Source organism: Pseudomonas sp. LM13, from assembly GCF_041381355.1.
Classification (GTDB): Bacteria; Pseudomonadota; Gammaproteobacteria; order Pseudomonadales; family Pseudomonadaceae; genus Stutzerimonas; species Stutzerimonas frequens.
The window spans coordinates 57,011-100,349 of the sequence record NZ_JACBXH010000011.1 but is presented as its reverse complement, the minus strand read 5'-3'; the positions used below and the strand labels follow the sequence as shown (position 1 = coordinate 100,349).

The following is a 43,339-nucleotide window of genomic DNA, read 5'->3' as shown; positions in this document are numbered from 1 at the left end:
TGCTGACCAGAGATTCGCCATTCCGATAGCCGAATGCCTTGAACACATTGCCCATCAGATGGAGGGACTCGATCCGTGCGTCAACGACGTAACCAGAGACCACGTCCGGATAGTCTTCAATCATCGCAGCGGCCAGCAAGGCCATCTTGCGCTGGTTTTTCATGGGGCGACCTTCTCAGCTAGCCTACTGAGCAATTCGTCAATCTGTCCCCCCACCTGCCAAAGCTCAAGCTTGAGGTACTCATGCTCACGGCTAAGGGCGTCGAGATCATGCAGTCCTTCATCAGCACGGGCGGAGAAATATCGCCCTGGGTTCAGCGCGAAGCCAGTGGCTTCAAGATCAGCTATGGACAGAAGAACAGCATTACCTTCAACAGGTTCACGACGGGAATAATGTTTCTGAATCTGCTGAATACCCTCAGCCGTGAGCGTGTTGAGGCTCTTTTCAGATGTGTACTGCTTGCTCGCATCTATGAGCAGCACCGAACTGCTTTGACGCGAAGACTTGAAGACCAAAATCGCAAGCGAGCGCGCATCACTGCGATAAAGCTTTGCCGGAAGATAGACTACAGCGTCGAGCAAATTGTTCTGCATGATCGCTCGTCTGATTTCAGCTTCCTTGCCCGCCCTTAGCAGGGCCGCTAGATCCACTACAGCGATTGCCACCCCTTGGTCTTTCCGCATGCACGCAAGCATGTGCTGTATGAGCGGCCACTCCCCTTTCCCTTTCGGGGCAATACCGTATTTGAATCGCCCGAATGGATCTCCGGCACCGAGCTCTGTAGCCCAGACGTCAGCACTTTCTGACAGGTCTGAAACCACCACATCAAAAGATTGAAGCCCCACTCCGTCATTGGGTGGTGACTTCAGGGCATCTGCCTTTTCGAATGTCAGAGAATCGTGCTGGAAGAAAGCGCGTAGCAGCCCATGCAGGATATCTTCGTCAGCAGAGGATTGGCCCAGCCCCCAAGCTGATGAGCTTGAGTTGGAAACGAGTTCGGCAAGCAGTCGTCCATTCGCGCTGAGGGGGTCGTAGTAAGAGCGCCCACCAGACTGCTGGCTTATGCCAGCGATCACTTGGATTAGCTCCTCAGGGCAAGGCCTTGTCCCTTCATAAGAGCCATCAGCTTCAAGCGATTGAAGGAGCATCTCCAGCAGCATTGGTCTTACCGAGTCATCCTTAGCTAATCCGTGTGCAATCGCACGGAAATACTCATGGTGAGCGGCTAGCGAGCCTGCCTCCAGCTTGTAGATATCAAGCTTTTTGCGGAGTGCATTGGCAAGCAAAGGCGAGGTCTCGCCGACTAGCCAAGCAGCACGGTAAAAGAATTCTTCTTCAAAGGATTCCGGCACTTCCTCATCAGACGAGTCGTGGTCATTCGGACTCCACAAGATCAGAAGGAATAGGTGCGTTGTAAGCGTCCTGTAGTCCGGACTGGCCGTGATTGACTCCAGGAGATCTACCCTGCTCATACCGTTCCCTTCCCGAGGACTTGACTGGCGACCGCCGCCATTTGTTGCTGCCTGGTTTTCATTAGAGACTCGAACAGAAGCTGCTCTCTTCTAGCGAGCGTGACCAGGTGATGAAGCTCTTGCTGCACTGCTCGTTCAGCGAACACGACAGGGGTTGCACTCAGGGTCGGCAACGTGATGTGCCGGGTGTTGACGTTTGGTGTGTTCAGGTCGAAGTGACGCTGAGCACATACCTGGTTCAGTTGCCATGCGATGAAAGCAGGACTGAACCGCTCGTCACGTACACGGATAACGAAGAAGTGTTGCGTGCAGACAACCTTGCTGAAAGGCACCTCAGTCAGACACACAGCGAAATTCTTGCGCCCACGTGCTTGGAAAAGGATGTCTCCAGCTTGTAACCAGTCCGGCTCTTTGCGAGCGGTGATGGTACAGCGCTCCAAACCTGCCCAATCCACCCCACTCTGTTGATCAGCATCGCGGATCTGGATCACCCGGCTGTGCGCTTCAAAGTCAGGCGTGATAGCGCCGCGGAACGCATGCCCTGCGCGGATTTCAGCGATTTCTGAGAGGGTCACCATCTCGCTTCCTTCTTGTGCGTATCACTCATCCTAGCTGCCAGGCATAACAACATCAACACGATGATGCTATTTTTCCTCTTGACAGGCATCCGAGATTCCATAGCATTAGCATCATCGCGTTGATTCATGTGGTGGCGCAGTTGAAACCAAAGCAAAAACCTAAGGGTGTCTGGTCTAAGCCGATCCGGCATTTCTACTCGGTGAAGAACCAGGCCAGGTTCTGGTGTGAAAGCTTGCTGGAGAGGGATGCCCTACTGACCCTAGAGTTTGATGAGGCGGTTGAGTCCTACAAGGCGCAACCCGTTTCATTTGCCTATACCGCAATTAACGGAAAACCTGCGAGATACACTCCAGACCAACTCGCCAAGTTTAGTGATGACCGTGGCTATCAGTTCCGCGAGATTAAAATGGCTAAACGCGTCGACGATGCCCTGCAAGAAAAAATGGCATGGATTCGTCGACACATAAATGATGCTTGTGGTGCAGGTCTAGAGATTGTCACAGATGAAGACATCCGGTTGGGCGATTCAATTTTCAATATGAATATGCTTTATCCTTACAAGAGAGTCTTTATCAGCCAGCCTGAAGTGTCAAAAATAAAGAAAGGAATGCCACAAGACATTAGTTTCTCGGAGCTAAAAGAATACCTAAAGCGCCTGGAATTGCCTGATACAACACCATTTGCACTTTTGGCTCATGGCGAATTTCGGTTCGACTTTGCTCTGCGCCTGACCGAGCAAACAGCACTTATCAAGGTGTAGCTATGCAAAATCTATATGTGGATTGTTTGCTTTCTTATGAGGGGCGAACCGGCAATCTTCGTCTCTTTGATGGCGATCTTGCCGTAATAAAATTTAAAGATGGAAAGGTAGAGAGCTTCACTCCAGAAGATCTGGAGCGTGCACGATCAGATGGGAAGCTTCATTTGTTCAGGACTCCTTCTTACAATCCGTGCCACATAAAGACCAGCACAGAGCAGGATGAAGAAATTGCACGCATGACTGCTTATTGCAGTGCGCTGAAGCTTGAGCCAAAGCCCTGCGCAAAAGGTGTTCGGGAGCTCGTTACAGCACGCATTTCATATATTATCTCGGACAGTAATCCGCCGAGCATTTCCCAGTTGCATAAGCTGTATAAGAAATGGATTGCCGCTAACGAGAACATGGCTGAGGTTCTTTTTGGTGGAAAGAGGATTCGAAACCCTTCCATCTCTGATGAAGTGTTCGAACTAATGGATGGGGTCATAAAAAAGGAATATCTCACCGAAGAAAAGCCGTCGATGTATGGCGTATATTTGATATTTTCTGCAAAGTACGCTGCTAGAGGGTACATTGCGCCCTGTCCATCTCTCTCAACCTTTGAGCGAAGAATTCGCGGGCTTGAGCGCATCGGCGTAATTGAGTGTCGGTACGGGAAAAGTGAAGCCCGGCATGAGGCCAGGTCTACAAATTCAAAAATTGAAATCGATAGAATACTTCAACGTGTAGAACTTGATACGGCGCATTTTAATGTTGGATTGAAAAATATATTTGGAAAATTCATAGGTAAGCCTAGCATCTATTTTGTTGTTGATGCCTATTCGCGTGTCGTATTAGGTTACGCCATTCATGTCGGAAGGCCGCGAGAGTCATCCGCCTGTGTAATTCATACGCTTCGCTATGCTATTTCACAAAAGAATGACCCTCTATATCCATTTTGCGGAATACCGGCGCGGGTCGTCATAGACCAAGGTGTTGCATACATCTCTGCTGACACCATGCGTTTTTTTGATAACTTGCGGGTCGAAGTGGATTGCACCGGTACCAAAATGGGTTGGGGCAAACCCATCGTGGAGCGATTCATTGGCACGACCCGTACAGGTCTATTTCAGGGACTCAAGGGCTATTTGGGGAAGCCTGATCACAGATACAAGTCTGACACCAGCATAAAGTCCTCTGCAAAACACACTTTTTCTGAATTCAGGAAATTGTTTAGTGAGTTCATTATCAAGTACCACAACCAGCCACATTCTGGATTGAATGGCCGAACCCCTGCCGAGGTTTGGCGTGAAAGTGCCAGAAAATACCCGCCAGTAATGGTCGATGAAATTGGACATGACAACTTGCTGCGCGGGCTACGTGAAGAGCATAACCTAGCTCATGTGAAGGGAATTACCTGTGACTATCAGGTTTTCAACAGTGACGAGCTTCAAGCAATTTACCATCGCTTACAAAGAAACCAAAAACCGCATAAAAAAGATGAAGTCAAGGTGACTGCATACCGCGACCCGCTTGATGCCAGTGCCATTAGCGTTGTAGACCCTTTTACAAACCGACTTCTGGAGGTTCCAAATATCTTAGGGAGCAAGACCTCGGGACTTTCATTCTCAGAGCTTCGCGTGGGGCGAGTTTATCGCACGACGAAGGATGAATCGCCCATATGGGATGATGGCATCAATGAAGGCTATAGCGATCCTGAAAAGCCACGCCGTAAGGGGCCAGACATACCGCTTAACTCAGCGGGGACACCTATCGATCTTGAAATACTGCTGAAGTCGCCCGTCAAAGAATACTCAAAAGACAACATTTGTACTGTTTCAACCATTTTTGACGAGGATGACGACTATGCAATCACCATCGAGTAATGCCCCACGCCGAAAGCTGCACACGGAAGCATTCTTGCAGCTAACGATTCGAAACCAGCAGTTCGACCTGGCGTATCAAGCGATTAATCGGTGCCATAAAACTACCGGCCTGAAGCCCAAAAGCATGATGCTGCTTGGCGCCAGCGGAGCTGGTAAATCGACTTTGCTTCACTTATATCGTAAGGCGTTTCCAGATGCTGAGCTTGAAGACAGAACACTGCGTCCAATCCTCTACATTTCACTGCCGTCGCGGGTCACTGTAAATGACATTCTCAGTGGATTGCTTGAGGCTTGCGGCGATCCCGAGCCTCAGAAAGGTACGGCCAGGTCACTATTGAATCGCCTTTACGGCCTGACAAAATCACTGGGTGTCCAGCTAATCATCATTGATGAAATTCAACATGTGCTCCCCGAGCACACCCACCGGCGAACGCAAGAAGCCGCTGACATGATCAAAAGCATCATGGATCGAAGCCTAATTCCTTTTGTCCTGGCCGGACTTCCCCATGGCAATCGAATTTTGAATGACACCGTCAAAGGTAAGCACAGTGAAGATCAGCTGATTCGTAGATTTAACGCTTCTGTCCAGCTTAAGCCCCCTGCTCTAGGATCAAATGCTTGGAAAAACCTCATGGCTGTATATCAGAAAACCATTGGCGTTCCTTGCATCAACCTGAGCAGTGACGAGATGCTGAAGCGGTTCTATCTCGCCAGTAACGGGCTCCATGGTTTCATTGCCAACGTGCTTGAGCATGCTCTCGAAAGCACTGACGGGAATCAGCAGATCTGCATGACTCATTTGTCGGAGGCATTCGACGTCAGCAGTTGCGCAGATTTAATAGAAAATCCTTTCAAGATGTCCCTGCCTCAAGTCGAACGGGCCCTGGCGTTGCGGGCAAATGTCTGAGCTGCGACTTCTGCCGGTACGCCTTCGCCCCGAACCCGGTGAGCATTTTTCCGCTTATCTACTGCGCTTGGCTGTGGCTAATGGGCGCAGCTCTGTAAAGGAGCTGTTTTCTACCCTGAGAATTGGTGGCAGCAAAGCACAAAACCATCAATCGCCTGATACCCAGGCTGCGTTGGCAGGATGGTTAGGCCTGAGTCCGGCAGAGCTGAGTGGCTATGTCGTTCGAGATGAGATTCTCGCCAAAGTTACAGCACATGACTCCGCGCGAATTTACCGAAACCTTGAGCTTCGAGTTCCCCGAATCTGTACGGCCTGCCTTCGGGAGAAAAAACGGATCCCAGCATATTTTGGTCAGTTGCCATTCACTCATTGCTATGAGCATCGTCATGAATTGATTCATGCTTGCCCGCACTGCAATGACCAGTTTGAGTGGTCGGAAGAGCTTTTCGAATGCCGTTGCCCTTCGTGCAAGGCTGACCTCAAAGCCTCTACTAGGCCAGTACAGCTGCCGGCGTATGCTTCAGACCTTCGTTCACGTTTATCCGACTCGAATGTGCTCAACCATTTCATTCGGGATCTGCTACTAGCCCTTCAATGCATCCTTGTACCGTTGAGCACTGATCTGTCTGCTCGTGAGAGGCCACCCACTGAAATCGCGCCTTGGCCTCAGCTTCTGGATCAGGCATACACCCTGCTCAATGAGTCAACGGCGATGCAGTCATGGGCCGAAACTTGTCGAGTACATAGATCTCCCACAGCTGTAATTGGCGCATTCGCCGTTTACCTGCCGATTTATGCGCTGGTAGAAAAACTGGCGCTGCCCTGGCCTTTTCGGGATTTGAATTGGCTTTCGGGGAGGCAGTCGGTCAAGGAGTCAGCTGCGGAGAACGCAACATCATTGGCGCTAGTTGATCATCGGTTGCTGTCACAAGTCCTGGGGTGCCAGCCAACCGAGATACTGCCTTTAATTGAGTCATCTGCACTCCGGGGACTCAGCGGCCACAGGTCTATACGGGATACCCGTTTTGATCTAGTTACATTGGCCAAACAGGTTGAGCAGCTGGAGACAGTCGTTTCTGGCCAGGTCATCGATATGGTGCATGCTGCGCGAATCGCATCAGCGCATGGCGGCCATATGGGGCATGTACTGGCCGGCATCCTGTTAAAAGAAATTCCATTCCGACCCAATTCAGATCGGAAAGCTTTGCTTGATGGTGCCTTTGTGGGTGTTGACAGTCTGTTGGCCTGGATGGCGAAGCATCTCGCTTCGCTGGAGGCTGCTCACTGCACGCTACTTGAAACCATCGCCATCACAGGGATGAACAAGCAAGAAATCACTACGGCTTGCTCCCTCGGGCTGATCAAGCCACTGGGCTGGAAACGTGAACTTTGTTTCCAGGGTGGCGAGATCAGTCGACTGCTCAGTAGCCATATCTCAATAAAACGGTGGTCGAAGATGTCGGGGGTTCCTGCTCGTCGGCCATTGGCAAGCCTCACTGAATCCTGTTTCGAGGCCGCCATTGCGGGCGTTCTTTACAAGCGCACCGAAGAGCTAGATTCTTGGCTGAATAGCTTCGCAAGCCGCTGAAGTCATTGCAGCCCGCAGGACATCACTTCTGGCTCGACTGAGCCAATTCAACCCTTCTAGAGTCTCGTATCAGCAAGGCTAACGACCTCGATCCCTCATTTGGCCAGTATTGACAAGTTGTCAATGCGCGGCCACGCTTGCTCGGTAGAAATCCATCCGCTAGGCGCTGTGTGCTTGTCGCTAACACGGCTTTCAGGAAATTCTCCACTTAGATGATTTTCGCAATGAAAATCTCGCGATAGCTGACGTTTTCGGTCACAGAAAATCTCATGCTAGATGCGTAAACCATTGATTATCCAGTGACTTATATTCTCCAGTTAGCTGACGTACGACAGACAGCCCCGCCTTCGTCGAATGAATTGATGAAGGAGAACCCCATGAAACGTTCTCTGCTAGCCAGCGCCCTGAGCCTCTGCGCCTTTGTCGCCCGTGCCGATGATCTCGGTGTTACCGCTCAGGCCGTCTATGATCGCGTTCAACAGAACGAATCGAAGCTGCTGAAGAAACGCGGCCTCGACGAGAACGCCGAGATCATCACCATGTGCCGCTCCGGCAGTGAACGCGGCAAACCCAGCGCCGACTACCTGCGCGACAACGGCTTTCCCAACGCCCGCTACGTGATCGACGGATTCCAGGACCCAGTGATCAAGGAAGGCCCACAGGCCGGGTTCCGGCTGCTGAGCGGTTGGCAGAATTCGAACCTGCCATGGTCGCCAAGGATGAACGCCGAAAAGATGTACCGCCCGTAACGCCGGCCCATCCGGGATATCCAGAAGAAACAAGTCATATAGCCGATGGCTGACGCACCTCAACGCGCGGATTTCGAAAGCCACGTAGCCTGACGTCAGCATCATGCTGGCCGGGGCGATGAACTATCGTTTCAGCAGAGGCTGTGCATTTTCGCCCCAGGGAGACGGGAACGATGAATGTATTTCGCCGAGATCTGGCCTGGCTCGCATACCTAGCCCTTCTGCTGCCTGTTTCGTTGCTGGCTGCCACGGCCGACCATAGCCGCTTCAGGCAGTTGCAGGGACCATTCGCCAGCGGCGAGGAGGTTACCCGCGCCTGCCTCGGATGCCATACCGAAGCAGCCAGCCAGGTGATGGCCACGCGTCATTGGACGTGGGACTACACCAACCCGGATACCGGCCAGCGTCTGGGCAAGAAGACCATGCTCAATGGCTTCTGCATCGGTGACCGCTCCAACGAAGCGTTCTGCCAGTCCTGTCACGTCGGCTATGGCTGGAAGGATGCAAACTTCGACTTCTCGGACGAAACCAAGGTCGACTGCCTGGCCTGCCACAACACGGGCAACTACCTGAAACTTGCCGGATTGGCCGGCCACCCTCCCCGGGTACGCACCGAAACCTCACCCGGCTCGGGCAAGTTCGTCGAACCGGTCGACCTGGCCGCGGTCGCCCGCAATGTCGGCGCAACCTCGCGCCGCACCTGTGGCACCTGCCACTACTACGGCGGTGGCGGCGACGGGGTGAAGCACGGCGATCTCGACTCTTCGCTCAACGACCCTCCGCGCACCCTCGACGTGCATATGACCAGCGAGGGGCCAGATTTCAGCTGCTCGACCTGTCACGTCGCCGATGAGCACCGAATCGCCGGCAGCCGCATCAGTGTCACCGCCTCCGATCCTCACGCGGCGATCCTGCGTGGTGAGCGCAGCGCACGCAACCCCTCGACCTGCCAATCGTGCCACGGCGGGCGTCCGCATCAGGGCGACCTGCTACACGCCAGCCGGCTCAACGATCACACCCGCGTCCTGGCCTGCCAGAGCTGCCATATCCCGGCCTTCGCTCGGGGCGGTGTGCCAACGAAGATGGGCTGGGACTGGTCGACTGCCGGCAAGATGAACACCGAAGGCAAGCCCTTCCTGACCAGAGATACCGACGGTCACGTGGTCTACGACAGCCGCAAGGGCGACTTCCTCCTCGCCGAGAACGTGGTGCCGGACTATGTCTGGTTCGATGGCACCGTCACTTACGTGCAGCCCGATACCCGGATCGATCCGGATAGCCGGGTGCCGATCAATACGTTCCACGGCACGCCGGGCGCCGCGGATGCGCGGATCTGGCCGGTGAAGACGTTCCATAGTCGCCAGCCGTATGACACGGTGCATCGCACCTTGCTGGTCCCACACACAGCCACTCCCGATAACACGGCGTTCTGGTTCAACTTCGACTGGGCCAAGGCGCTGCAGGCCGGTGCCGACGCCACCGGTGCGCCCTACAGTGGCCAGTTCGGCTTTGTCGATACGCAGATGCTCTGGCCGATCACCCATATGGTCGCGCCCAAGGAGCAAGCGCTCGACTGCGCCCAGTGCCACGCGGCTAAAGGGCGGCTGGCGGCAGTGCCCGGCATCTGGCTGCCCGGCAAGGATCGCAATCCGCTGCTCGACCGTCTCGGCTTCGGCCTGGCCGGGCTGGCCCTGCTCGGCGTTCTGCTTCACGCAATGCTTCGCGGCATCGCCCATGCGCGCCGAAGGAGACACTGAATGGCCGACCGCCTGTATCTGTTCACCCGCTTCGAGCGCTTCTGGCACTGGTCGCAAGCTGCGTTGATCATCACGCTGCTATTCAGTGGCTTCGCCATTCATGGCAGTCACGCCCTGCTCGATTTCCGCACTGCGGTCGAGGTTCATGAAGTCGCCGCCTGGCTGCTCATCGCATTATGGATCTTCGCCATCTTCTGGCACTTCACGACCGGCCAATGGAGGCAGTACATACCGACGCTGACCAATATCCAACGCGTGGCGCTCTATTACGCGCGCGGCATCTTCATCGGCGCGCCGCACCCTTACAAGGTCACCTCCGAGCGCAAGCACAATCCGCTTCAGCGCATCGCTTACCTGGGCGTACTGGTGCTGATCAACCCGCTGATCTGGATCAGCGGGCTGCTCTATCTGTTCTGGGGCCGCCTGGAGCCTTTGCTGCCTGACTGGCTGGCCCTCGAGGCGGTAGCTCTGGCACATACCGGTGGCGCGTTTCTGATGCTGATCTTCCTGATCGTGCATGTGTACCTGACCACGACCGGGCATACACCATTGGCTCATATCAGGGCGATGATCACTGGATGGGAAAAGCGGCATTGAGACGTTGCTCGACGCCATCACGGAGAGGCACCGAAGTGCCCCGATTCGATCGCTGCGAAAGGGATGCCTCTAGCCCGCTACAGCAGGTTCCGCCTCAAGCGGGTATTTCAGCCGTCGGCTTGCGCGCCACCAGATCGATCAGCGCGGACATTCCGCGGTGGCGGCTGCCCTCCTCTATGTAGGCATCGTATTCGGCCAGATGCAGGATCTGCAGGCCGGCGAAAGCCTCGCGCAGCGCTGCGGCAGTGTAGAGATTGGCCGGCTCCTTCGGGCCGCCGGTGGCGTAGCTCAACTGTTCGAGACGATAGCCTTCCAGCAGCAGAAGCCCGCCGGGCTTCAAGGCGCGCTGCATGTCGGCGAACATCTGCGCACGCAGCTCGGGGCCAACGAACTGGATGAATATCGCGACGATCGCGTCGAAGCGCTCGCTGCCCCAATCCCAGGTCAGCAGATCGGCGCATTCGTGAGCGAGGTTGACGCCCCGCTCGGCCGCCAGCTGGCGGGCCTTGTCGATCGCCCGCGGCGCTGCCTCCACGGCCAGCACATCCAGCCCCAGCTGAGCCAACCAGACGCCGTTGCGGCCTTCGCCATCGGCAACAGACAGGACCTTCATGCCTGGCATGAAACGCTCTCGCTGGCTGGCCAGAAAGGCGTTTGGCTCTTTACCAAACAGGTATTCCGCGTCGCTGTAGCGTTCGTTCCATTCTGCGATCTTTGGGTCCATGCGCCCTCCGGTTGAGCGTGAATGCGGCGTCGCCGACGCCTCTGGAAGCTGCCCGCAATATACCCCTTGCCGTATCCATCAGGGCAAGCCGCACGGCCACCGGTCAGCCGCAACGCATCGAGTGCAATGTGACGAATCTCCGCTTGGTCCACCTTGTTCTCCTGTTAGCAGCCTGTACCCATGGGCACTCGGCAATGCGCCCGACCCCGACCAGCGCCACCTGAGGCGGATAGATGCCCTCCGCACACGCTATCCCCCTGCTCGCCCAATTAGGTAAACGGTTACGGCAGCCTGACGCAGCATCTGTGCTCCCAGGTTTTCCTCGGGGTCTTCAAGCTTGACCAGTTTGGCGATCGTGACACCGTCGTTGCACACTCTCGGCGCACCATAGACGCTCTGGATCACAACCGATTTCGATTTTGGGCCGAGGGTGATGCGGATCGCCTCGGCGAGTTGGTTGGCGCCGTGCAGCACTTTTTCGCGAGCGGCGCTACGAAACAGAAGCTTGGTATGGCTCATCGAACGCATCCTCCTGGGCGTTGCCAGCAGCTTTGTTCAGAGTAGGCGCGCCGTGTTTGACCGGAATCAACGTCCGGTCAGTACGGGAGAACTGCCGGGTCGCACCAAGCGGCGTAATATGGCGCTTCTCTCAACCGGAACTGGAGTATTCACATGCTGCTTCGCTTACTGGCCGCAGGCGCCTTGACCGTGCTCTGCCAGCCTGCCTTCGCGCAGGATCACCACCATGATCACGCCCCGATGCAAGCAGCCCCCAGCGAGCTGGTGGTCAGCCAGGCCTGGTCGCGGGCGATGCCCCCCAGTGCACCCACGGGCGCGGTGTACTTCGTGCTGGAGAATCGTGGCGAACGAGCGCACAAGCTGGTCGGCGCGCAAACTCCGCGGGCCGGAAAAACCGAGCTGCATACCCATGTCCATCAGGGCGACATGATGAAGATGCAGCAGATTCCGTCGGTCGAGGTGCCGGCCGCGGGCAAGGTGGAATTCAAGCCCGGTGGCAACCATGTGATGCTGTTCGGGCTCAAGCAACCGCTGGTGGCCGGCGAGAGCTTCCCGATCACGCTGCAGTTCGAAAACGGCAGCGAGCTCACCGCCGAGGTCAGCATCGAGGAAGACGCCCCGGTCAGTGGCGGCTCGGCATCAGGTCATCACCACTGAGCGTCGGCCAAGGGCATGCGACTGACATGCCCTTGGCCCGCTTCAGACAGCGGCAGGCGTACGCATGGTGACGAATTCTTCCGCTGCGGTCGGGTGGATGCCCATTGTGTCATCGAACACCTGCTTGGTGGCGCCGGCCTTCAGCGCCACGGCCAACCCCTGCATGATCTCCCCAGCCTCCGGCCCGGCCATGTGGCAGCCAAGCACGCGGTCGGTTTCGGCGTCCACTACCAGCTTCATCAGGCTTCTTTCCAGGCTGTCGGTCATGGTCAGCTTCATCGGTCTGAAGCGGCTTTCGAAGATGGTGACCTTGTAGCCCTGCTCACGGGCTTCTTCCTCGGTCAGCCCTACGGTTGCCATGTTCGGCAGGCTGAACACGGCTGTCGGGATGGTGGAGTAATCGACCTTGCGGTACTGCTCGGGCTTGAACAGTCGACGGGCGACCGCCATGCCTTCGGCAAGCGCAACCGGGGTCAGCTGTACGCGACCGATCACGTCGCCGATCGCCAGGATCGAAGACACCGAGGTGCGGTACTCGTCATCCACTGCGATGAAGCCGCGCGCATCCAGCGCCACGCCGGCTGTTTCGAGGCCCAGACCTTCAATCATCGGGCGGCGGCCGGTGGCGTAGAAGATGCAGTCCGCTTCCAGGGTACGGCCGTCTTCCAGGGTGGCGCGCAGGCTGCCGTCGGCCAGCTTGTCGATATGGACGATGTCGGCGTTGAATTGCAGGTCCACGCCCTTCTTGATCATCTCGTCTTTCAGATGGTCGCGTAGCGAGCCATCGAAGCCGCGCAGGAACAGCTCCCCACGGTAGAGCAGCTTGGTGTCGGCGCCACAGCCGTGGAAGATCGAGGCGAACTCGACCGCGATATAGCCGCCGCCCACCACCAGTACACGACGCGGCAAGGCATCCAGATAGAAGGCCTCGTTGGAGGTGATGGCGTGCTCACGACCCGGGATCTCCGGTACATGCGGCCAGCCGCCGGTGGCGATCAGGATGTGCTCGGCGCTGTAGCGCTTGCCGTCGACTTCGACGGTATGCGCATCGACCAGCCGCGCATGCGCCTGCAGCAGGGTCACGCCGCTGTCCACCAGGATGCTGCGATAGATGTCGTTCAGGCGCTGAATCTCGCGATCCTTGTTGGCGATCAGGGTTTTCCAGTCGAAGGTTGCGCCGTCGATGGTCCAGCCATAGCCCTGTGCCTGGCCGAAGTCCTCGGCATAATGCGCGCCGTAGACCAGCAGTTTCTTCGGCACGCAGCCGACATTGACACAGGTACCGCCCAGATAACGGCTCTCGGCAACCGCTACTCTTGCACCGAAGCCAGCCGCGAAGCGAGCCGCCCGAACACCACCGGAACCTGCGCCGATGACGAATAGATCGAAGTCGTAAGCCATGTAGAGTTGTCTCCTTGTCTAGCGAACAGCATAACCCAGGCTTCTGACCCGAATCATCGAAGGAGTGCCGCATGCGCCCTACCCTGACTCACCTGGCTCTGCATGTGCCCGATCTGGACGCCTGCATTGCGTTCTACGCACGCTTTTGTGGCATGCGGGTGTTCCACGAGCGGCCCGGCAAAGGGTCGCGCATCGTCTGGATGGCCGAGCCCGGCAAGGAGCGTGAGTTCATCTTCGTGATCATGCCTGGCGGTGCGGATCGCGCGTTGGCTGCGAACGACTACAGCCATTTCGGCTTCGCGATGGCCAGTCGAGAGGAGGTCGATGCGGTCGCCGAGCTGGCGCGCGAGGACGGTTGCCTGATCTGGGAACCGCGCGACGAGCCGTACCCGGTGGGTTACTACTGCGGCGTGCGCGACCCCGCGGGCAACTATGTCGAATTCAGCTATGGGCAGCCGCTTGGACCGGGTGCCGAAGCGTTGCCGGCACCCTGAAACGAACGGGCCACCCTGAGGTGGCCCGATGGGTTCAGAACGCCTTACCGGTCAGGTAGAAGTTCTGGTAGCAGAAGTTGGTCGCCTCGATGTATCCCTCGGCGCTACCGCAGTCGAAACGCTGACCCTTGAATTTGTAGGCCAGCACGCAACCATCCTGCGCCTGCTTCATCAGCGCATCGGTGATCTGGATCTCGCCGCCCTTGCCCGGTTCGGTCTGTTCGATCAGGTCGAAGATGTCCGGCGTCAGGATGTAGCGACCAATGATCGCCAGGTTCGACGGAGCGTCCTCCGGCTTGGGCTTCTCCACCATGTGGCTGACGCGGAAGATATCGTCGCGGATCATTTCACCGGCGATCACGCCGTACTTGCTGGTTTCCTCCGGCGGCACTTCCTGGATCGCGACGATCGAGCAGCGGAACTGGTTGTACAGCTTGACCATCTGTGCCAGTACCGGATCGCCGTCCAGATTGATGCACAGGTCGTCAGCGAGCACCACGGCGAACGGCTCGTCACCGATCAGCGGGCGGCCGCTGAGGATGGCATGGCCCAGGCCTTTCATTTCCACCTGGCGGGTATAAGAAAAGCTGCACTCGTCGATCAGGCGTCGAATGCCGACCAGGTATTTTTCCTTGTCGGTGTTGCGGATCTGATGTTCGAGCTCATAGCTGATATCGAAGTGGTCTTCCAGCGAGCGCTTGCCGCGTCCGGTAACCATGGCGATCTGCGTGAGCCCTGCAGCAAGCGCTTCCTCGACCCCGTACTGGATCAGAGGCTTGTTCACCACCGGCAGCATTTCCTTGGGCATGGCTTTGGTTGCAGGAAGAAAACGTGTGCCATATCCGGCAGCAGGAAAAAGGCATTTCTTGATCATGTGAGTCCTTGAAATAAAGGTTCCAGTCGATGCACTGCCATCGAGAACAGCAGCTGCCTTGCGGTGTCATCCGGCCATGCCGGCGTAGAGCCTACGACCATCGTTTTCTATCGGGGTTCGCAGCAAACTCGGTTACTGATGCAGATAGTGTGCCTGCGCTACGCGGGGTCACTTCGCCGTCTCGGCGGCGGCCACGCTAATGGCGGTCTGACATTCTGTAAAGTCACCGGATAGTGTTTTTTTCACGCCTCCTTCGCGCCCGTCGTCGCCTTCATACAACTCCTATATGCATAGCTGTCGCTCATTACACTTTTGTAGCAGTCATCAGCGTAACCAGGCCGTTCGACTCATGACCTGAGTCAAGGAAATGTGCAATTGCACCGTTGTCGGTCGGCCGTGTCGCTCGCTCGTACTGGAAAAGCAATACCATAGTCGCGCTCTGTAATGGCGCATAGCTATCACCCGTCTCGGGTCTTCAAGAATCCCGGTAAGTCGCCGATACGAGCTTCAGATTGCTCAGTTCGTTGCTGCGTCGTCGTGGGAAACCAATAAAACAATAGTGCAGTGGCAGTTACCTTCCGCGTGGCAGTAGTACTAAGGAAAACCATGAACAACTCCGCCCCTCGACAAATGTCCGTGCAGACAAAGATCAACCTGGCGCTGGTGCTGGTGCTGGTGGCAATCATGTCTGCCTCGCTGTTCTTCTCTGCCAGTACCGAAAAGCGCCTGGTGCTCCAGGTTGTCGAGCAGCAGACCAAGGATGCTGCCGACTCCTATTTCGATAGCATCAACACCATGATGCTCACCGGCACCATGGCGCAGCGTGAAGTGCTGCGGAACAAGATCCTCGCGCGTCCGGGTGTTATCGATGCGCGCATCATCCGCGGCGATGAGGTCACCAAGGTGTTCGGGCCGGGATATGACCACCAGGCGCCTGTCGATGCCCTGGACCGCCGCGCCTTGGGCGGCGAGGAGATCATCGAGGTCAACGAGCAGAACGGCGGCCGTGTGCTGACGGTGATCAACCCGATCCTGGCGCATGCCGACTACCGGGGCACCAACTGCCTGACCTGCCACCAGGTCGGCGAGAACACGGTAATGGGCGCAGTGCGCATCAGCTACGACCTCAAGGCACTCGACCAGGAAGTGGATCGCAACATCATGATCAGCGGCGGGATTCAGCTGCTCCTGCTGTTCATTGGCGTGGTGGTGATGTGCCTGACCGTGCGCCACGTAATCATTCGCCGCATCACTGCCATGCGCCACACCATGAATACCATGGCCGAGGATGAAGACCTCAGCCGCAGCGTCGAAGTGGGTGCGAAGGACGAAATCGGCGCGATGGGCGATGCCTTCAACCGCATGATCGGCAAGTTCCGCCATAGCCTTGAGGCTGTCGCGGGCGTTACCCACCAGCTCAGTGATGTCTCCGGGCGGGTCTCCCATGTGGCAGAGAAAACCCTGGCCGCCGTCAACGAGCAGCGCAACGAAACCGACATGGTCGCCTCGGCGATGAATGAAATGAGCGCAACGGTTCAGGAGGTCGCGCGCAACGCCAGTCAGACGGCAAGCGCGTCCACCGGAGCGGATACCGAGTCCAAGGCCGGCGTGAAGGTGGCGACCGAAGCGCTCGACGGTATCGAAGTGCTGATCGCCGAGATCGAGAAGGCGGCTCAAGTAATCCAGCGCGTCGAGAGCGACAGCGCCAGTATCGACATGGTGCTCGGCGTGATCAACGGCATCGCCGAGCAGACCAACCTGCTGGCGCTGAACGCCGCGATCGAAGCTGCCCGCGCCGGCGAGCAGGGCCGTGGTTTCGCGGTGGTGGCTGACGAGGTGCGCACCCTCGCCTCGCGCACACAGAAGTCCACCGAGGAAATCCAGGCGATGATCGAACAGCTGCAAGGCGGCGTGCGCAATGCCGTACAGGCAATGAAGGAAGCGCAGCTGCGCGCGCGCTCCGGCTCGGAATGCGTCGAGAAGGCTGCACAGAGCCTGGGCGTGATCGCCGACGAAGTGGGCACCATCAACGAGATGAATACCCAGATCGCCACAGCCGCCGAACAGCAGAGCGCTGTCGCCGAAGAGATCAATCGCAACATCACCACCATCAGCCGCATCGCCGACACCACGTCGGCCGACGCGACGCAGACCTCCGAGATCAGCGAAGAGCTGGTGCGCCTGGCCACCGAACTGAATCGTCTGGTCGGCCAGTTCAAGCTCTGAACACGAGCGCGAGGTCGGCCATGGCCTCGCTCCCTTGGCGTCTGTTATTCCGGCCCCGCCCAACGGCGCGGTCCGGGACGCTATTCTTGATCTGAGACAGTCGGCGCGCAGGCGCGAATCGTCCATAATCCGCGCCCATGATCTGCCTGAGCCGGACACACCCGAGGGTGACACCGCGTTCCGCACCGACTCCGAATTCAACCCTTAGGTGAAACGAACAATGGACCAACTGCCGAGCTTCAACCGGGCCCTGGTCGAGAAATACGACCGTCCCGGTCCACGCTACACGTCCTACCCCACTGCCCCGCAGTTCCATCAGGCCTTCGCCGAGGACGACTACCGCGCTGCCGCCGCGCGCAGCAACCAGGCGCAGCCGCCCAAGCCGCTGTCGGTGTACATCCACATCCCGTTCTGCAAGAGCCTGTGCTACTACTGCGCCTGCAACAAGATCATCACCCACAAGACCGAGCGCGCCGTCGAGTACCTCGAGTACCTCAAGCGCGAGATCGCCATGCAGGGTGCGCTGTTCGACCGCTCACGCAAGCTGACCCAGCTGCACCTGGGCGGTGGCACACCGACCTATTTCACCAGCGAACAGCTGGCCGACCTGATGGCGAGCCTGCATCAGGCGTTCAACATGGATGACAGCGACAGCCACGAGTTCTCCCTTGAGGTGGACCCGCGCACCGTCACCCCGGATCAGATCCACGGTCTGCGCAAGCTCGGCTTCAACCGCCTGAGCTTCGGCGTACAGGACTTCGACGAGCAGGTGCAGATCGCCGTCAACCGCATCCAGACCGAAGAGCAGACCCGCGAACTGGTCCAGGCCGCCCGTGATGCCCGCTTCAAGTCGGTCAGCGTCGACCTGATCTACGGCCTGCCCCTGCAGACCGTCGCCAGCTTCGATGCCACGCTGAGCAAGATCATCGACATCCGACCGGACCGCATCGCCGCCTACAGCTACGCGCACCTGCCGGATCTGGTGCGCGCGCAGAAGCTGATTCGCCCCGAGGACATGCCGCCGCCCGAGCGCAAACTGGAACTGCTGGAGCTGACCATTCAGCGCCTGACCGCGGCTGGCTACGTCTACATCGGCATGGACCACTTCTCGCTACCCGAGGACGAGCTGACCCTGGCCCGCGCCAACGGCACCCTGCAGCGCAACTTCCAGGGCTACTCCACCCATGCCGACTGCGACCTGATCGGGCTGGGCATTTCCTCCATCGGCAAGGTCGCCGACAGCTACAGCCAGAACGTCAAGGAGCTCTCGCAGTACTACGCGCGACTGAACGACGGCATGCTGCCGGTGCACCGTGGTTACAAGCTGAGCGACGACGATCGGCTGCGCCGCGATGTAATCGTCTCGTTGATGTGCCATGGGCGTATCGATTACCGGCAGATCGAACAGAAGCACGGCATCGACTTCCGCAGCTATTTTGCCGACTCGCTGGCCAAACTGGCCGAGCCGGTCTCCGATGGTCTGGTGGAGCTGCGCGACGATGCGCTGATTCTGCTGCCGCAGGGCCAGCTGATGATGCGCAACGTCGCCATGGCTTTCGATGCCTATCTCGGTGGCGAGCAGCGCGGGCGCTTCTCGCGCACCGTCTGATCCTTCCATCGCGTCCGGGGCGGCACCCACGCCGCCCCTTCCGCTGATCACCGGCCATTGCCAAATACCGCTCGAACTGTACAAATAGCCAGCTTTCGAGCGGGCCGCCCGCGCCCCAGTTTTACCGGATGTGCGATGCGTCAGGCCCTGGAAAACCCCTTCTACTATCTCGACAACTTTCAGCAGGTCCTGGCCTGGGTGGACCAGCATCATGGCGACCTGCTGGACGACGCCGAACGCGCCTTCATCGGGCGTTTCGCCCAGTTACCGCAGGCGTCCCAGGCATTGCTGGTGCGCATGGTGATGCGCAAGGGCGCGCTGTTCCGCGCCAGCAAACTGCACTACGGGGAGATCGGCTGTCCACGTCGGGCGGCAGCGCCATTGATCGAGCAGGGCTGGATCGATTCCGAGCGTGAGCTGACGCTGGAACAGCTGTTCGGCCTGCTGACCAAGGGCGAACTGCTGCAGCTGTTCGGCACCACGAACTCGGCCGGCCTGCGCAAGGCCGAGCTGTTCGAAAGGCTGCGCGCCGACCATGACCTGGCCAAGCCCTTCGGGCAATGGTGGGCGGGCTCCGAGGACGCGGTGTACAGCCTGTGCATCGACGAACTCTGCGAGCGGCTGCGCCTGCTGTTCTTCGGCAATATCCATCAGGACTGGTCGGAGTTCGTGCTGGCTGATCTGGGCGTTTATCGCTACGAGCAGGTGTCCTTTTCCCCCGCCTCACGAGCGTTCAGTTCGCGTGCCGAGCTGGACGCCTACCTGCATCTGCATCGCTGTCGCGAGCGCTTCGATGCCGGCGAGCCGCCGGCGGAGATCCTGGCGGCTGTACCGGCCGTGCCGTTCGGCAATGCCTGGCTGGAAAGCCGCCGCGGCAAACTGCTGCTGCGCATCGGCCAGCAGTTCGAGCGGCTCGGCGAGCTCGACGAGGCCTTGCGCTTGCACGCGTCCAACGGCTATCCCGGTGCGCGTGAGCGGGCAATTCGTGTATTGGAGCGCGGCGGCCAGCCAGCGGCGGCGCTGGATCTGTTACTTCAGGCCCGGGCCGCGCCGGAAAGCGAACATGAAGTGCAGCAGCTGCAGCGCATCCTGCCACGCCTGCAACGCAGCCTAGGCATCCCGACCGAACGTGCTCGCAGCCGCAAGCCGGAACAGCTCGATCTGGTCCTGCCGAGGCCTACCTGCAGCGTCGAGCAGGCGGTGCGCGAGCATCTGACGAGGCCGGATGCGCCGGTGTATTACGTGGAGAACGCCCTGGTCGGCTCGCTGTTCGGCCTGCTCTGCTGGGACGCGATCTTCGCGCCGTTGCCGGGCGCGTTCTTTCACCCGTTCCACTGGGCGCCGGCCGACCTGAACCGCGCGGACTTCCATCAGCGCCGCGCCGATCTGTTCGCCGCCTGCCTGGCCTGCCTCGACAGCGACGACTACCGTGACTGCATCTGGCGCACCTTCCAGGCGAAACTCGGCATCCATAACGCGTTCGTCGCCTGGGGCCTGCTCGACGAACAACTGTTGGCGCAGGCACTGGACTGCATTCCCGCCGCGCACCTGAAGCTGCTGTTCCAGCGCATCCTGGTGGACATCACTGGCAATCGCACCGGCCTGCCGGACCTGATCCAGCTGTGGCCGGAAGCGCGCCGCTATCGCATGATCGAAGTGAAGGGCCCAGGCGATCGCCTGCAGGACAACCAGAAGCGCTGGATCGACTACGCCCATCAGCACGGTTTGCCCATTGCGGTCTGCCATGTCCAGTGGGCCGAGGCCATGGCGTGAGCTATCGGGTCGCGGTGCGCGCGCTCTGCGAATTCACCGCCAAGGTCGGCGATCTGGATCTGCGCTTCACGCCCTCGCCCACCGCGCTGGAAGGCATCGCCGGGCACGCACAGGTCACCGCCAGGCGTGGCGACGGCTACGAGCGCGAGATCGCCCTGGAGGGGCAATACGGGCAACTGAGCGTGCGCGGCCGTGCCGATGGCTACGACCCGGCGCGCAATCGCCTGGAAGAGATCAAGACCTTTCGCGGCGACCTGGAACGCCAGCCCGCCAATCATCGCCAGTTGCACTGGGCGCAGGCGAAGATCTATGGCTGGCTGCTGTGTCAGACACGCGGGCTCGATGAACTCGAACTGGCACTGGTCTATTTCGACGTCACCAGCCACAAGGAAACGCTGTTCGTCGAGCGTCACACCGCAGCACAGCTGCGCGTGTTCTTCGAGACCCAGTGTCAGGCGTTCATCGATTGGGCCGCACAGGAAATGGCCCACCGCGCTGCGCGCGACCAGGCACTTTCCGCCCTGCGCTTTCCCCACGACGAATTTCGTACCGGCCAGCGGCAACTGGCCGAGGCGGTGTACAAGGCTGCCTGCACGGGCACCACGCTCATGGCGCAGGCGCCAACCGGCATCGGCAAGACGCTTGGCACCCTGTTCCCGCAGCTCAAGGCATTTCCGGGGCAGCGGCTGGACAAGCTGTTCTTTCTCGCTGCCAAGACGTCCGGTCGACGCCTGGCACTGGATGCGTTGCAGACGCTGCAACGCAACGCCAAACATGGACTGCGGGTACTGGAGCTGGTGGCGCGCGAAAAGACCTGCGAACACCCGGACAAGGCCTGTCACGGCGAATCCTGCCCGCTCGCCCGCGGCTTCTACGACCGCCTCCCCGCGGCGCGGGCCGCTGCGCTGGGGCAGGCCCTGCTCGACCAGGCTGCCCTGCGCGAAGTGGCGCTTGCCCATCAGGTCTGTCCCTATTACCTCAGCCAGGAGCTGGCTCGCTGGGCGGACGTGGTGGTCGGTGACTACAACTACTACTTCGATAGCAGCGCCCTCCTCCACGGCCTGACGCTCAACAACGACTGGCGTATCAGCGTGCTGGTGGATGAAGCGCACAATCTGCTCGATCGCGCACGCGGCATGTACAGCGCCGAGCTCGATCAGCGCGCCTTCGCCGGCCTCGCCAGCCAGGCGCCGGCACCCTTGAAGCGGCCGCTGGGGCGCGTGCAGCGCTGCTGGAACGACCTGCATCGCGAGCAGCTGGCGGACTACCAGGTGCAACCGGAGTTGCCGCTCAAGCTGCTGGGCGCGCTGCAGCAGGCTGTCAGCGCCATCACCGACTATCTGGGCGAGCAACCCGCAGGGCTGAATGCGGAGCTGCAACGGGCCTATTTCGATGCCATGCATTTCTGCCGTGTCGCCGAGCTGTTCGGTAAACACTCGCTGTTCGACATCAGCCTGTTGCCGGCGACTGCTCGCAACAAGGCCCGTCGTTCGATCCTTTGCCTGCGCAATGTGGTTCCCGCCCCCTTTCTGGCTCCCCGCCTGGCGCAGGCGCGTTCCAGTGTGCTGTTCTCCGCCACGCTGAGCCCGCGCAGATTCCATGCCGACATGCTGGGCCTGCCCGCCGCCAGCGCCTGGATCGATGTCGAGTCGCCGTTCCAGAGCCGGCAGCTGCGGGTCTGCCTGGCTGAACATGTCTCGACCCGCTACCAGCATCGGCAGGCCTCGCTGGGCGCCGTGGTCGAACTGATCGCAAGTCAGTACCGCGAGCGTCCCGGCAACTACCTGGCCTTCTTCAGCAGCTTCGATTACCTGCAACAGGTCGCCGCGCTGCTGCGCGAGCAATGCCCGGACGTACCCTTCTGGGAGCAGACCCGCGGCATGCAGGAAGCGGCGCGCAATGTCTTTCTCGATCGCTTTACCGAACACAGCGAAGGAATCGGTTTCGCTGTGCTTGGCGGCGCATTCGCCGAAGGTATCGACCTGCCTGGCCGCCGCCTGATCGGTGCATTCGTCGCGACCCTTGGCCTGCCGCAGGTCAACCCGGTCAACGAACAATTCAAGATACGGCTCGACGAGCTGTTCGGGCGCGGCCACGGGTACGACTACACCTATCTCTACCCTGGTTTGCAAAAGGTCGTGCAGGCCGCCGGCCGAGTGATCCGCACCCAGCAGGACGAGGGCGTTGTGCATCTGATCGACGACCGTTTTGGCCGTCCGCAGGTGCGTCGCCTGTTGCCCGGGTGGTGGGCCTTGTCTGGCAGTTCTGGTGGCTGAACGCCGGTCGTTCGGGTTGCGTGGGCGTCGGAGGCTGGTTATAGTCCTGCGCCGCCGATTCCCCATCGGCACGCTGCGACGCAGCCTCCGCCCGGATGGCGAAATTGGTATACGCAAGAGACTTAAAATCTCTCATCCGAAAGGGTATGCGGGTTCGACCCCCGCTCCGGGCACCAAACTTCCGTTGGTTCCAGCAACTGGCGCCGGCGCAGCCCATTCGAATATCCCTCCTGTATATCCCATCAGCCGCTCAAAGATCGGATGCGCTCGATTGTGCGTACTTCAAGCCGTTCACGTTTGTTGGGCGTTAAGTTGCGGGCAATATCGGCGCCTCTATAAATCTGCAGAATAAATTTGTGCTAATCTGTATCTACAGAAACAAACTGTCGGAACCATTGCCATGTCAGCCACCCTTCAAGTAGCCGCTTTTTCCAAGGATCAATGCACAACCGGATTGCGCGCTGCGGTGAATATTCTGGACAAATGGCAGGCCACGACTGAACAGGCCTGTCGGATTCTGCGTATTTCCCGCAGCACTCATGCGCGCGCCAAGTTGCGTAATGCCGACTGGTCGGTGAGCCTGGATCCGGATCAGATGCAGCGCATCAGTTTCATCCTCAATATCCACGCCGCTCTGCGACTGATTTTCGATAATCCGGAGAACACCTACGGTTTCCCTGGAATGCCCAATCACAACGAGTTCTTCAACGGCCGTTCACCGCTGGAGGTCATGGCGCAGGGCGACATGATTTCGCTGTACGAGACATTCCGGCGGATCGACAGTCTGCGGGGCGCGCAGTGGTAGTGCCGAAGCGGCTGCCGGTTCGGCCGCCGGCGAAGCTGCAGGCGTATCGGTTGGTGAACTCGAAGTTTCCGCCCATCGAGCTGTTCGATGACGTGGCCGACGCCGATGAGTTCGACATGCTTTATCAGCTCCAGGCCCTGACGAACCCGCGCCTGCACAACGAGACCGGCCGACTCGAGCTGATTCCCCGCGACGAGATCCCGTTCGGCATTCCCGGCTGCTCCTATGCCACCGCTCCGTTCACCCATGTGAATCCCTCCGGCTCGCGTTTCAGCGATGGCAGCTACGGCGTGCTCTACCTGGCCGACAGTATGGAAACGGCCCTGGCCGAGGTGCGTCATCACCAGGAGCTGTACTGGTCCGGGGTGGTGGGCCTGAACTTCGAGCGCTTCGTCTTTCGCGGATTGTCGTGCCAGTTCGACGAGGCAGGCCTGCTGGATGCCACGACCGTCGCGCTGACCGACCCGATCTACGATCCGAACGACTATTCCGCGGCGCGCCAGTTCGGTCGCCAGCTCCGGCAGGCGGGCTTTGCAGGTCTGCGCTACCGCTCGGTGCGCAAGCCTGGCCAGCATTGCTGGGCGCTCATGACGCCGCGCCATGTGCTCTCCATTGTCCAGACCGCCCATTACGAGATGATCTGGAACGCCGGCATTACCAGTGTCAGCGCCATCGGCGAGGTTTCGCCGTAGGCCCACCCCGGCGCCGCTCGTCCGCACGTGCGGCACTGCCAACCAGCTGTAACAAACGCCGCGCATCCTTTGCTCAAGGACTCCCCCACGGCGCACGGACGCTCCCCCGAACAGACGATGTGAGGACGCGACGATGAGCAAGCGATCACTCGAAGAACTGGTAACCCGTTCGGATATCAGCGCACTGCAGCCGATGGCGCACTGGCGTCGTGGTCGTCGCAGCGGGCAGGAAAAAACGGGGCCGAACGCTGCGGCGCTGATCCAGCGTGCCGCGACCGATATCGGCATGTTGAAAGCTGCCATTGCGCATTAAGCGAAACGCTAACTTCTGAGCCAGATGCAGCCCCGAAGCGGGCTGCAATGCCCGCGGCAGAGCATTTTTTCAGCCTTGACTGCTGTCAATGGCAAAAATAGAAAGAAGCCTATCGTTCGCTCCGATGCCAACCAAGGGAGCGACACATGAGAAAGCTGCGCCCACTTCATCTGACACCCTGCCTGCTTAGCGTCGGGCTGTTCTGCAGTCCGGCGATCCTCGCCGGCGAGAACTTCAGCGACCTGTTCACCGATGCCAAGCCGATTCTGGATCTGCGCTATCGCTACGAGCACATCGACCAGGACAACGCGCTGAAACATGCCAATGCGCAGACGCTGCGCACCCGCATCGGCTTCCAGACCGGTCAGTGGTATGGCCTGTCCGCGCTGGTCGAAGCAGACAACGTAAGTCGACTGGGCGACGCGGCGTACAACAGCACGCGCAACGGCCAGACCGACTATTCGACCGTTTCGGACCCCGACGGCAGCGAGATCAATCAGGCGCTGCTGCGGTACGACCATGCACTCGGCAATGCTGTGGTCGGGCGGCAGCGGATCAATCTGGACAATCAACGCTTCGTTGGTGGTGTCGACTGGCGCCAGAACGAGCAGACCTACGACGGCGTGCTGGGCCAGCTACAGCCTGTCGATGAGCTGACGCTGACCTATGCCTACATAGACAACGTCAACACGATCTTCGGCCAGGGCGACAACCGTTTCGACAATCGCGCCAACCCGGCCAATATCGAAGGCCACAGCCATCTGATCAACGCTCGGTACGTCCTCTCGCCGCAGCTGACCGCCACCGCCTACAGTTACCTGCTGGGTCTGGACAACATTGCCAGCGCGCCGAGCGCGGCGCTTGGCACGCTCTCGAGCAAGACTACCGGGCTGCGCCTGAGCGGTGCCGCACGGAGCCTCAGCTACGCCTTCGAATATGCCCGCCAGCAGGACTACGCCGGCAATCCGCAGGAGCTGAGCAGCGAGTACTACCTGGCCGAGCTGGGTTACGCCCTCAAGGGGGCCACGCTTAAAGCGGGCGTGGAGCTCCTGGGTGGCGACTCGGGGCCGGGCAATCGGGCCTTCCAGACGACATTGGCTACCAAGCACGCCTTTCAGGGCTGGGCCGATGCCTTCCAGCTGACGCCTGCGGACGGTGTGCAGGATGTCTATCTCGGCGGCACTCTGCCTTTGTTCGGTGGAACGCTGCAGGCCTGGTACCACGATTTCCGCGCCGAACGCGGCAGCCAGCAATACGGCGAGGAGATCAACGTCGCCTACAGCCATGCCATCCCGCTGGTCAAAGGACTGGTGGCCACCGTCAAGTACGCCGGCTACGACGCCGATGATTACTCGGTGGATACCGAGAAGCTCTGGGCGCAGCTGCAGTACAGCTATTGATCATGTCAGGCGGGCGCTCGGCGCCCGCCCTGCCCTAGCCGTCGTGTCGCGGCAACCACAGAGAGATAAGCGCGGCGAGCACTACGAACAGGGACGACACCCACAGGCAAGCCTGCAGGCCGTAGGCCTGGAACACCCAACCCGAGAGCAGCGTGCCCACCAGCCGCCCCAGGGCGTTGGACATGTAGTAGAAACCCACGTCCAGCGAGACACCGTCCTCCTTGGCGTAGCTGACGATCAGATAGCTGTGCAGCGATGAATTCACCGCGAACAGCACGCCAAACAGCATCAATCCTCCGATCAGCACCCACTGTGGCGACGCAGCCGTCGCCAGCCCGATCGCAATTGCCGCAGGCAATGCCGCCAGCGAAGCTGCCCATAGGCATGCCGCCCGACCATCCGGGACCTTGCCACTGCGTTTGCCGGTGATCGCCGGTGCGACCGACTGGACAATGCCGTAACCGATGATCCAGCACGCAAGGAAGCCGCCGACCATCCAGAAGTCCCAGCCGAAAACCGCGCTCAGATACACCGGCAAGGCCACCACGAACCACACGTCTCGCGCGCCGAACAGGAACAGGCGCGCCGCGGACAACACATTGATCGCGCGACTCTTGGACAGGATGTCGCGAAACTTGGGCTTGGCCTTGGCCTTGCCGAGATCCTTCTTCAGCAGCACCAGGCTGGCCAGCCAGATCAGCGCCAGCACGGCAGCCATCGCCAGCACCGCGCCGGCGAATCCCAGCAGACTGAGCAGCGCGCCGCCGAGAAAGAAGCCCACGCCCTTGAGCGCGTTCTTCGAGCCAGTGAGGATGGCGACCCACTTGTAGAGCGTGCCCTGCTGGCTGTCCGTCACTAGAAGCTTGATCGAGCTCTTGGCGGACATCTTGTTCAGGTCCTTGGCGATGCCGGACAGCGCCTGCGCGCCCATTACCCAGGGTACCGTCAGCCAGGCGGCCGGTACCGTGAGCATCAGCAGGGCCACGACCTGCAACGCCAAGCCGAGGTTCATCGTCCGGTTCAGGCCAAGCCGCGCGCCGAGGTAGCCGCCGACCAGATTGGTGACGACGCCGAATATTTCGTAGAACAGGAACAGGGCGGCGATCTGCAAGGGCGAGTAGCCCAGCGCATGGAAGTGCAGCACCACCAGCATGCGCAGCGCGCCGTCGGTGAGGGTGAAGGCCCAGTAGTTACCGGTTACCACCAGGTACTGGCGGACTTCCGGTGCGAGACGTTGCAGAGCATGCATGGCGGCGGCTCATAAATATGTACGGATCACTGATAAACGCGCGAACCCGCTCGGCCCACCTCAGACGCCGGGCTGAATGGTGGGCTGAAGCCCACCCTACGGGATGTACGCCCTAGCAAATGTCAGCTAGCCCAACCTTGCGCGCCAGTTCCACGGTGCGGTTGGCATAGCCCCACTCGTTGTCGTACCACGCGTAGATCTTCACCTGCGTGCCGTTGACCACCATGGTCGACAGCGCATCGATGATCGACGAGCGCGGGTCGGTGCGGTAATCGATGGAAACCAGCGGCCGCTCCTCGTAGCCGAGAATGCCCTTGAGCTCGCCCTCCGCTGCAGCCTGCAGCAACCGGTTCACCTCTGCTACATCGGTGCTGCGCTCCACCTCGAACACGCAGTCGGTGAGCGAGGCATTGGCCAGCGGCACGCGCACGGCATGGCCGTTCAGCTTGCCGCGCAGCTCGGGAAATATCTCGGCGATCGCCGTGGCCGAGCCGGTGGTGGTGGGAATCAGGCTCATGCCCGAGGCGCGGGCGCGGCGCAGATCCTTGTGCGGCTGATCAAGAATGCTCTGCGTGTTGGTCAGGTCATGGATGGTGGTGATCGAACCGTGGCGGATGCCCAGCTGCTCATGGATAACCTTGACCACCGGTGCCAGGCAGTTGGTGGTGCAGGACGCCGCGGTGACGATGCGGTGCTGCGCCGGATCGTACAGGCCGTCATTGACGCCCATGACGAAGTTCAGCGCGCCCGCCTCCTTCACCGGCGCGCTGACCACCACGCGCTTGACCCCCTGCTCCAGATACTGCTGCAGCACCGCAACGGTCTTCATCTTGCCGCTCGCCTCGATGACCAGATCGCAGCCCGACCAATCGGTGTCGGCGATCGCCTTGTTGGCGCTGACCTTCACCCGCTGGCCGTTGATGACCAGGCAGTCGCCGTCGGCGCTCGCCTCGTGCTGCCAGCGGCCATGCACGGAGTCGAAATTAAGCAGGTGCGCATGGGTCGCTGCATCGCCGGCCGGATCGTTGATCTGCACGAAGTCCAGCTCCGGCCAATCCCAGGCCGCCCGCAGGGCCAGGCGGCCGATGCGGCCGAAACCGTTGATGCCTACTTTTATGCTCATGGATGACTCGCTCCTGAAATGATGGATCAGAGATTGCGCGGCGCGAACATGATGATCGCCATGCCCAGCAACGCCACGGCGCAGCCGAGCAGGTCCCACCCGGTGGGGCGAACACCGTCGACCACCCACAGCCAGACCAGTGCGACGGCGACGTAAACGCCACCGTAGGCGGCGTAGACCCGTCCGGCGGCGGTGGGGTGCAGTGACAGCAGCCAGGCGAACAGCACCAGGGAAAGCGCCGCCGGAACCAGCAACCAGATACTCTTGCCTTGTTTCAGCCAGAGGTACGGCAGATAACAGCCGACGATCTCCGCTATCGCGGTAATGACGAACAAGCCGAGCGTATTCAGCACGAGAGGCCCGTCATGCGCCGAAGCGTTCGATCCAGCCGACATGCGCCGGATGCTGGATAGCCTTGGGGCGAAGCGCCTGGACGCAGGCGATGGCGGCCGCGCGTGGCACTTCGCGGTCGATCAGGATGCGCGCTGCGATCAGTCCGGTACGACCTGAACCACCCTTGCAGTGAATGGCGACGCGCTTGCCGGCATCCAGCGACTCATGGATCCGAGCTGCCGCCCCTTCCCAGCCCTGGTCGAAGTCCGCCAGCGGCACCTGTTCGTCGGCCACCGGCAGGTGAAACCACTCGAGGTCGCGTTCGGCACAGAGTTGCGGCAGCTGGCTCGCGTCGTTACGAGCCAGCTCTTCGGCGGGCATCAAGGTGATCACTGCTTCGGCACCAGCTGCCTGCAGCGTGGCCAGCGCCTCGTCGAGGCCGCTGCCCTTGCTGCCGGGACACGGCGTGAAGATCAGCTGACCGGCACAGCCGGGTACATCGAGGATGTCGTAGGGATGGGACACGCGGGCGATTCCTGGAAGTCAGATTGAGCGTTGATTGACGCGACGGGACAGCGCTTCGGCCGACTCCTTGCGCTCCGAATAACGGTCGACCAGGTAATCGGCGCGACCGCGTACCAGCAGGGTGAACTTGATCAGCTCCTCCATCACATCCACCACGCGGTCGTAATAGGCCGAGGGCTTCATCCGCCCTGCCTCGTCGAACTCGAGATAGGCCTTGGCCACTGAGGACTGGTTGGGGATGGTGAGCATGCGCATCCAGCGACCCAGCACGCGCATCTGATTGAGCGCATTGAATGACTGCGAGCCGCCGCTGACCTGCATGATCGCCAGCGTCTTGCCCTGAGTCGGGCGCAGCGCGCCCATGGCCAGCGGCACCCAGTCGATCTGGGCCTTGAACACTGCGCTCATCGAGCCATGCCGTTCCGGCGAGCACCACACCTGCCCCTCCGACCACTGCATCAGATCGCGCAGTTCCTGGACCTTCGGATGGCTGTCAGGCGCATCGTCTGGCAGTGGCAGCCCTGCCGGATGAAAGATGCGCGTCTCGGCACCGAAACGCTCCAGCAGCCGCGCCGCTTCCTGTACCAGCAGACGACTGTAGGAGCGCTCCCGGTTGGAGCCATAGAGCAGCAGAATGCGCGGCTTGTGCGCAGGCCCGTCTGGGAGGCCCAGCTTGGCGAGATCCGGTAGATCGAGCAGCGCTGGATCGATATTGGGTAGGTCGTCGTGCATGGGGTAATCCTGAAAGTTGTGGCGAGAGAACGATGCGATTCAGCCACACACCGTCGCCCGCTCGGGACGATTGCGCATGCGCTCCAGACGCTGCACGTTGTCGCTCAGCCAGTTCTTGTTGGCCGCCAGAATCGGTTGCAGCATGTCCGTGACCCAGTCAGGCAGATGCGGATGGAGACGGTAATAGACCCACTGGCCCTGACGGCGATCTTCCAGCATGCCGCAGCTGCGCAGCATCGCCAGGTGACGGGAAATTTTCGGCTGGCTTTCATCCAGCGCGCAGGTCAGCTCGCACACGCACAACTCGCCTTCGCGGGCGATGAGCAAGGCGATGCGCACGCGAGTCTCGTCAGCCAGGCATTTGAATACGGTGGTAGGTGTCAGGTGCTCGATCACGAAAATACCCTTCTGACGCTTGCCGATCGATTGATGATCGCGAAACGTATACGTCAGCGAATATATTGCTTAACGCATATACGAGTAAAGCGCAGGTTAGTCGCTCAGGTGCTTCAAGCACCCTTGGCGTGGCGAATTTGCTCGGCGTAATGAAACCCGCGTATATTCCGCAGAGCGTATATAAGGCGAACCGAATGTCTTGGATGAGAGTCTGCTGATGTCAGCCCCACATGTGCTCGATGTGATCATCATCGGCGCCGGGCAGTCGGCCCTGGCGACCGCGTACTTCATGCGGCGTACGGCGCTTTCCTACCTGCTGCTGGACGATCAACCCGCCCCGGGTGGCGCCTGGCTCCACGCCTGGAATTCGTTGAGGCTGTTCTCACCGGCGGCCTGGAGTTCGATCGCCGGCTGGCCGATGCCCACCCCCGTCGAACCGGGCAATCCGTCGCGCGACGATGTGATCGACTACCTGCATCGCTACGAGACCCGCTACAGCTTTCCCATTCAGCGCCCGGTTCATGTCGATGCGATCAGGCGCGTAGACGATTTATGGCAGGTTCAGGCCGGTGATCGGCGCTGGCTGGCCCGGGCAGTGATCAGTGCGACCGGCACCTGGAGCAAGCCTTTCATTCCGGACTATCCGGGGCGCGAGGCGTTTCAGGGGCTGCAATTGCATTCAGCGTACTACCGGGACCCTGCGCCCTTTTCCGGCAAGCGCGTGATGGTGGTCGGCGGCGGCAATTCAGCCGCGCAGATCCTGGCGGAACTCTCGAAGGTCGGCGAAACCATATGGGTCACTCAGGACCCGCCGGCATTCCTTCCCGATGAGGTCGATGGTCGCGTGCTGTTCGAGCGTGCGACCGCGCGCTGGAAGGCCCAGCAGGAGGGCCGCAGCATCGATGACCTGCCCGGAGGCTTCGGCGATATCGTCATGGTGCCCTCGGTGCTCGACGCGCGGGAACGTGGCGTGCTGGTAGCGCAACCGCCGTTTGTGCGCTTGCACGAAACTGCCGTCGAATGGGCGGACGGCCGTCAGACTCGCCTCGATGCAGTGGTCTGGTGCACCGGCTTTCGCCCGGCGCTCGATCATCTTCACCCGTGCGGGCTGGTGGAGGCCGACGGCAAGGTGCAGGTCGCAGGGACCCGAGCCGTGAAACAGCCCAATCTCTGGCTGGTCGGCTACGGCGAGTGGACCGGCACGGCATCTGCCACGCTGATCGGCGTCACGCGCAGCGCCCGAAGTACGGTTGACGAAGTGGTCGAAGCGCTGTCCGTGGAATCCCGCTAGCGCGCCGATATAACCCACCAGCCGATATAACCCACCAACTACAGATAGAAAGGTACGGTTCCAGATGTCCACTCAATGCGAAGTGACCAGCAAGCAGACCGGGGCGCCACTGGGCTTCTTCGAGCGTTACCTCACCCTCTGGGTATTCCTCTGCATCATTGCCGGCACGCTGCTCGGGCTTGGCATGCCCGCGGCGGCACAGGCCGTGGGCGCCCTGGAAGTGGCCCACGTGAACATCCCGGTCGGCCTGCTGATCTGGGTGATGATCATCCCCATGTTGATGAAGATCGACTTCTCCGCCCTGCGGGAGGTCTACGCGCAGCGGGCGAGCATGGGCATCACGCTCTTCGTCAACTGGGCCATCAAGCCGTTCACCATGGCGCTGCTGGGCTGGCTGTTCATCAAACAGGTCTTCGCGCCCTGGCTGCCGGCCGCCGAACTGGACAGTTACATGGCCGGTTTGATCCTGCTGGGCGCGGCGCCCTGCACCGCAATGGTCTTCGTATGGAGCAACCTCTGTAACGGCAACGCCAACTTCACCCTGACCCAGGTCGCACTGAACGATGTGGTGATGGTGTTCGCCTTCGCCCCGATCGTCGCCCTGCTGCTCGGTGTGTCTTCGATTCCAGTTCCCTGGGACACGCTGCTGCTCTCGGTAGTGATGTACATCGTCATCCCGCTGGCGATCGCCCAGATAGTTCGCGCACGCCTGCTCAAGCGCGGCGAAGAGGCACTCCAGGCCGCCCTGGCAAGAGCGCAACCATTCTCCATCGTTGCGCTGCTGGCCACCCTGGTGCTGTTGTTCTCCTTCCAGGGCGAGGCCATCGTCGCCCAGCCGCTGATCATCGCCATGCTGGCCGTGCCCATCCTGCTGCAGACGCTGCTGATCGCCGGGCTGGGCTATTGGCTCAATCGCCGCTTCCAGGTGCGCCACGATGTGGCCGGGCCGTCGGCCATGATCGGCGCCTCGAATTTCTTCGAGCTGGCGGTGGCCGTCGCCATCGTGCTCTACGGTTTCAATTCCGGTGCCGCACTGGCCACGGTGGTCGGCGTGCTGATCGAGGTACCGGTGATGCTCTGGCTGGTGCGCAGCGTCAATCGCAGCCGCGACTGGTACAACCGCGCGCTTACGGCTAACCGAACATAGCCCTGCGCTTGACGCGGATCAGCCTCGCCTCACGCCAGCCAACTACCATGGTCGTGACTACCCAGCAGGACCATGGTCATGGACAGCTCCGCGCCCGAGCGATCGGCTCCTTCGGCTGACGCCTCCCCTTCGCTGTGGAAACACCTGGCGCGTTTCTGGCGCGACCGCCCTGGCGAGGCCAAGGTGCTGCTTGGCATGTCTGCCGCATTTCTGCTGATCTTCTTTCTGCCGCTGGGGCAGCCTCGCTTCGAGAATGCCGTACTCGAAGGCCTTCGCTTGACCCAGTGGTACGCCCGCGAGCACGTCATCCTTTGCCTGTTGCCGGCCTTCGTCATCGCTGGCGCGATGGCCGTTTATATCAGCCAGGGCGCGGTGATGAAGCACCTCGGCCCGGCCTCGCCCAAGCCGATCGCCTTCGGCGTAGCCTCGGTCGCCGGCACGCTGCTGGCGGTGTGTTCCTGTACCGTACTGCCGCTGTTCGGCGGCATCTACAAGCGCGGGGCTGGGCTCGGCGCAGCCATCGCCTTTCTCTACTCGGGGCCGGCGATCAACGTCATGGCCATCGTGGTGACGGCCAAGGTGCTTGGCGCCGAGATGGGTATCGCCCGGGCTGTCGGTGCCATCCTCTTTGCCCTGGTCATCGGTGCGATCATGCACCTGCTCTACCGTCACGAAGAAGCTGCCCGCGCCGCCAAGGGCGCCCGCGGTTTCACCGCCGACGACAGCAGCCATCCGCTCGGCGACATCGTCGCCCTGTTCAGCCTGATGATCGGCATCTTGGTGTTCGCCAACTGGGCCAGGGCGGAAAGCCCGGCGTGGATGCTCGTTTACGCCTGGAAGTGGCCGATCACCGCAGCGCTCGCCATCCTGCTGGCGGCGCTGTTGGTACGCCGTTGGCGCTGGTCGCTCAAACCGCTGCTGGTCGTCGCCGGGTTGGTCGCTGCAAGCGTCCTGCTCCGGCCCGAATGGCCGGAACTGGCGATGGTCATCGGTATCGGCGGGCTGATGCTGCAGGCCAGCCGTGAGAACGCTGCCGGACAGGAGTGGGTCGGGCAGAGCTGGGACTTCACCAAACAGATCATGCCGCTGCTGCTGGGTGGTGTGATGGTCGCTGGCTTGCTGCTCGGCCGCCCCGGCCATGAAGGGTTGATCCCCAGTCAATGGGTGGTCTGGGCAGTGGGTGACAACAGCTTCGCCTCCACCCTGCTCGCTTCACTACTGGGCGCCTTCATGTACTTTTCCACGCTGACGGAAGTGCCTATCGTCGAAGGCCTTCTCGGCGCTGGCATGGGCAAGGGCCCGGCACTGGCGATATTGCCCGCCGGCCCTGCGCTGTCCCTGCCGAACATGCTGGTGATTCGCACGGTGCTGGGCACCCAGAAGACGCTGGTGTACTGCACGCTGGTCGTGGTCATGGCCACGCTTAGCGGTTATCTCTATGGCCAACTGATGTGAGGACGACGATGAAACTGACCGTCTACGGCTCCGGCTGCGCCAAGTGCCAGCAACTCACTGCCAATGCCGAAGCGGCGGCACGTCGTCTCGGTCTGGAATATCAGCTCGAGAAAGTCACCGACGTCAACGCGATCATCGATGCCGGGGTCATGCGCACGCCGGCGCTGGCGGTCGATGACGATGTTCTCGTCGAGGGCAAGGTGCCCAGCAGCGACGAACTCCAGCAGCTGCTGGGCTGAACGTAGGAACCGGGCCGGGTTCATCGCTTTTGATGCCCTTAACGGTACGGAACCCTCCTGCGCGGTTCGCGGCCTCATAACCTGAGCCGTCAGGAGAAATGTGAAGTGTCCGATTCAATGACTTACCTGGCCATCGCAGCCGCGGTGGCGCTCATCGCGCTGAACTTGCTGGCGATCATCAGCGTATTCAAAAGCGAGCGAAGCGTGGGCGCAAAGGCACTCTGGGCGATCGGTATCGCCCTCTTCCCAGTGCTGGGCCTGCTGTTCTGGCTGCTGGTTGGCGTTCGCCGCGTCCGCTGATCAGGGCTTCTGACCTAGCAGGTGCAGGGCTCGTCCCAGTACCCGTACCGAATCGGCGTGCTTGCCGGCCTGATGCAGCTGCTCACCTTCGGCACGCAGTTCGCGCACCTGCTGCAGGGTGGTCGCGTCCTTCGGTGGATTGGTCTTGAGCAGTTCGTCGATCTTGGCCATGTCCATGGGGCAATGCATCGCCAGCAGTGGCGAGCTGAACAGAATCGCGAAGGCAAAGGCTGAGAGGCGTCGCATGGCTATTCTCCTGAGCGAGAGGCGCCCATGCAGTATAGATAGCAGCGGCGGAATCGCTTGCTGCCCACTCACTGGCAGTACCGGTAGCCGCGAACTCTGCGACGCAAAAGAAAAAGCCCCAAGCAACGAATTGCTTGGGGCTCTTCAATATGGAGGCCGATGTCGGAATCGAACCGGCGTACACGGATTTGCAATCCGCTGCATAACCACTCTGCCAACCGGCCTCAAAACGAAGGCGCCGCATGATTTCTGCGGCGCGATCTTACAAACTGGAGCGGGAAACGAGACTCGAACTCGCGACCCCGACCTTGGCAAGGTCGTGCTCTACCAACTGAGCTATTCCCGCGTTGTCTTGGTGACGGGCGCCATTCTATACGATCGAAGGCTGCCGTCAACCCTTTGATTAAAAAAGTTTTTATTTCTTTTCCGTAGTGCTCAGGTGCGGCCAGGCAGCCATCAGGTAATTGATCATCGACCACAGCGTCAGCCCTGCCGCGACGATTAGCAATGCGTACCCCACGCCGACCCATATTGTCGGCTGCGGCGGATTGGCCAGCAGGATCACCAGCGCCACCATCTGCGCCGCGGTCTTCCATTTGCCGAGATTCGACACCGCGACCTGCGCACGGGCACCGAGCTCGGCCATCCACTCGCGCAATGCCGAGACGACGATCTCGCGGCCGATGATGATCGCAGCCGGCAGCGTCAGCCAGAGATTGGCGTGCTCCTCAACCAGCAGCACCAGCGCGACCGCCACCATCAGCTTGTCGGCTACGGGATCGAGAAAGGCGCCGAATGGCGTGCTCTGTTCCAGCCGGCGCGCCAAATAGCCATCGAGCCAGTCGGTCAGCGCCGCGATGGTGAACACGGCACTGGCGGCCAGGTAGCTCCAGTAGAACGGCAGATAGAACAGCAGAATGAAGATGGGTATCAGCAGCACGCGCAGAACGGTGAGCAGGTTCGGGATATTCATCGGTACCACTGATCGGCGGAATTCGGGGACAGTTTACTCACTGTGCAGAGCGGCATAAATCGACTCGGCAAGCTTTTTACTGATACCAGGCGCCTTGGCGATCTCGTCGAGGCTGGCCCTGCACAGTTCCTGAAGACCGCCAAAATGCGTGAGCAGTTCGCGACGACGTTTAGGCCCGATGCCCGGAACGTCCTCCAGCGTCGAAGTGCGCCGAGCCTTCCCACGCCGTGCGCGGTGGCCGGTGATAGCGAAGCGATGCGCTTCGTCACGCACCTGCTGGATCAAGTGCAGCGCAGGCGAGTCGGCCGGCAGTGTGAACTCGTGGGCGGCGTCATTCAGATAGAGGGTTTCCAGGCCCGGCTTACGGGTGACGCCCTTGGCCACGCCGAGCAGGATGAGCTCCGGCACGGCCAGCTCCTCCAGTACCTCGCGCGCCATGTTGAGTTGGCCCTTGCCACCGTCGACGAGCAGGATGTCCGGCAGCTTGCCCTCGCCCTCCGCCGCCTTGCGAAAACGCCGCGACAGTGCCTGATGCATTGCCGCATAGTCGTCTCCGGCGGTGACGCCCTCGATGTTGTAGCGGCGATAGTCGGACTTCAGCGGACCCTCCGGCCCGAAGACCACGCAGGACGCCACCGTCGCCTCGCCGCTGGAGTGGCTGATGTCGAAGCACTCCAGGCGCATCGGTGGCTCGTCGAGCTCCAGCGCTTCGGCCAGTGCGTCGAAGCGTGCCGACAGATGCTGACGATTGGCCAGGCGCGCGCCCAACGCTTGTTCTGCGTTGGTCAGCGCCAGTTGCTGCCAGCGTGCCCGCGTCGCGCGTACCCGATGGGTGATGGTCAGCTCGACGCCACGCAGCTCGGAGATGGCGTCGATCAGCGTGGCGAAATCCTCGTGCACTGCATTGACGATCAACTCGCTGGGCAGGTCGCGTTCCGTAGCCCCCAGGTAGTACTGCTCCAGAAAGGCCTGCAGCACCTCGCTGACGCTTTCCTCAATGGCGACCTGCGGAAAGAAGTTCTTGCTGCCCAGCACTCGCCCACCACGCACGGTGATCAAATGCACGCAAGCGCCGCCTGGGCTGACCGCCGCGGCGACGATGTCGACATTGCCCGAACCCCCTTCCATGCTCTGCTGGTCCTGCACGCGGCGCAGGATGCCGATCTGGTCACGGATCTCGGCGGCGCGCTCGAAATCCAGATTCGTCGCCGCCTTTTCCATGTTGCGCGACAGCTCCTCCGCCAGTGCGTTGCTGCGACCTTCGAGGAACATCACCGAGTGACGCACATCTTCGGCGTACTCTTCGGGGTCGACCAGCTTCACGCATGGCGCCTTGCAGCGCTTGATCTGGTATTGCAGGCAGGGCCGGGTGCGGTTGCGGAAATAGCTGTCCTCGCATTGCCGCACGAAGAAGGCCTTTTGCAGCAGGCTCAGGCTTTCGCGGATCGCGCCGGCGCTAGGATAGGGGCCGAAGTAGCGTCCGGGCTCCTTCTTGGCGCCACGATGAATACTCAGTCTTGGAAATTCACCGGCAGAGAGGAACACATAGGGATAGGACTTATCGTCCCGTAGCAGGATGTTGTACGGCGGCCGCCACTGTTTGATCAGCGTCTGCTCGAGCAGCAGCGCCTCGGTTTCGTTGGCGGTGATGGTGGTTTCGACCTGCGCGATCTTGGCCACCAGCGCTGCGGTCTTCGGCGCCTGCCCGGTCTTGCGGAAGTAGCTTGCCAGGCGCTTCTTCAGGTTCTTCGCTTTGCCCACATAGAGCAGCTTGGCCTGCGCATCGAACATGCGATATACGCCCGGCCGGCCGCTGCAGGCGGCCAGGAACGCCGAGGAATCGAAGGCTTCTGTCATCAGTTGACGGTATCGACCATCCCGTGGCGAACCGCCAGCAGGGCCAGCTCGACATCACTGGTGATCGACAGTTTTTCGAAGATGCGATAGCGGTAGGTGTTCACCGTTTTCGGCGACAGGCAGAGCTTGTCGGAAATGTGCTGTACCTTCTGACAGTTGGCAATCATCAGCGCGATCTGTATTTCTCGCTCGGAAAGCAGGTCGAACGGTGACTCACTGAGCTGCGGCTGGAAGGATTTGAGCGCCAGCTGCTGAGCGATCTGCGGGCTGATGTAGCGCTGGCCGCCGAACACCATGCGGATGGCCTGCACCATTTCCTCCAGCGCTGCGCCCTTGGTCAGATAGCCCGCCGCCCCGGCCTGCAGCAGGCGAGTCGGAAACGGATCTTCTTCACAGATGGTCACGGCAATGACCTTCAGGTCCGGGTAGCTGCGCAGCAGCTTGCGGGTCGCCTCCAGACCACCGATGCCCGGCATCTTGACGTCCATCAGCACCACATCGGGCTTGAGCTCTCGAGCCTTGCGGATCGCATCCTCGCCGGAGTCCGCCTGACCGATCACCTGCAGCCCAGAGATGTCCGCCAGCATGCGACTGATGCCTGTGCGAACCAGATCGTGGTCATCGACCACCAGCACCCTAATCAAGCAGACACCTCATTGACCGAATTGAAAGCTGGCTGGCTGCTCGCTTTTTCAGGAGCGCACTCTATCAAAAAAATCATCGACCTGGCCGATCACGACGCAGGTAACTGATCGAGATCATAAGTCCGGGGCGCCAACCGACGAACTGCATGCTGAACGCCGATGGACGGCCAAAGTCACAAAGCTGATGGCCTTTTCCGCGGATATCTCATGCTCACCCTGATCGCCGCACTGGTGCTGACAGCCACCCATATGCTGGCCGGAAGGCTGAGCAAACTACATCAGTTGCCGCGCAGCCGCTGGCTGTCCGCAGCCGGTGGCGTCGCCGTCGCCTATGTCTTCGTGCACCTGCTCCCCGAACTGGCCGACGGGCAGAGGGTGATGGAGGATAGCGGGTTTCACCCGTTGCGCTACCTTGAGCACCACGCCTATCTGCTGGCGCTAGGCGGCCTGGTCTGCTTCTACGGACTCGAGCGGCTGATCAAGCAGCACCGCGACGAGCGGCCTGACGGCGCACCTTCCCACGCGGGCGTGTTCTGGCTGCACATAGGTGCCTTCGCCGGCTACAACGCACTGATCGGGAATATCCTCGCCAACCGTGATCCTGGCCAGATACTGGAACTGGTCTGGTACACCGTGGCCATGGCGCTGCACTTCATGGTCAACGATGTGGCCCTTCAGCATGACCACCAGGATCTGTTCGCTCGACGCGGCCGCTGGATCCTGGCGGGGTCAACGCTGATCGGCTGGGCGGTCGGCTCGGTCATCGAACTCTCGGAGCTGGGTGTGTCGGCCCTAACCGCCTTCATTGCCGGCGCGATCGTCCTTAACGTTCTGAAGGAGGAACTGCCGACGGAAAGGAACAGCCGATTCGGTGCTTTTCTGCTCGGGTCGCTCGGCTACTCCTTTCTTCTGTTGCTGATGCAGCCGAGCCAGTAGTCATCACCTCGCTCTGCGCATCAAGCGGTAGGCGGCCGGGATCACGAAGAGCGACAGCAGCGGCGCACTCAGCATGCCGCCAACCATCGGCGCCGCGATGCGGCTCATGACTTCGCTGCCGGTGCCCGCCCCCAGCAGGATCGGCAACAGGCCGGCGACAATCACTGCCACGGTCATCGCCTTCGGGCGTACCCGCTGCACTGCGCCTTCGCGGATTGCATCGCGCAGCGCGGCCTCGCCGCTCAGCCCGTCGCGCTGGGCTTTCAGGGCGAGGGCTTAGCCGAGCCGACTCCCGCTAAAACTTGATCCAGATCGTGTCAGCCCGAATCCTGTTCACCATTGTCGTTGGCTGCGAGCAGATGACTGAGCACCGAACGCATCTTGCCGGGTTTGACCGGCTTGTTCAGCACAGGCACGCCGCAGCCCTGCAGTTGCTGGCGGCATTGGTCGCTGCGATCGGCAGTGATCATCACCGCCGGCAGCGCCTGGTTGAAGCGTCCTCGCACCGCGAGCACGACATCCCAGCCAGTCAGCCCGTGATCCAGATGGTAATCGGCGAGGATCGCATCCGGCGCGACGCCATCCAGCGCCGCCATTGCGCTTTGCTCGTCGGTGGCTGTCAGCACCGTACAGCCCCATTGTTCAAGCAAGGCAGCCATGCTCAACAGGATGCTTTCCTCGTTGTCGATCACCAGCAGCCGGCGCCCTGGCAACGGGTCGCCCAGCTGCGGCACGATCGCCGGGGCCGCAACCCTTTCGCGGGGCATCGCTTCGGCCAGCGGCACATCGATACTGAACACCGAGCCACGCCCCGGCATCGAGCGCACCAGCACCTGGTAACCGAGCATGCTGGCGATACGGTCGACAATGGCCAATCCCAGCCCTACGCCACTGCGTTTCGCGGATCGACCAATCCCGAGCTGATTGAATTCGAGAAAAATCGCCTGCAGCTCCTCCTCTGGAATGCCCCGTCCGGTATCCCAGACCTCGATACGCAGCGCCCCGGCGCGCATACGCGCGCCAACCAGTACCGCACCCTGATCGGTATAGCGGCAGGCATTGCTGAGGAAATTCCGCAGGATCCGAGTCAGCAGGCGGAAATCGGTCTTGATCGCGATCCGCGGGATGTAGTGTTTCAACTGCAAGCCCGCGGCAGCAGCGACCGACTGGAACTCCGACACCAGCGGCAGCAGCACCTCGTCCAGCGCATAGATATCGATGTCCGGTTTGATCGCGGCCTGATCGAGCTTGGAAATGTCGAGCAGATCGGTCAGCAGGTCTTCGGCGCCTTCCAGGGCCTGGTGGGCACGCTCGACCAGATGCAGCTCGTTCTGCGGCAGTTGGCGTTCACGCAGGGTTGAGATGAGCAGGCGTGCGGCGTTGAGCGGCTGCAGCAGATCGTGGCTGGCTGCAGCGAGGGACTTGTCCTTGCTCAGGTTGGCGGCTTCCGCCGCATCGCGGGCCTCACGCAATTCACAGGTGCGCTCGGCGACGCGCTGCTCGAGCTCTTCGTTGAGCTGCAGCAGACGCAATTGCGCCAGCTTGCGCTCGGTCACGTCGGCGACGAAGCCTTCCACCAGACCGTCTTCGTCCGGCTTGAGCAGCAGGTTCATGATCACGTAGATGGCGCTGCCGTCCTTGCGGCGCAGGCGCGTCTCGTAGCCAAACAGGCCATGTTGCTGGCTCAGGGTATGGCGGATCTGCCGCAGCTCCTCTTCACCACCGATGAACAGGTGATGGGACAGATCGGTCAGCGCCCAAAGCGCCTCTTCCGGGGTTTCGTAATTGAGCATGCGCGCCAAGGCAGGATTGGCAGCTCGAATGCCTTCATGGAGGCTGGCCTGAAAGATGCCATGCACGGCGTGCTCGAACAGCCATTTGTAGCGATTGCGCTCGCCCTCCAGCTCTTCCAGGCGTGCCACCAGTTCCGGGTAGTGACTCTTGCGTGCGGAGTGGCTGCCGAACCCGAGCAGTTGCGCCAGGGCCTGATGCTGATCATCAGAGGGCTTCGGCATAGACGACCTCGACGTCCCGCTGCGTCGACGAGCGTGGATTAGTCAGGATGCAGGGATCCTGCATCGCATGTTGCGAGAGGAACGGGATATCAGAAAGGTTAACGCCGTGCAGGCTCAGCGTTTCGCGGAAGCCGATCTGCTGCTTGAGATCGATCAGGTGCTGCACCAGCCGCTCACGAACCTGGCGGTGGTTCAGCCCGCGCGAATCGATGCCCAGGGTTTCGGCGACCTTGCGGTAGCGGTCCGGCGAGGCGTCGTAATTGAATGCGACGACATGTTCGACCAGCACGGCATTGCAGACGCCATGGGGCAGATCGAGATAGCCACCGAGGCTGTGGGACATGGCATGCACCGCGCCGAGAATCGCGTTGGAGAACGCCAGCCCGGCCTGCATACTGCCGAGCATGATCTGCTCGCGCAGCGCGATATCCGCCGGATTGGCGATCATCTGCGCAAGATTGCCGTTGATCAGGCGCATGGCTTCCAGCGCGTGCGGGTCGGTCAGCGGCCCATGGCCAGTCGACACGAACGCCTCGATGGCGTGCACCAGCGCATCGATGCCGGTACAGGCGGAGAGAAACGGGTCCATGCTCAGCGTGGTTTCCGGGTCGATCAGCGAAACATCCGGCACGGCTGCTTTGCTGACGATGGAGAACTTCATCCGCTCCTGTTGGTTGGAGATGATCACGAACTGCGACACGTCAGCCGATGTGCCGGCGGTGGTCGGGATCAGGATCAGTGGTGGACTGGGCACACGCAGCGTATCCACCCCTTCGAACTCGTTGATATGACGCCCGTGCGCCGCAACGATACCAATGCCCTTGGCACAGTCCATCGGACTGCCCCCGCCTACCGCGACGATCACGTTGCAGCCTTCGCTGCTATACAGCTCGGCGCCGAGCATCACCTCTTCGCAACGGGGATTGGGCGAAACATCAGTGAACAGGCAGTGTTCGATGTTCTGCCGGTCGAGGCTCGCCAGCACGTCAGCCACCCAGCCCGCCTTCACGACGCCGGGGTCGGATACCACCAGCACCTTTCGCGCGCCGAAGTTGGCCGCACAGGTGGCGACACTGTGGCGACAGCCGGCACCGAAGATGATTTCTGGAGAGACGAACTTGCGCTGGAGGCTGATATTCGGGCTCATGACTGCGGCCTTTTTTATTTTTTGTAACAACGAGCGCAAGCCTACTGCATTGCTCAAGTAAAGCAATGCACCTAATGGCTGCCTGCCATCCGGCCGGCGGAAAGCTCTACAGCAGCCCACGATAGAAGCGCAGTTCACGCTCCAGCGCATCGGCCAGATTATTGGCCTGGCGAAAGCCATGTCGCTCGTTCGGGTAGAGCCGGTACTCCACCTCGATACCTCGCCCGCGCAGCGCCGCCACCATGGTTTCGGTCTGCTCGGGCAGTACCACCGCATCCTGCGCACCCTGCAGGAAGAGTATCGGTGCAGCGATGCGCTCGGCGTTATGCAGCGGCGCGCGCTCGCGAAAGCGCTCCGGCACCCGCAGCGGATCACCTATTAGCCAGTCCAGATAATCGCCTTCGAACTTGTGCGTCACCCGACGCAACGCCAATGGATCGCTGACGCCGTAAAGGCTGGCGCCGCCGCGAAACAAATCGGTGGCTACCAGCGCGCTGAGGGCGGTGTAGCCACCCGCACTGGAGCCGCGAATGAACACCCGCTGCGGATCGACCGCACCTTGCTCTACCAGCGCTCGTACTGCCTGGCAGGCGTCCTCCACATCCACCACGCCCCATTGCTCGTGCAGGCATTGCCGGTAAGCGCGACCGAAACCACTGCTGCCGCGGTAGTTGACGTCCACCACGGCAAAGCCGC

Annotated in this window: 41 protein-coding genes, 3 tRNA genes and 3 pseudogenes (1 of these 47 only partly in view); 25 read left to right on the top strand and 22 right to left on the bottom strand. The window is 60.7% G+C overall.

The genetic code is table 11. The annotated features are described in order from the left end of the window. Positions 1–159: 159 nt before the first annotated feature. Together HZR81_RS10125 and HZR81_RS10120 are read right to left on the bottom strand one after the other, a co-directional pair. The gene (locus HZR81_RS10125) at positions 160–1,473 is read right to left on the bottom strand and encodes an N-6 DNA methylase (RefSeq protein WP_191122539.1); all 1,314 of its coding nucleotides are present in this window, start codon (positions 1,471–1,473) and stop codon (positions 160–162) included. Then, complete coding sequence (locus HZR81_RS10120; RefSeq protein ID WP_191122538.1) at positions 1,470–2,051, bottom strand: restriction endonuclease subunit S domain-containing protein; 582 nt, start codon at positions 2,049–2,051, stop codon at positions 1,470–1,472. Before HZR81_RS10120 ends, HZR81_RS10125 begins: the two co-directional genes overlap by 4 nt. A gap of 140 nt (positions 2,052–2,191) precedes the next feature. Here HZR81_RS10120 and HZR81_RS10115 point away from each other — a divergent pair, with 140 nt between their 5' ends. From HZR81_RS10115 to HZR81_RS10085, 7 genes are all read left to right on the top strand, one after another. Next, complete coding sequence (locus tag HZR81_RS10115; RefSeq protein WP_500128004.1) at positions 2,192–2,812, top strand: TnsA endonuclease N-terminal domain-containing protein; 621 nt, start codon at positions 2,192–2,194, stop codon at positions 2,810–2,812. A gap of 2 nt (positions 2,813–2,814) precedes the next feature. Continuing rightward, a complete protein-coding gene (locus HZR81_RS10110; RefSeq protein WP_234175064.1) occupies positions 2,815–4,674 on the top strand; it encodes a TnsB C-terminal domain-containing protein in 1,860 nt (619 codons plus the stop codon). Next, positions 4,655–5,581 (top strand): TniB family NTP-binding protein, encoded by a 927-nt coding sequence (locus tag HZR81_RS10105; RefSeq protein ID WP_234175065.1) that lies wholly within the window; start codon positions 4,655–4,657, stop codon positions 5,579–5,581. Before HZR81_RS10110 ends, HZR81_RS10105 begins: the two co-directional genes overlap by 20 nt. Beyond that, positions 5,574–7,169, top strand: a complete 1,596-nt coding sequence (locus tag HZR81_RS10100; protein WP_500128003.1) for a TniQ family protein — start codon at positions 5,574–5,576, stop codon at positions 7,167–7,169. Before HZR81_RS10105 ends, HZR81_RS10100 begins: the two co-directional genes overlap by 8 nt. 377 nt (positions 7,170–7,546) lie before the next feature. Beyond that, positions 7,547–7,918: a rhodanese-like domain-containing protein gene (locus HZR81_RS10095; protein WP_500128002.1), complete on the top strand. Its 372-nt coding sequence runs from the start codon at positions 7,547–7,549 to the stop codon at positions 7,916–7,918. Positions 7,919–8,091: 173 nt separating this feature from the next. After that, on the top strand, positions 8,092–9,675 hold the full coding sequence (locus tag HZR81_RS10090) for a tetrathionate reductase family octaheme c-type cytochrome (RefSeq protein WP_500128001.1): 1,584 nt from the start codon (positions 8,092–8,094) through the stop codon (positions 9,673–9,675). Next, positions 9,676–10,272, top strand: a complete 597-nt coding sequence (locus tag HZR81_RS10085) for a cytochrome b/b6 domain-containing protein (RefSeq protein WP_316957907.1) — start codon at positions 9,676–9,678, stop codon at positions 10,270–10,272. Positions 10,273–10,366: 94 nt separating this feature from the next. On the opposite strand, the gene HZR81_RS10080 is transcribed toward HZR81_RS10085, so the two are convergent. Beyond that, positions 10,367–10,996 carry an SAM-dependent methyltransferase gene (locus tag HZR81_RS10080; protein ID WP_200593748.1) on the bottom strand — a complete coding sequence of 210 codons (630 nt, stop codon included), beginning with the start codon at positions 10,994–10,996 and terminating at the stop codon, positions 10,367–10,369. A 285-nt stretch (positions 10,997–11,281) separates the two neighbouring features. Next, a pseudogene (groEL, locus tag HZR81_RS10075) lies at positions 11,282–11,515 on the bottom strand (chaperonin GroEL); the annotation flags it as partial. Between the two features lie 153 nt (positions 11,516–11,668). On the opposite strand from groEL, the gene HZR81_RS10070 reads away from it, so the two are divergent. Beyond that, positions 11,669–12,172 carry a copper chaperone PCu(A)C gene (locus tag HZR81_RS10070; protein ID WP_200593750.1) on the top strand — a complete coding sequence of 168 codons (504 nt, stop codon included), beginning with the start codon at positions 11,669–11,671 and terminating at the stop codon, positions 12,170–12,172. A gap of 42 nt (positions 12,173–12,214) precedes the next feature. Here the strand turns inward: HZR81_RS10070 and gorA are convergent, their stop codons facing one another. After that, positions 12,215–13,573 carry a glutathione-disulfide reductase gene (gene gorA / locus HZR81_RS10065; protein WP_500128000.1) on the bottom strand — a complete coding sequence of 453 codons (1,359 nt, stop codon included), beginning with the start codon at positions 13,571–13,573 and terminating at the stop codon, positions 12,215–12,217. 71 nt (positions 13,574–13,644) lie between these two features. Here gorA and HZR81_RS10060 point away from each other — a divergent pair, with 71 nt between their 5' ends. After that, the gene (locus HZR81_RS10060) at positions 13,645–14,067 is read left to right on the top strand and encodes a VOC family protein (RefSeq protein WP_063542942.1); all 423 of its coding nucleotides are present in this window, start codon (positions 13,645–13,647) and stop codon (positions 14,065–14,067) included. A gap of 34 nt (positions 14,068–14,101) precedes the next feature. On the opposite strand, the gene galU is transcribed toward HZR81_RS10060, so the two are convergent. Next, entirely contained in the window at positions 14,102–14,941 is an 840-nt protein-coding gene (gene galU / locus HZR81_RS10055) for a UTP--glucose-1-phosphate uridylyltransferase GalU (RefSeq protein ID WP_011913243.1), read from the bottom strand. Positions 14,942–15,547: 606 nt separating this feature from the next. Here galU and HZR81_RS10050 point away from each other — a divergent pair. From HZR81_RS10050 to HZR81_RS10005, 10 genes and pseudogenes are all read left to right on the top strand, one after another. Continuing rightward, a pseudogene (locus HZR81_RS10050) lies at positions 15,548–16,303 on the top strand (HAMP domain-containing protein); the annotation flags it as partial. Then, positions 16,283–17,167, top strand: a complete 885-nt coding sequence (locus tag HZR81_RS10045) for a methyl-accepting chemotaxis protein (RefSeq protein ID WP_500128009.1) — start codon at positions 16,283–16,285, stop codon at positions 17,165–17,167. The pseudogene HZR81_RS10050 and the gene HZR81_RS10045, both read left to right, overlap by 21 nt. 220 nt (positions 17,168–17,387) lie before the next feature. Continuing rightward, positions 17,388–18,776: an oxygen-independent coproporphyrinogen III oxidase gene (gene hemN, locus HZR81_RS10040; RefSeq protein ID WP_279648869.1), complete on the top strand. Its 1,389-nt coding sequence runs from the start codon at positions 17,388–17,390 to the stop codon at positions 18,774–18,776. A gap of 135 nt (positions 18,777–18,911) precedes the next feature. After that, a complete protein-coding gene (locus tag HZR81_RS10035; protein WP_500127998.1) occupies positions 18,912–20,549 on the top strand; it encodes a VRR-NUC domain-containing protein in 1,638 nt (545 codons plus the stop codon). Further along, positions 20,546–22,825, top strand: a complete 2,280-nt coding sequence (locus HZR81_RS10030) for a helicase C-terminal domain-containing protein (RefSeq protein WP_500127997.1) — start codon at positions 20,546–20,548, stop codon at positions 22,823–22,825. The genes HZR81_RS10035 and HZR81_RS10030 overlap by 4 nt, the downstream gene beginning before the upstream one ends. A gap of 89 nt (positions 22,826–22,914) precedes the next feature. Further along, positions 22,915–23,001: transfer RNA gene (locus HZR81_RS10025), tRNA-Leu, on the top strand. A gap of 224 nt (positions 23,002–23,225) precedes the next feature. Beyond that, on the top strand, positions 23,226–23,630 hold the full coding sequence (locus tag HZR81_RS10020; RefSeq protein ID WP_011913238.1) for an antitoxin Xre-like helix-turn-helix domain-containing protein: 405 nt from the start codon (positions 23,226–23,228) through the stop codon (positions 23,628–23,630). After that, positions 23,630–24,322: an RES family NAD+ phosphorylase gene (locus HZR81_RS10015; RefSeq protein ID WP_500128008.1), complete on the top strand. Its 693-nt coding sequence runs from the start codon at positions 23,630–23,632 to the stop codon at positions 24,320–24,322. The genes HZR81_RS10020 and HZR81_RS10015 overlap by 1 nt, the downstream gene beginning before the upstream one ends. Before the next feature lie 133 nt (positions 24,323–24,455). Next, on the top strand, positions 24,456–24,635 hold the full coding sequence (locus HZR81_RS10010) for a hypothetical protein (RefSeq protein ID WP_013982782.1): 180 nt from the start codon (positions 24,456–24,458) through the stop codon (positions 24,633–24,635). Between the two features lie 146 nt (positions 24,636–24,781). Continuing rightward, complete coding sequence (locus tag HZR81_RS10005) at positions 24,782–26,035, top strand: alginate export family protein (RefSeq protein ID WP_474769179.1); 1,254 nt, start codon at positions 24,782–24,784, stop codon at positions 26,033–26,035. Between the two features lie 34 nt (positions 26,036–26,069). Here HZR81_RS10005 and arsJ read toward each other — a convergent pair whose 3' ends face one another. From arsJ to HZR81_RS09975, 6 genes are all read right to left on the bottom strand, one after another. Continuing rightward, the gene (arsJ, locus tag HZR81_RS10000; protein WP_474769178.1) at positions 26,070–27,284 is read right to left on the bottom strand and encodes an organoarsenical effux MFS transporter ArsJ; all 1,215 of its coding nucleotides are present in this window, start codon (positions 27,282–27,284) and stop codon (positions 26,070–26,072) included. Between the two features lie 112 nt (positions 27,285–27,396). Continuing rightward, entirely contained in the window at positions 27,397–28,407 is a 1,011-nt protein-coding gene (locus HZR81_RS09995; protein WP_500127996.1) for an ArsJ-associated glyceraldehyde-3-phosphate dehydrogenase, read from the bottom strand. Positions 28,408–28,433: 26 nt separating this feature from the next. Then, positions 28,434–28,802, bottom strand: a complete 369-nt coding sequence (locus HZR81_RS09990; RefSeq protein WP_200599641.1) for a YnfA family protein — start codon at positions 28,800–28,802, stop codon at positions 28,434–28,436. Then, the gene (locus HZR81_RS09985) at positions 28,771–29,265 is read right to left on the bottom strand and encodes a phosphatase domain-containing putative toxin (protein ID WP_500127995.1); all 495 of its coding nucleotides are present in this window, start codon (positions 29,263–29,265) and stop codon (positions 28,771–28,773) included. The genes HZR81_RS09990 and HZR81_RS09985 overlap by 32 nt, the downstream gene beginning before the upstream one ends. Before the next feature lie 18 nt (positions 29,266–29,283). Continuing rightward, positions 29,284–29,997 carry an arsenical resistance protein ArsH gene (gene arsH, locus HZR81_RS09980; protein WP_019406162.1) on the bottom strand — a complete coding sequence of 238 codons (714 nt, stop codon included), beginning with the start codon at positions 29,995–29,997 and terminating at the stop codon, positions 29,284–29,286. 39 nt (positions 29,998–30,036) lie between these two features. Beyond that, positions 30,037–30,393, bottom strand: coding sequence for a metalloregulator ArsR/SmtB family transcription factor (locus HZR81_RS09975; RefSeq protein WP_011913229.1), 357 nt, complete (start codon positions 30,391–30,393; stop codon positions 30,037–30,039). A 217-nt stretch (positions 30,394–30,610) separates the two neighbouring features. Here HZR81_RS09975 and HZR81_RS09970 point away from each other — a divergent pair, with 217 nt between their 5' ends. The 5 genes from HZR81_RS09970 (at position 30,611) to HZR81_RS09950 (ending at position 34,825) form a co-directional block, all read left to right on the top strand. Next, positions 30,611–31,684: an ArsO family NAD(P)H-dependent flavin-containing monooxygenase gene (locus tag HZR81_RS09970; RefSeq protein ID WP_200599644.1), complete on the top strand. Its 1,074-nt coding sequence runs from the start codon at positions 30,611–30,613 to the stop codon at positions 31,682–31,684. Positions 31,685–31,748: 64 nt separating this feature from the next. Further along, positions 31,749–32,831, top strand: coding sequence for an ACR3 family arsenite efflux transporter (gene arsB / locus HZR81_RS09965; RefSeq protein WP_200599645.1), 1,083 nt, complete (start codon positions 31,749–31,751; stop codon positions 32,829–32,831). A gap of 78 nt (positions 32,832–32,909) precedes the next feature. Next, positions 32,910–34,286, top strand: a complete 1,377-nt coding sequence (locus HZR81_RS09960) for a permease (RefSeq protein WP_500127994.1) — start codon at positions 32,910–32,912, stop codon at positions 34,284–34,286. An 8-nt stretch (positions 34,287–34,294) separates the two neighbouring features. After that, positions 34,295–34,525, top strand: coding sequence for a thioredoxin family protein (locus HZR81_RS09955; protein ID WP_063542970.1), 231 nt, complete (start codon positions 34,295–34,297; stop codon positions 34,523–34,525). 117 nt (positions 34,526–34,642) lie between these two features. After that, positions 34,643–34,825, top strand: coding sequence for a PLDc N-terminal domain-containing protein (locus HZR81_RS09950; RefSeq protein ID WP_017245094.1), 183 nt, complete (start codon positions 34,643–34,645; stop codon positions 34,823–34,825). Here the strand turns inward: HZR81_RS09950 and HZR81_RS09945 are convergent, their stop codons facing one another. The 6 genes from HZR81_RS09945 to gacA all read right to left on the bottom strand — a co-directional run bounded on the left by HZR81_RS09945 (position 34,826) and on the right by gacA (position 38,545). Next, complete coding sequence (locus HZR81_RS09945) at positions 34,826–35,071, bottom strand: PA2433 domain-containing protein (protein ID WP_125868870.1); 246 nt, start codon at positions 35,069–35,071, stop codon at positions 34,826–34,828. 150 nt (positions 35,072–35,221) lie between these two features. Continuing rightward, positions 35,222–35,295, bottom strand: a tRNA-Cys gene (locus HZR81_RS09940). 46 nt (positions 35,296–35,341) lie between these two features. After that, positions 35,342–35,417: transfer RNA gene (locus HZR81_RS09935), tRNA-Gly, on the bottom strand. 69 nt (positions 35,418–35,486) lie between these two features. Then, a complete protein-coding gene (gene pgsA / locus HZR81_RS09930) occupies positions 35,487–36,044 on the bottom strand; it encodes a CDP-diacylglycerol--glycerol-3-phosphate 3-phosphatidyltransferase (protein ID WP_125868871.1) in 558 nt (185 codons plus the stop codon). Positions 36,045–36,077: 33 nt separating this feature from the next. After that, on the bottom strand, positions 36,078–37,901 hold the full coding sequence (uvrC, locus tag HZR81_RS09925) for an excinuclease ABC subunit UvrC (protein WP_208218464.1): 1,824 nt from the start codon (positions 37,899–37,901) through the stop codon (positions 36,078–36,080). After that, positions 37,901–38,545 carry a response regulator transcription factor GacA gene (gene gacA, locus HZR81_RS09920; RefSeq protein WP_003300232.1) on the bottom strand — a complete coding sequence of 215 codons (645 nt, stop codon included), beginning with the start codon at positions 38,543–38,545 and terminating at the stop codon, positions 37,901–37,903. The genes uvrC and gacA overlap by 1 nt, the downstream gene beginning before the upstream one ends. A 207-nt stretch (positions 38,546–38,752) precedes the next feature. Here gacA and HZR81_RS09915 point away from each other — a divergent pair, with 207 nt between their 5' ends. Next, on the top strand, positions 38,753–39,481 hold the full coding sequence (locus HZR81_RS09915) for a hypothetical protein (RefSeq protein ID WP_500127993.1): 729 nt from the start codon (positions 38,753–38,755) through the stop codon (positions 39,479–39,481). Between the two features lie 3 nt (positions 39,482–39,484). Here HZR81_RS09915 and HZR81_RS09910 read toward each other — a convergent pair. From HZR81_RS09910 to HZR81_RS09895, 4 genes and pseudogenes are all read right to left on the bottom strand, one after another. Next, positions 39,485–39,724, bottom strand: a pseudogene (locus HZR81_RS09910) (efflux RND transporter permease subunit); the annotation flags it as partial. Between the two features lie 74 nt (positions 39,725–39,798). Further along, a complete protein-coding gene (locus HZR81_RS09905; RefSeq protein ID WP_500127992.1) occupies positions 39,799–41,496 on the bottom strand; it encodes a PAS domain-containing hybrid sensor histidine kinase/response regulator in 1,698 nt (565 codons plus the stop codon). Next, positions 41,480–42,643, bottom strand: a complete 1,164-nt coding sequence (ercA, locus tag HZR81_RS09900) for an alcohol dehydrogenase-like regulatory protein ErcA (protein ID WP_200593890.1) — start codon at positions 42,641–42,643, stop codon at positions 41,480–41,482. Before ercA ends, HZR81_RS09905 begins: the two co-directional genes overlap by 17 nt. Before the next feature lie 106 nt (positions 42,644–42,749). Then, positions 42,750–43,339: the final stretch of a S9 family peptidase gene (locus tag HZR81_RS09895; RefSeq protein WP_500127991.1), read on the bottom strand. It continues 1,336 nt past the right edge of the window; the window shows 590 of its 1,926 coding nt (coding positions 1,337–1,926); its start codon lies beyond the right edge, outside the window; it ends in the stop codon at positions 42,750–42,752.

What these genes read in the sequence shown, in the direction of transcription:
- HZR81_RS10060 (WP_063542942.1), top strand. Translation starts at nt 13,645, where the DNA reads ATGCGCCCTACCCTGACTCACCTGGCTCTGCATGTGCCCGATCTGGAC.
- HZR81_RS10080 (WP_200593748.1), bottom strand. Translation starts at nt 10,996, where the DNA reads ATGGACCCAAAGATCGCAGAATGGAACGAACGCTACAGCGACGCGGAA.
- galU (WP_011913243.1), bottom strand. Translation starts at nt 14,941, where the DNA reads ATGATCAAGAAATGCCTTTTTCCTGCTGCCGGATATGGCACACGTTTT.
- HZR81_RS10100 (WP_500128003.1), top strand. Translation starts at nt 5,574, where the DNA reads ATGTCTGAGCTGCGACTTCTGCCGGTACGCCTTCGCCCCGAACCCGGT.
- HZR81_RS10090 (WP_500128001.1), top strand. Translation starts at nt 8,092, where the DNA reads ATGAATGTATTTCGCCGAGATCTGGCCTGGCTCGCATACCTAGCCCTT.
- HZR81_RS09960 (WP_500127994.1), top strand. Translation starts at nt 32,910, where the DNA reads ATGGACAGCTCCGCGCCCGAGCGATCGGCTCCTTCGGCTGACGCCTCC.
- HZR81_RS10070 (WP_200593750.1), top strand. Translation starts at nt 11,669, where the DNA reads ATGCTGCTTCGCTTACTGGCCGCAGGCGCCTTGACCGTGCTCTGCCAG.
- HZR81_RS10120 (WP_191122538.1), bottom strand. Translation starts at nt 2,051, where the DNA reads ATGGTGACCCTCTCAGAAATCGCTGAAATCCGCGCAGGGCATGCGTTC.
- hemN (WP_279648869.1), top strand. Translation starts at nt 17,388, where the DNA reads ATGGACCAACTGCCGAGCTTCAACCGGGCCCTGGTCGAGAAATACGAC.
- arsB (WP_200599645.1), top strand. Translation starts at nt 31,749, where the DNA reads ATGTCCACTCAATGCGAAGTGACCAGCAAGCAGACCGGGGCGCCACTG.
- HZR81_RS10095 (WP_500128002.1), top strand. Translation starts at nt 7,547, where the DNA reads ATGAAACGTTCTCTGCTAGCCAGCGCCCTGAGCCTCTGCGCCTTTGTC.
- HZR81_RS10035 (WP_500127998.1), top strand. Translation starts at nt 18,912, where the DNA reads ATGCGTCAGGCCCTGGAAAACCCCTTCTACTATCTCGACAACTTTCAG.
- HZR81_RS09950 (WP_017245094.1), top strand. Translation starts at nt 34,643, where the DNA reads ATGACTTACCTGGCCATCGCAGCCGCGGTGGCGCTCATCGCGCTGAAC.
- HZR81_RS09905 (WP_500127992.1), bottom strand. Translation starts at nt 41,496, where the DNA reads ATGCCGAAGCCCTCTGATGATCAGCATCAGGCCCTGGCGCAACTGCTC.
- arsH (WP_019406162.1), bottom strand. Translation starts at nt 29,997, where the DNA reads ATGCACGACGACCTACCCAATATCGATCCAGCGCTGCTCGATCTACCG.
- HZR81_RS09990 (WP_200599641.1), bottom strand. Translation starts at nt 28,802, where the DNA reads ATGTCGGCTGGATCGAACGCTTCGGCGCATGACGGGCCTCTCGTGCTG.
- HZR81_RS10085 (WP_316957907.1), top strand. Translation starts at nt 9,676, where the DNA reads ATGGCCGACCGCCTGTATCTGTTCACCCGCTTCGAGCGCTTCTGGCAC.
- HZR81_RS09955 (WP_063542970.1), top strand. Translation starts at nt 34,295, where the DNA reads ATGAAACTGACCGTCTACGGCTCCGGCTGCGCCAAGTGCCAGCAACTC.
- gorA (WP_500128000.1), bottom strand. Translation starts at nt 13,573, where the DNA reads ATGGCTTACGACTTCGATCTATTCGTCATCGGCGCAGGTTCCGGTGGT.
- pgsA (WP_125868871.1), bottom strand. Translation starts at nt 36,044, where the DNA reads ATGAATATCCCGAACCTGCTCACCGTTCTGCGCGTGCTGCTGATACCC.
- HZR81_RS10010 (WP_013982782.1), top strand. Translation starts at nt 24,456, where the DNA reads ATGAGCAAGCGATCACTCGAAGAACTGGTAACCCGTTCGGATATCAGC.
- HZR81_RS10125 (WP_191122539.1), bottom strand. Translation starts at nt 1,473, where the DNA reads ATGAGCAGGGTAGATCTCCTGGAGTCAATCACGGCCAGTCCGGACTAC.
- uvrC (WP_208218464.1), bottom strand. Translation starts at nt 37,901, where the DNA reads ATGACAGAAGCCTTCGATTCCTCGGCGTTCCTGGCCGCCTGCAGCGGC.
- HZR81_RS09995 (WP_500127996.1), bottom strand. Translation starts at nt 28,407, where the DNA reads ATGAGCATAAAAGTAGGCATCAACGGTTTCGGCCGCATCGGCCGCCTG.
- HZR81_RS09945 (WP_125868870.1), bottom strand. Translation starts at nt 35,071, where the DNA reads ATGCGACGCCTCTCAGCCTTTGCCTTCGCGATTCTGTTCAGCTCGCCA.
- HZR81_RS09915 (WP_500127993.1), top strand. Translation starts at nt 38,753, where the DNA reads ATGCTCACCCTGATCGCCGCACTGGTGCTGACAGCCACCCATATGCTG.
- HZR81_RS10020 (WP_011913238.1), top strand. Translation starts at nt 23,226, where the DNA reads ATGTCAGCCACCCTTCAAGTAGCCGCTTTTTCCAAGGATCAATGCACA.
- HZR81_RS10105 (WP_234175065.1), top strand. Translation starts at nt 4,655, where the DNA reads ATGCAATCACCATCGAGTAATGCCCCACGCCGAAAGCTGCACACGGAA.
- arsJ (WP_474769178.1), bottom strand. Translation starts at nt 27,284, where the DNA reads ATGCATGCTCTGCAACGTCTCGCACCGGAAGTCCGCCAGTACCTGGTG.
- HZR81_RS10110 (WP_234175064.1), top strand. Translation starts at nt 2,815, where the DNA reads ATGCAAAATCTATATGTGGATTGTTTGCTTTCTTATGAGGGGCGAACC.
- HZR81_RS10005 (WP_474769179.1), top strand. Translation starts at nt 24,782, where the DNA reads ATGAGAAAGCTGCGCCCACTTCATCTGACACCCTGCCTGCTTAGCGTC.
- HZR81_RS09970 (WP_200599644.1), top strand. Translation starts at nt 30,611, where the DNA reads ATGTCAGCCCCACATGTGCTCGATGTGATCATCATCGGCGCCGGGCAG.
- HZR81_RS10045 (WP_500128009.1), top strand. Translation starts at nt 16,283, where the DNA reads ATGGGCGATGCCTTCAACCGCATGATCGGCAAGTTCCGCCATAGCCTT.
- ercA (WP_200593890.1), bottom strand. Translation starts at nt 42,643, where the DNA reads ATGAGCCCGAATATCAGCCTCCAGCGCAAGTTCGTCTCTCCAGAAATC.